The sequence below is a fragment of the Flavobacterium hiemivividum genome (genome assembly GCF_004349145.1).
In the GTDB taxonomy this organism is placed as follows: Bacteria; Bacteroidota; Bacteroidia; order Flavobacteriales; family Flavobacteriaceae; genus Flavobacterium; species Flavobacterium hiemivividum.
In genome coordinates, this window is record NZ_SMFO01000011.1 from 57,672 (window position 1) to 115,342 (window position 57,671).

General features: G+C 33.8%; 47 protein-coding genes and 3 tRNA genes (2 of these 50 cut by a window edge). 19 read left to right on the forward strand and 31 right to left on the reverse strand.

Annotated features, from left to right (window positions below):
- The 3 genes from rimO to E0F98_RS13130 all read right to left on the reverse strand — a co-directional run.
- Positions 1-880 carry the 5' portion of a 30S ribosomal protein S12 methylthiotransferase RimO gene (gene rimO, locus E0F98_RS13120; RefSeq protein ID WP_132112216.1) on the reverse strand. Its footprint begins 437 nt before the window's first position, so 880 of the gene's 1,317 nt are visible here — the first part of the coding sequence; its start codon is at positions 878-880; its stop codon lies beyond the left edge, outside the window.
- Positions 881-1,048: 168 nt separating this feature from the next.
- Positions 1,049-2,545: an OmpP1/FadL family transporter gene (locus E0F98_RS13125; RefSeq protein WP_132112218.1), complete on the reverse strand. Its 1,497-nt coding sequence runs from the start codon at positions 2,543-2,545 to the stop codon at positions 1,049-1,051.
- Between the two features lie 48 nt (positions 2,546-2,593).
- A complete protein-coding gene (locus tag E0F98_RS13130; protein ID WP_132112220.1) occupies positions 2,594-3,616 on the reverse strand; it encodes a hypothetical protein in 1,023 nt (340 codons plus the stop codon).
- Positions 3,617-3,717: 101 nt separating this feature from the next.
- On the opposite strand from E0F98_RS13130, the gene proS reads away from it, so the two are divergent.
- The 5 genes from proS to rpsT all read left to right on the forward strand — a co-directional run bounded on the left by proS (position 3,718) and on the right by rpsT (position 5,869).
- Positions 3,718-5,196, forward strand: coding sequence for a proline--tRNA ligase (gene proS / locus E0F98_RS13135; protein ID WP_132112222.1), 1,479 nt, complete (start codon positions 3,718-3,720; stop codon positions 5,194-5,196).
- 77 nt (positions 5,197-5,273) lie between these two features.
- A tRNA-Glu gene (locus tag E0F98_RS13140) sits at positions 5,274-5,345 on the forward strand.
- Between the two features lie 46 nt (positions 5,346-5,391).
- Positions 5,392-5,463: transfer RNA gene (locus E0F98_RS13145), tRNA-Glu, on the forward strand.
- 46 nt (positions 5,464-5,509) lie between these two features.
- Positions 5,510-5,581, forward strand: a tRNA-Glu gene (locus tag E0F98_RS13150).
- A gap of 36 nt (positions 5,582-5,617) precedes the next feature.
- Positions 5,618-5,869 (forward strand): 30S ribosomal protein S20, encoded by a 252-nt coding sequence (gene rpsT, locus E0F98_RS13155; protein ID WP_073207384.1) that lies wholly within the window; start codon positions 5,618-5,620, stop codon positions 5,867-5,869.
- 198 nt (positions 5,870-6,067) lie between these two features.
- On the opposite strand, the gene E0F98_RS13160 is transcribed toward rpsT, so the two are convergent.
- Both E0F98_RS13160 and E0F98_RS13165 read right to left on the reverse strand, forming a co-directional pair.
- Entirely contained in the window at positions 6,068-6,502 is a 435-nt protein-coding gene (locus E0F98_RS13160) for a response regulator (RefSeq protein ID WP_132112224.1), read from the reverse strand.
- A gap of 8 nt (positions 6,503-6,510) precedes the next feature.
- Positions 6,511-8,220 carry a PAS domain-containing protein gene (locus E0F98_RS13165; RefSeq protein ID WP_132112226.1) on the reverse strand — a complete coding sequence of 570 codons (1,710 nt, stop codon included), beginning with the start codon at positions 8,218-8,220 and terminating at the stop codon, positions 6,511-6,513.
- Positions 8,221-8,379: 159 nt separating this feature from the next.
- Here E0F98_RS13165 and typA point away from each other — a divergent pair, with 159 nt between their 5' ends.
- Entirely contained in the window at positions 8,380-10,176 is a 1,797-nt protein-coding gene (gene typA, locus E0F98_RS13170; protein ID WP_132112228.1) for a translational GTPase TypA, read from the forward strand.
- Between the two features lie 230 nt (positions 10,177-10,406).
- Here the strand turns inward: typA and E0F98_RS13175 are convergent, their stop codons facing one another.
- The 8 genes from E0F98_RS13175 to E0F98_RS13205 all read right to left on the reverse strand — a co-directional run bounded on the left by E0F98_RS13175 (position 10,407) and on the right by E0F98_RS13205 (position 24,133).
- Complete coding sequence (locus E0F98_RS13175; protein WP_132112230.1) at positions 10,407-13,232, reverse strand: T9SS type B sorting domain-containing protein; 2,826 nt, start codon at positions 13,230-13,232, stop codon at positions 10,407-10,409.
- A 77-nt stretch (positions 13,233-13,309) separates the two neighbouring features.
- A complete protein-coding gene (locus tag E0F98_RS13180) occupies positions 13,310-17,263 on the reverse strand; it encodes a T9SS type B sorting domain-containing protein (protein ID WP_243699244.1) in 3,954 nt (1,317 codons plus the stop codon).
- The gene (locus tag E0F98_RS16215; protein WP_243699245.1) at positions 17,257-17,682 is read right to left on the reverse strand and encodes a hypothetical protein; all 426 of its coding nucleotides are present in this window, start codon (positions 17,680-17,682) and stop codon (positions 17,257-17,259) included. The genes E0F98_RS13180 and E0F98_RS16215 overlap by 7 nt, the downstream gene beginning before the upstream one ends.
- 24 nt (positions 17,683-17,706) lie before the next feature.
- Complete coding sequence (locus E0F98_RS13185) at positions 17,707-20,046, reverse strand: T9SS type B sorting domain-containing protein (protein ID WP_132112232.1); 2,340 nt, start codon at positions 20,044-20,046, stop codon at positions 17,707-17,709.
- Between the two features lie 15 nt (positions 20,047-20,061).
- Positions 20,062-20,898 (reverse strand): ABC transporter permease, encoded by an 837-nt coding sequence (locus E0F98_RS13190; RefSeq protein WP_132112234.1) that lies wholly within the window; start codon positions 20,896-20,898, stop codon positions 20,062-20,064.
- Positions 20,899-20,951: 53 nt separating this feature from the next.
- The gene (locus tag E0F98_RS13195) at positions 20,952-21,848 is read right to left on the reverse strand and encodes an ABC transporter ATP-binding protein (RefSeq protein ID WP_132112236.1); all 897 of its coding nucleotides are present in this window, start codon (positions 21,846-21,848) and stop codon (positions 20,952-20,954) included.
- Between the two features lie 76 nt (positions 21,849-21,924).
- The gene (locus E0F98_RS13200) at positions 21,925-22,314 is read right to left on the reverse strand and encodes a response regulator (protein ID WP_132112238.1); all 390 of its coding nucleotides are present in this window, start codon (positions 22,312-22,314) and stop codon (positions 21,925-21,927) included.
- The gene (locus E0F98_RS13205; protein ID WP_132112240.1) at positions 22,304-24,133 is read right to left on the reverse strand and encodes a sensor histidine kinase; all 1,830 of its coding nucleotides are present in this window, start codon (positions 24,131-24,133) and stop codon (positions 22,304-22,306) included. Before E0F98_RS13205 ends, E0F98_RS13200 begins: the two co-directional genes overlap by 11 nt.
- A gap of 326 nt (positions 24,134-24,459) precedes the next feature.
- Between E0F98_RS13205 and E0F98_RS13210 the strand changes: the two genes are divergently transcribed.
- Together E0F98_RS13210 and E0F98_RS13215 are read left to right on the forward strand one after the other, a co-directional pair.
- On the forward strand, positions 24,460-25,524 hold the full coding sequence (locus E0F98_RS13210) for a hypothetical protein (protein WP_132112242.1): 1,065 nt from the start codon (positions 24,460-24,462) through the stop codon (positions 25,522-25,524).
- Positions 25,525-25,572: 48 nt separating this feature from the next.
- A complete protein-coding gene (locus tag E0F98_RS13215; protein WP_132112244.1) occupies positions 25,573-26,451 on the forward strand; it encodes an SdiA-regulated domain-containing protein in 879 nt (292 codons plus the stop codon).
- Here E0F98_RS13215 and E0F98_RS13220 read toward each other — a convergent pair.
- On the reverse strand, positions 26,434-30,168 hold the full coding sequence (locus tag E0F98_RS13220) for a metallophosphoesterase (RefSeq protein ID WP_132112246.1): 3,735 nt from the start codon (positions 30,166-30,168) through the stop codon (positions 26,434-26,436). The two genes, E0F98_RS13215 and E0F98_RS13220, sit on opposite strands and share 18 nt — an antisense overlap.
- A 24-nt stretch (positions 30,169-30,192) precedes the next feature.
- Between E0F98_RS13220 and E0F98_RS13225 the strand changes: the two genes are divergently transcribed.
- On the forward strand, positions 30,193-31,380 hold the full coding sequence (locus E0F98_RS13225; RefSeq protein WP_132112248.1) for a Pycsar system effector family protein: 1,188 nt from the start codon (positions 30,193-30,195) through the stop codon (positions 31,378-31,380).
- 9 nt (positions 31,381-31,389) lie between these two features.
- Here E0F98_RS13225 and E0F98_RS13230 read toward each other — a convergent pair whose 3' ends face one another.
- The 7 genes from E0F98_RS13230 to E0F98_RS13260 form a co-directional block, all read right to left on the reverse strand.
- Positions 31,390-33,741 (reverse strand): GAF domain-containing protein, encoded by a 2,352-nt coding sequence (locus tag E0F98_RS13230; RefSeq protein WP_132112250.1) that lies wholly within the window; start codon positions 33,739-33,741, stop codon positions 31,390-31,392.
- A 329-nt stretch (positions 33,742-34,070) separates the two neighbouring features.
- The gene (locus E0F98_RS13235) at positions 34,071-35,129 is read right to left on the reverse strand and encodes a nucleoid-associated protein (protein WP_132112252.1); all 1,059 of its coding nucleotides are present in this window, start codon (positions 35,127-35,129) and stop codon (positions 34,071-34,073) included.
- A gap of 91 nt (positions 35,130-35,220) precedes the next feature.
- A complete protein-coding gene (locus tag E0F98_RS13240) occupies positions 35,221-35,760 on the reverse strand; it encodes an IS1096 element passenger TnpR family protein (RefSeq protein ID WP_132112303.1) in 540 nt (179 codons plus the stop codon).
- 221 nt (positions 35,761-35,981) lie between these two features.
- On the reverse strand, positions 35,982-36,587 hold the full coding sequence (locus E0F98_RS13245) for an HPP family protein (protein ID WP_132112254.1): 606 nt from the start codon (positions 36,585-36,587) through the stop codon (positions 35,982-35,984).
- Between the two features lie 6 nt (positions 36,588-36,593).
- Positions 36,594-37,874 (reverse strand): chloride channel protein, encoded by a 1,281-nt coding sequence (locus E0F98_RS13250; RefSeq protein ID WP_132112256.1) that lies wholly within the window; start codon positions 37,872-37,874, stop codon positions 36,594-36,596.
- A gap of 171 nt (positions 37,875-38,045) precedes the next feature.
- Positions 38,046-38,435 carry an SMU1112c/YaeR family gloxylase I-like metalloprotein gene (gene gloA2, locus E0F98_RS13255; protein ID WP_132112258.1) on the reverse strand — a complete coding sequence of 130 codons (390 nt, stop codon included), beginning with the start codon at positions 38,433-38,435 and terminating at the stop codon, positions 38,046-38,048.
- A gap of 3 nt (positions 38,436-38,438) precedes the next feature.
- Positions 38,439-38,993 carry a sugar O-acetyltransferase gene (locus E0F98_RS13260; RefSeq protein ID WP_132112260.1) on the reverse strand — a complete coding sequence of 185 codons (555 nt, stop codon included), beginning with the start codon at positions 38,991-38,993 and terminating at the stop codon, positions 38,439-38,441.
- A gap of 203 nt (positions 38,994-39,196) precedes the next feature.
- Here E0F98_RS13260 and E0F98_RS13265 point away from each other — a divergent pair, with 203 nt between their 5' ends.
- The 6 genes from E0F98_RS13265 (at position 39,197) to E0F98_RS13290 (ending at position 45,105) form a co-directional block, all read left to right on the forward strand.
- On the forward strand, positions 39,197-41,356 hold the full coding sequence (locus E0F98_RS13265; RefSeq protein WP_132112262.1) for a TonB-dependent receptor: 2,160 nt from the start codon (positions 39,197-39,199) through the stop codon (positions 41,354-41,356).
- Positions 41,357-41,582: 226 nt separating this feature from the next.
- Positions 41,583-42,233, forward strand: a complete 651-nt coding sequence (locus tag E0F98_RS13270; RefSeq protein ID WP_132112264.1) for a hypothetical protein — start codon at positions 41,583-41,585, stop codon at positions 42,231-42,233.
- A 46-nt stretch (positions 42,234-42,279) separates the two neighbouring features.
- Complete coding sequence (locus E0F98_RS13275; RefSeq protein WP_165929325.1) at positions 42,280-43,617, forward strand: histidine kinase; 1,338 nt, start codon at positions 42,280-42,282, stop codon at positions 43,615-43,617.
- A gap of 2 nt (positions 43,618-43,619) precedes the next feature.
- Complete coding sequence (locus E0F98_RS13280; RefSeq protein WP_132112266.1) at positions 43,620-43,931, forward strand: 2TM domain-containing protein; 312 nt, start codon at positions 43,620-43,622, stop codon at positions 43,929-43,931.
- A 15-nt stretch (positions 43,932-43,946) separates the two neighbouring features.
- Positions 43,947-44,300, forward strand: coding sequence for a 2TM domain-containing protein (locus tag E0F98_RS13285; RefSeq protein WP_132112268.1), 354 nt, complete (start codon positions 43,947-43,949; stop codon positions 44,298-44,300).
- A gap of 49 nt (positions 44,301-44,349) precedes the next feature.
- A complete protein-coding gene (locus E0F98_RS13290) occupies positions 44,350-45,105 on the forward strand; it encodes a LytR/AlgR family response regulator transcription factor (RefSeq protein ID WP_132112270.1) in 756 nt (251 codons plus the stop codon).
- 107 nt (positions 45,106-45,212) lie between these two features.
- Here E0F98_RS13290 and E0F98_RS13295 read toward each other — a convergent pair whose 3' ends face one another.
- The 6 genes from E0F98_RS13295 to E0F98_RS13320 all read right to left on the reverse strand — a co-directional run bounded on the left by E0F98_RS13295 (position 45,213) and on the right by E0F98_RS13320 (position 50,016).
- On the reverse strand, positions 45,213-45,395 hold the full coding sequence (locus E0F98_RS13295) for a CsbD family protein (RefSeq protein ID WP_132112272.1): 183 nt from the start codon (positions 45,393-45,395) through the stop codon (positions 45,213-45,215).
- A 219-nt stretch (positions 45,396-45,614) separates the two neighbouring features.
- Positions 45,615-46,388: a CDP-alcohol phosphatidyltransferase family protein gene (locus E0F98_RS13300; RefSeq protein WP_132112274.1), complete on the reverse strand. Its 774-nt coding sequence runs from the start codon at positions 46,386-46,388 to the stop codon at positions 45,615-45,617.
- A gap of 61 nt (positions 46,389-46,449) precedes the next feature.
- Complete coding sequence (locus E0F98_RS13305) at positions 46,450-47,472, reverse strand: COX15/CtaA family protein (RefSeq protein WP_132112276.1); 1,023 nt, start codon at positions 47,470-47,472, stop codon at positions 46,450-46,452.
- A gap of 59 nt (positions 47,473-47,531) precedes the next feature.
- Positions 47,532-48,959, reverse strand: a complete 1,428-nt coding sequence (locus E0F98_RS13310; RefSeq protein WP_132112278.1) for a CCA tRNA nucleotidyltransferase — start codon at positions 48,957-48,959, stop codon at positions 47,532-47,534.
- Positions 48,960-48,974: 15 nt separating this feature from the next.
- Positions 48,975-49,355, reverse strand: a complete 381-nt coding sequence (locus tag E0F98_RS13315; protein ID WP_132112280.1) for a GxxExxY protein — start codon at positions 49,353-49,355, stop codon at positions 48,975-48,977.
- Positions 49,356-49,446: 91 nt separating this feature from the next.
- Positions 49,447-50,016: an L-threonylcarbamoyladenylate synthase gene (locus tag E0F98_RS13320; RefSeq protein ID WP_132112282.1), complete on the reverse strand. Its 570-nt coding sequence runs from the start codon at positions 50,014-50,016 to the stop codon at positions 49,447-49,449.
- Positions 50,017-50,074: 58 nt separating this feature from the next.
- On the opposite strand from E0F98_RS13320, the gene E0F98_RS13325 reads away from it, so the two are divergent.
- A complete protein-coding gene (locus tag E0F98_RS13325) occupies positions 50,075-51,181 on the forward strand; it encodes a glycosyltransferase family 4 protein (protein WP_132112284.1) in 1,107 nt (368 codons plus the stop codon).
- Positions 51,182-51,272: 91 nt separating this feature from the next.
- Positions 51,273-52,043: a lipopolysaccharide kinase InaA family protein gene (locus tag E0F98_RS13330; protein WP_243699246.1), complete on the forward strand. Its 771-nt coding sequence runs from the start codon at positions 51,273-51,275 to the stop codon at positions 52,041-52,043.
- On the opposite strand, the gene E0F98_RS13335 is transcribed toward E0F98_RS13330, so the two are convergent.
- The 3 genes from E0F98_RS13335 to E0F98_RS13345 all read right to left on the reverse strand — a co-directional run bounded on the left by E0F98_RS13335 (position 52,040) and on the right by E0F98_RS13345 (position 54,772).
- Positions 52,040-52,828 (reverse strand): glycosyltransferase family 2 protein, encoded by a 789-nt coding sequence (locus E0F98_RS13335; protein WP_132112286.1) that lies wholly within the window; start codon positions 52,826-52,828, stop codon positions 52,040-52,042. The genes E0F98_RS13330 and E0F98_RS13335 overlap by 4 nt on opposite strands.
- A gap of 1 nt (position 52,829) precedes the next feature.
- On the reverse strand, positions 52,830-53,891 hold the full coding sequence (locus E0F98_RS13340) for a glycosyltransferase family 9 protein (protein WP_132112288.1): 1,062 nt from the start codon (positions 53,889-53,891) through the stop codon (positions 52,830-52,832).
- A gap of 65 nt (positions 53,892-53,956) precedes the next feature.
- Positions 53,957-54,772 (reverse strand): 2,3,4,5-tetrahydropyridine-2,6-dicarboxylate N-succinyltransferase, encoded by an 816-nt coding sequence (locus E0F98_RS13345; RefSeq protein WP_132112290.1) that lies wholly within the window; start codon positions 54,770-54,772, stop codon positions 53,957-53,959.
- 229 nt (positions 54,773-55,001) lie between these two features.
- Here E0F98_RS13345 and ruvX point away from each other — a divergent pair, with 229 nt between their 5' ends.
- Both ruvX and E0F98_RS13355 read left to right on the forward strand, forming a co-directional pair.
- Complete coding sequence (ruvX, locus tag E0F98_RS13350; protein WP_132112292.1) at positions 55,002-55,418, forward strand: Holliday junction resolvase RuvX; 417 nt, start codon at positions 55,002-55,004, stop codon at positions 55,416-55,418.
- A 120-nt stretch (positions 55,419-55,538) separates the two neighbouring features.
- Positions 55,539-57,035 carry a malate:quinone oxidoreductase gene (locus tag E0F98_RS13355; protein WP_132112294.1) on the forward strand — a complete coding sequence of 499 codons (1,497 nt, stop codon included), beginning with the start codon at positions 55,539-55,541 and terminating at the stop codon, positions 57,033-57,035.
- Between the two features lie 26 nt (positions 57,036-57,061).
- Here E0F98_RS13355 and E0F98_RS13360 read toward each other — a convergent pair whose 3' ends face one another.
- Positions 57,062-57,671, reverse strand: partial view of an FUSC family protein gene (locus E0F98_RS13360; protein ID WP_132112296.1) — the end only. The gene runs 1,619 nt beyond the window's last position; the window shows 610 of its 2,229 coding nt (coding positions 1,620-2,229); the start codon falls outside the window, past its right edge; it ends in the stop codon at positions 57,062-57,064.

Sequence of the window (57,671 nt, forward strand, 5' to 3'; positions counted from 1 at the left end):
CCATTCCGGGAACTGCTGCACGAAATTCTTTTAATAATTTTGTAGTTTTTTCTTGAGTCGTTCCACGTCGCATAGATTTCAAGATAGAATCTGAAATGTGTTGTAACGGGATGTCGATGTAATTACAAATCTTAGGTTCACGTTTCATGATCTCCAAAACGTCCATTGGGAAACCAGTAGGGAAGGCATAGTGTAGTCGGATCCATTCGATTCCTTCTACTTTAACTAGTGCTTCTAATAATTCCGCAAGATTACGTTTCTTGTAGATATCAAGACCGTAATATGTCAAATCTTGAGCTATTAAGATCAATTCTTTTACTCCGTCTCTTGCTAATCCTTCTGCTTCTTTTACAAGTTTTTCAATAGTTTGAGAAACGTGTTTTCCTCGCATTAATGGAATAGCGCAAAAGCTACAAGGTCTATCGCAACCTTCTGCAATTTTTAGGTATGCGTAGTTTTTTGGAGTCGTAGTTAGTCTTTCTCCTAGTAATTCATGCTTGTAATCTGCTCCTAAAGCTTTTAATAATGCTGGTAATTCAGTAGTTCCAAAAAACTGATCTACATTAGGTATTTCTTTTTCTAAATCGGGTCTGTATCTTTCAGAAAGGCATCCAGTTACAAAAACTTTGTCAACCAGTCCTTTTTCTTTTTTGTCAGCATATTCTAATATCATGTTTACTGACTCTGCCTTAGCATTATCAATAAATCCGCAGGTATTGATAACAATAATGTTTCCTTCTGTTTCTGCTGGTGCTTCATGTTCCACATCTTTTCCGCTGGCACGCAGTTGGCCCATTAGGACTTCACTATCGTATATGTTTTTAGAACACCCAAGAGTGATCACATTGATTTTATTCTTTTTTAACGACTTGGTTCTCATATATTTGTAAATTGGAGTGCAAAATTACGCTTTTTTATTCAAACAGTACTTGTTTGCGTTTCATTTAGCAGTTTTTTATGGTGCTAACCCGCTGCCATCGGGGCTAAAAAAAAATCCGGTTCAAGATGTTGAGTCGGATTTTTCATTTTAGTTTTGTTGATTTTTGATCTATAGTTCGAACAGTAAAGTCAAAGAAACGTGGTTGTTAATGCTGTTTATTTTAGCGCCATCTGTTAGTCCTTGTGAGAAAAAACTATTTTGTGAGTCTCTTTCTGCATAAGCATAAGCTAAATCCACTTTAGTAGAGCCAAAGCTGTATCCTAAACCGGCTGAATAACCCGTTAAATCGCCTACTGTATTTTTGTTTTTGTATGGACTTTGCTCGAAACGGTATCCTGCTCTAAGGCTCAGTTTTTCAATTTTGTATTCTGTTCCTATTCTCAATTCTGCTGTGTTATCGAATGTGTTGCTCATAAAAGTATTTACACCAGTAAATTCATTTTCAGGTTTGAATTGAGTTTTGCTGTAATCTTTAATTGCGTAGTCAATGCTTATCAATCCCGTTCTTCCAAAAATATAAGCTAAACTACCTGTAATTTTGCTCGGAGTTTGTAATTTATATGGTGCGTAAACATTCGTAATTCTAGGATCTGCAACGTCATTGGTGTCTGCATCTCCATTTTTACTGCTCACAGCAACTAGGCTTTGAGTGAATTCGTCATTAAGGTGGTACCAAGTTGATGATTCGTAAGCTAATCCTAGGCGTAGCTCATTAGTAACTTTTGCAATAGCTCCTAACTGAAAAGAAAAACCAGTTCCATAAGTGTATAATTCATTGTCAAAACGCAATTTGGATACGGTATATTCATTTGTTAACGGAGCGTTATTGTCTTCATAAAAGCTAGTTGCTTGTCTGAAATCCGTAAAATGAGAATTCAAATTTAATCCGATGTATAGTCTATCATTATAAGATGTAGCTGCATTAAAGGATAGTTTTCCATTGTATCCTTGTGAAGTGATCGTGTTTTCCTGGTAGTAATTACCTCCAGCTGGAACATTTGAAGTGTATTGAGTATTGCCAGAAGTTTCGCTTACAGGATCAATAATGAAAGCATTGTATCCTAAATAAGCTTGTTGAGCTGCAAAATCAAGTCTGTTGTAGTTTGTGTTTTCGAAATCACCAAAAGGAATTCCGTTAGCGTAACTTAGGAAATAACGATCTACTGAATTGTTAGGATTTGTTCCCGCAGAAAAAATGGTGTTATTAAAGTTATTTGTGTTCTCGTAATTAATGGCTATTGAGAATTTTTTCCAATTACTGTTTTGATTATGATTTTTAAAAACAAATACACCACCCGCTTGGTTTAGATCAAAGGAGTTGTCTTTTTCGCTTGTAGTGGTGCCAAAATAATTAGAATTGTTCTTCGTGTTTAAGCTGCTTACAGTAAACGCCGCTTGGTTATTGGAGAAAACAGCAGATCCTGCAGGATTAATGTTTAAGGATGATAAATCCCCGCCAAGTGCGCCAAAAGCACCACTCATAGCTTGAAATCGACCGGTTCCGTTCAAATTGTTTTGCGCGTAGCGCAGAGCATCTGTGGATTCCTGTGACTGGGCTGCGTTAAAAGTGAAGCCTGTTAATAAAAGAAATAGATATTTTTTCATCTTTGGTTTGAATAAAGTTTGTGTTATTGTAAAAAGTATAAATAATGACTACATTCCGCCACCTCTTCTATTGCTTCCGCCTGATGATCTCCCGCTTCCGCTATTTGAAGAAGAGTTTGATCTCGTAGGAGAAGAGTAGTTTTCATTTCTAGAACTGTTACTGCTTGGAGTATATGTTCTTTCAGGAGCGGTGTATTCTCTTCTTGATTCGGTGCTGTTGCTTCTTGTTCGAGAAGTAGGTGTGTAGGAATTATTTTGTGTGTTGTTGTTTCTACTAAAAGTTGGACTTGTTCTGTTTTCGTTACTTCTGTTACTATTACGAAATGTGGGTGTTCTGTCAGTGCTAGAGTTATTGCTGTTTCTGTTAGTATTGACTCTGTTTGTAGAGTAGTCGCTATAAGTTCGGTTTGCATTTACAGAACCAGAGTAGGAAGATCCTCTCCTTCCGGAACTTTGAGAATAATTTCTGTTATTATAGTATTGTCCGTTATTATAGTAATTGTTTCCGTAGTATGATGAATTCCAGCCATAATAACTTGGGTAACCCCATCCATAATAGGGATAGTTCCATCCGAAGTTAGAATAGCCGTAGTAATAAGGAGAGTATCCCCAGTTGTAATTATTATAACCCCATCCATAGTTATTATATCCCCCCCATGCGTAATTGTTATATCCATACCCATAATACGGATAGCCTGAGCCAAAGCCGAATGATAGATTCCAGTTGTTTGGGTATATATTAATTTGAGCTTTAGAATGATTATCTCCCCAATCATTATAGTCGTAATTCCTTTCTTGACTGCTGTACGGACTGCTATCGTTGTAATTGTCTATATCGGTAAAATAATCGTCAGATTGGCTATCATTTTGCAAATTGCTAAAATAATCTTTGTAATAATTATTGTCTTGTGGCGCAGTTTCTATATTTCTAGCGTCAGTATTACCGTAAATACCGTCTGTGTCATAATAGGAGCTGTTTTGGTACGAGCCACAAGAAACCATTAAGATGGTGAAAAACACAATTAATGGGTATTGCAAAGTTTTTCTGGTGGAAAATATATTAGTTTTCATATCTATAGGTTTTTTTATTGTTGCACATTACAAAAATAGTTAGTTTTGTGGAACTATTTAGTAAAAAATAATAGCGCAAAATTTGTGCCAAACTATTCAATATGAGTAAGAACCTTACTACAAGATCAGAAGATTATTCAAAATGGTATAACGAGTTAGTTGTAAAAGCTGATTTAGCCGAGAATTCAGGAGTTAGAGGCTGTATGGTAATCAAACCTTATGGCTATGCCATTTGGGAAAAAATGCAGGCAGAGTTGGATCGAATGTTTAAAGAAACCGGTCATCAAAACGCCTATTTTCCTTTATTTGTTCCTAAAAGTATGTTTGAGGCAGAAGAGAAAAATGCAGAAGGATTTGCGAAGGAATGTGCGATTGTTACGCATTATAGATTAAAAAATGATCCTGACAAGCCAGGGAAATTAATGGTAGATCCTAATGCAAAGTTGGAGGAAGAGCTTATTGTGCGACCTACGAGCGAAGCAATTATTTGGTCTACATATAAAGGATGGGTTCAGTCTTACAGAGATTTACCATTGTTAATTAATCAGTGGGCTAATGTGGTTCGTTGGGAGATGAGAACGCGTTTGTTCTTGAGAACCGCTGAGTTTTTGTGGCAAGAAGGGCATACCGCACATGCTACTAGAAGTGAGGCTGTTGAAGAATCGGAAAAAATGATGAATGTATATGCTGAATTTGCCGAAAATTTTATGGCTATTCCAGTAATTAAAGGATTGAAAACAGAAACAGAGCGTTTTGCTGGTGCTGAGGAGACTTATTGTATCGAAGCCTTAATGCAAGATGGAAAAGCCTTGCAAGCGGGTACTTCACATTTCTTAGGTCAGAATTTCGCAAAAGCTTTCGATGTAAAATTTGCTAATGCCGAAGGAAAGCAAGAATATGTTTGGGGAACCTCATGGGGAGTTTCGACGCGTTTAATGGGGGCTTTAGTTATGACGCATTCAGATGATAAAGGATTGGTTTTGCCGCCTAATTTAGCGCCTATACAAGTTGTAATTGTGCCAATACATAAGACGGATGAACAATTGGCAGAAATTACTGCTGAGGTTAATGTATTAATTGCAGAATTGAAAAAACTCAATGTTTCGGTTAAGTATGATGACAGAACGACGCAGAAACCCGGTTTTAAATTTGCTGAATGGGAATTAAAAGGGGTGCCTGTTCGAATTGCGGTAGGTCCTAAAGATTTAGAAAACGGAACTTTTGAGGTGGCTCGAAGAGATACTTTGACAAAAGAAACAAAGGCGAAAGACGGAATTGCTACTTTTATTAGTGGTTTGCTAGAGCAAATTCAAGAAGACTTGTTTAATAAAGCTTTAAATTATAGAGATACTCATATTACTGAGGTAAATAGTTTTGAAGAATTTAAATCAGTTTTAAATGATAAAGGTGGTTTTGTATCAGCGCATTGGGACGGAACTGCAGCGACTGAAGAAAAAATCAAAGACCTTACAAAAGCTACCATTAGATGTATTCCTTTGGATGGTGTAGAAGAGGTGGGAAGCTGTGTTCTCACTGGGAATCCTTCTGTTAAAAGAGTTCTTTTTGCTAAGGCCTATTAATTTTTTTAATTTTTTTTAGGTCTGCTATTGTACTTCTCAAAAATAGTTGTATTTTTGCATCCGCATTAGAGAAGCAAGGCCCGTTCGTCTATCGGTTAGGACGCATGGTTTTCATCCATGTAAGAGCGGTTCGATTCCGCTACGGGCTACTACTTTTTTATTGCGTGTTAAATTTCTTCATTATAAATGAAAAATGGCCCGTTCGTCTATCGGTTAGGACGCATGGTTTTCATCCATGTAAGAGCGGTTCGATTCCGCTACGGGCTACAAATTTAATCTAGAATCTAGATTAATCACTAACTTAGGAGGATATGGTCCGTTCGTCTAGGGGTTAGGACGCCAAGATTTCGTCTTGGTAACAGGGGTTCGATTCCCTTACGGACTACAAAAAAAGAATAGTAAAAGAAAAAAAAATAATAAAATGGCAAATCATAAGTCAGCTCTAAAGAGAATTAGAAGTAACGAAAAGAGAAGAGTATTAAACAGATACCAACACAAAACTACGCGTAATGCAATCAAAGCATTAAGAATAGCGACTGATAAGGTAGATGCTACATCTAAACTGTCAAATGTGATTTCTATGATAGATAAATTAGCTAAAAAGAATATCATTCATGATAACAAGGCGTCTAATTTAAAATCTAAATTAACGAAACACGTAGCTAAATTGTAATTATTACATTTTATATATAACATAAAAAAAGCTCCTTTTTAAGGAGCTTTTTTTATGCTTATAATTCAAGGTTTTTTTCGGAAAAGTGTAAAACATAGCGACTAGCTAGTTGATTTTGAAATCAAATCAATTTTCTGGTTCTGCGTGCTTTTTAAAAGGAAAAAAGGGTTTGCTTCGTCGGATATTATTTAAAAATAATTACTGTTGTAGTAGTTTTTCTTGTGGCTCTTTATTGGATAAGTAATCTAACATAGAGATTGTTATGGGTTTGGCTAAGAAATCAATAACCATAGGATAATTTTTTGCTTTTTCTAAGTCTTCTGGGTCAATTGTTGACGAAAGGATAACGACTTTTGTGCTGGTATTAAAGTCAGAATAATCATCACTCATGAAACAATCCAAAAATTCCCAGCCGCCCATTACGGGCATGTTTAGGTCTAAAAAGATTAATTGAGGTTGTTTTTTAAGATTAGAACCGGTTTCATTTAGTTTTATTGATTCAAAGTACTGAAGCGCTTCTTCTCCGTTCTTGGCTGTAGCTATCTCGTTTGAAAAAGTAGTTTTACTAATCACTTTTTTGCATAACATTAGAGTTATTGGGTCGTCATCAACACATAATATTAGGTCTAGCATAGTGTTATTTAGTTTTTGAATGTTATGGTAAATGTAGTTCCTTTATTGACTTCGCTTTCGATATCAATAGTTCCTCCCATAGCTTCGACTTGTGATTTTACAAGGTAAAGTCCAAGTCCTTTGCTGTCTGGATAATTATGAAATCTTTGATAAAGTCCGAAAACTTTATCTCGATTTCTTTCTAAATCAATTCCGATTCCGTTATCCTTAAAGGTAATTGTAGTTTGATTTTCTTTTTCCTGAGTGGATATCGATATATGTAGTGTTTTGTTTTCCGATTTGTATTTTATGGAATTTGTTAAAAGGTTTAATAAGATGCTCTCAATGTAAGATTTATTAATTTCTAATGTTTGAGCATTATCAAAATCAAGTTGTATTATAGGTTGTGCTGTTTTGATTTGAAACGAAAGTTGGTTGAAGATGTTTTCAAAGACTTCTTTTAGTATTACTGTTTCTTTTTGGATAGAAGGACTGTCTTTTATATTCATAACCTTAGTAAGGTCGTTAATTGTGTCGTTTAGCAGTTGGGTTGATTTATTGAATCCTTGTAGGATTTCTTCTAGTTCAGGGTCGCTAACAGGGATGTCTTCGATTAGGTTTAAAAGTCCTGTTAGGTTAGACAAAGGTGCTCTAAGATTGTGTGAAGTGATGTATGAAAATTGTTTTAAATCCTTATTATTTTGAGTCAATTCTCGGATCAGTTGTTCTTTTTCTTTTTCCTGTTTCTTATCTTGGGTAACATCTCGTTGTATTGATACCCAGTGAGACAATTCGTTCTCGGCATTATAAATTGGAATCATAGAGAAACGAACCCAATATTCTTCTTGGTTTTTTTTATAACTAATCGTTTCGATGATGCATTCTTCCTTGTTTTTCAAGGCGGTAATTAATTTTTCGTATTCTTGTTTGTCAGAATTTGGTCCAATGAAGATATCTGGTGTTTTCCCTATTACATCATCAGCATGGTACCCTGACATGTTTGAGAAAGCTGGATTTACATAAACTATTTTTGGAATTCCAATGCTTTTCGAGTCTGCTTCGATAATGATTATTGAATCTTTGGTTTGTATAATTACGGTTTCTAAAAGCTTAAGTCGTAGTTCTTCTTCTTTTTGTTTTGTTACATCTTGAATGGCTCCAATCATTCTAATCGCTTTGCCACTTTCGTCTTTTAGAAGAAAACCTCTATCTAGAACATACTTATAGGAATTATCGGCGCATTTAAAACGGTATTCATCTTGCCAGTTATCTGTTTTTTGTTCGATAAAAGAATATAGTTTAATGGACATTTTTATACTATCCTCAGGATGTATGTTTTCAAACCACCATTTTGAACTGTCTCCTACTTGATCTTGATCGTAGCCAAAAACAGTTTTTATTCCTTTGTTCCAAAGAAGATTGTCTTCTTGTATTTTCCAGTCCCAAATGGTGTCACTAGTAGCTTTGGCAACAATATCGTATTTGTCATTAGATTCTTTAATTTCCTTGTTTGTTTTCTTTAGGTGTTCGAAAATTATTTTGTTTTTATTAAAGTTGTCAGATAGTATATATCTAAAAGTTATAGCGGTAAGAAAAACTAAAACAAGGTCTTTTGAGAAGTTGTAAAATGGGTAGTTGGTTAAATAATAGTATTTTATGGATAATTTGTAAAAAACAATAGCCATGAATACCGCTATAAGGATATAAATAATCGTTAACTGGTTGACTTTGCTTTTCATTACTCAAATGTAATTAATTATAATGAAATATAAAATACTTACATAAACTAATTATTTGGGTTGTTTTTAATAGTTAATACGTTAATAGTATGGAAACTATTACAGGAATAGTTGTTATATCAAAATAAAGTGTACCTTTGCACCCATTAAAAAACACAGATGGAATCTATAAGAAATATTGCAATTATTGCCCACGTCGATCACGGTAAAACAACTTTGGTTGATAAAATTATGTATCACTGTCAGTTATTTCGTGACAACGAAAACACAGGTGACTTAATCCTTGATAACAACGACTTAGAGCGTGAAAGAGGTATTACTATTACATCTAAGAATGTATCTGTTCAATACAAAGGAACAAAAATCAACATTATTGACACTCCTGGTCACGCCGATTTTGGTGGAGAGGTGGAGCGTGTATTGAATATGGCTGATGGTGTTTGTTTGTTAGTTGATGCCTTTGAAGGTCCAATGCCACAAACTCGTTTTGTATTACAAAAAGCTATCGATTTAGGATTGAAACCTTGCGTTGTTATAAACAAGGTAGATAAAGAAAACTGTACTCCTGAAGAAGTTCACGAAAAAGTTTTTGACTTAATGTTTGAATTAGGTGCTAAAGAATGGCAGTTGGATTTTCCAACAGTTTACGGTTCTGCAAAAAACAACTGGATGTCTGATCATTGGGAAAACGTAACGGATAATGTGGAAGCATTATTGGATATGGTTATCGAAAATGTACCAGCTCCTAAAGTTTCTGAAGGAACGCCACAAATGTTAATTACATCTTTAGATTTCTCTGCTTTTACAGGACGTATCGCCATTGGTCGTTTGGAAAGAGGTGTATTGAGAGAAGGTATGGCAATTTCATTAGTAAAAAGAGACGGTACTATATCTAAATCTCGTATTAAAGAACTACATACTTTTGAAGGTCTTGGTCGTAAAAAAGTAACAGAAGTAATTGCTGGAGATATTTGCGCAATCATTGGTGTTGAAGGTTTCGAAATTGGTGATACAATCGCTGATTCTGAAAATCCAGAAGGTTTAGCTTCAATCGCTATTGATGAGCCAACGATGAGTATGTTATTTACTATTAATGACTCTCCATTCTTTGGTAAAGAAGGTAAATTTGTAACTTCTCGTCATATTCGTGAAAGATTAACAAAAGAATTAGAGAAAAATTTGGCCATGAAAATGGGTGAAACTGATTCTGCTGATAAATTTATGGTTTTTGGTCGTGGTGTACTTCACTTGTCTGTTCTTATTGAAACAATGAGAAGAGAAGGATATGAGTTACAAATCGGTCAACCACAAGTTATCATCAAAGAAATTGATGGTAAAAAATGTGAGCCAATTGAGGAGCTAACAATCGATTTACCAGAAACACTTTCTGGAAGAGCGGTAGAGTTTGTTACTATGCGTAAAGGTGAAATGTTAAGCATGGAAACTAAAGGAGAACGTATGATTGTAAAATTCAACATTCCATCACGTGGAATTATTGGATTGCGTAATCAATTGCTTACAGCTACTGCTGGTGAGGCTATTATGGCGCACCGTTTTATTGGATATGAGCCTTACAAAGGAGAAATTGCTGGACGTAACAAAGGTTCATTAATTTCTATGGAAAAAGGAAAAGCAATTCCTTATTCTATCGATAAATTACAAGATCGTGGTAAGTTTTTTGTTGAACCAAATGCTGAAATCTACGAAGGTCAGGTAATTGGTGAAAACTCTCGTGCTGATGATATGTGTGTAAACGTAACTAAAGAGAAAAAACAATCTAACGTTCGTTCTTCTGGAAATGATGAAAAAGCGAGAATTATCCCGCCAATCATTTTCTCTCTTGAAGAAGCTTTAGAATACATTCAAAAAGATGAATATGTTGAGGTAACTCCAAAATCGATTCGTTTGAGAAAAATATATTTGACTGAAACTGATAGAAAAAGATTTAAAATCTAATTCATCGTTTATACTATATAGAAACCCATTCATTAATTTGAATGGGTTTCTTGTTTTTAGGATTAATGCTAGATTTTATTTTTAAAGATAGACTTGTGCTTTACGGTTGCGTGAGGGATAGAAACTGGCTACCGAAGTAGCGTGGATAGCCCGACAGCATAAATAAAAAGGCCTATTCACGATTATTGTGAGTTGGCCCTTTTATTTATGGTGGCACGCCCAAATGGTTTTTATCTTTTTAAGCTAAAATGGCCTTTTGCTTCTCTTCCATCTTCTAGAAACAACGTAAACCAATAATCATCGCTAGGTAAAGGTAATTTGTGATACATGCCGTCCCATCCTAAACCTAAAGGATTTAATTGTTTTATGAATTTTCCATATCGGTCATAAATATATAATCTCGTATTTTTATGGAGTGTGACGTCTATTCCTTTTAGATTCCAAGTATCATTGTAGCCGTCATTGTTTGGCGTAAAGAAACTTGGCGCTTCTAGAATTACAATACTCTTATTAACGCTGCCGCAACCATCTTTGTTTTCAACAATTAACTCATGTATTCCTCCAGGTACATATTCGAATAAATTCGAATCTTGAAAACCAGTAGTAGTACCGTTTTGATAGTTAATCATATACCTATAGTTGTTGGGGTTTTCTAGGTCAACTGTTACATTGTTATTAGTATTTAGATCTTTAATAATGATGTTATTTAATTTTGCTAAATAAGATTTAGTTACAATAAATGTCCTAGTTGTGCTGCAGCCGTTATTGTTAGTTATAGTTGCAGTATATTGCCCTTCTTTTGAAACTATAATTGAGGAAGTTTCTTCATTAGTAGACCATAGGTATTCGTAATTACTTTTCAACTCAGGGAATTGTATGTCTGAATCTAATTCAACGGAGGGATTTTCTCCTTCACAGAGTGTTATATTTTCTAATTGTGTCAGGTTTGGAATTGGATCAACGACTAACTCAAATTTACCTATTCCATAGCAGCCGTCATTATTTTCAGCCCTTATATATAATGTTGATGTATTTGATTCGTACATTGGTGTAACCTCATTAGTGCCATTAAAGGAGTCGTTTTGGGTAGCATAAAAATACAATCGCACATCTGACGGTAGATTGAATTCTAATGAAATATCGTTCTTTTTTCTATCTAGATTAAATATTGCTTTTCCAGCTTCTACTTCACATTCATGTAAGGGTTCTGGAAGTAGCGTATAATTTTTATTAGCGTGTAAAATTACTTCAGTAACGGTATAACAGGAGGAGCCTGGTTGCGTAACTTTTGCAAAAACGGTTTCGTCAAGAGTTGTGTTTCGATACAGATTATTTAATGAGTTTATATTCGAAATATCGTCATGTGCATCTTGTATATTCTTGTAATAGAAGATGTCATAGTCGTTGTTTCCCAGAGCAATTGGGTTGTCTGCCAGTTGTAAATTGAAAGTTGCAAAACCATCAGTGGAATTACTATCTTGAGCATCACATTGAGTTAATTTGTAAGGTGTCGCTATAATTTTGGGTATTTCATAAATTGTAATCGTTTTTTCTATAGGGTCCTTAATTTCGCCGTTAACTGTTTTTATCAATGTTACTTTATAATCGCCTATGGCTGCGTAGATATGATAAGCATCCTTATCGGTTGAGCTTGTTCCATCTCCAAAATCCCACACAACTGAATCAATTGCTTCTGCTGTATTGATGGAAAAATGGGTTGAATCTCCTAGGCAATTAAACTCATACTCAAATGTAAAAAGAAATAGTGAGGTAATAAAAGGAGGTAAGCCTAGTCTTGAAAGCCTTACTTTTAAATCTATTGCGTTTTGTCTATAGTTACTGCTTGTTCCGTCTAAATCTGGATTGTTTATCACCGATAATTTATTTGAACCTTCAGCGGGATGAAGATAACCAGCACGATATATTTTTTCATCAATAGCAAGCTGTAAAGCTCCTGCATTATAAGTTGAGTTATCAATTATGAGTTCAGAGGCAGGAATATTGGAGCTATTTAAATTGTATTGAAGTAATAAACTTCCATCTGGGGTAGTACCATCTGGCTTATATTTATTTGTAGTTACATATAATTTTTTAGTTTTTGAGGAAAATTCTACACCATAAGGATTTGCTTTAGTTAATAATGTTACTTCGTTACTAACCGTTCCATTTGCGGAATTAAAATCAAAGAGTACCACATTTCCTGTATTATAAACTGGTAGATTAGTTTTTGGATTTTTTTCATTTATCCTTCTTGAAGCAGTATTTGCTATTGCAATTTTTTTACCATTAGGGGACGCTTTTAGATAGCCAATTGCATTAGCCGTAGCTGTGACATAGCTGACAGTAGTAGGGTCTGGTTGATAGCCGCCAAGGGGAATATTAAGAGAGGTCGTTGTTTTTATAGGGGTTTTGTCTACTCCTCGGGGACTTATTTTAAAGGAATAAAAATTATTTATAAAGTGTGTAATTACCCAAAACGAAATACCATCTCCGTGCTGTACTGCAGTTACTTTCTCAGAGCATTGGTATTTAAGTTCTTCGCTATCATTAGGGTTATAGGTGATTAGGTGAATATTTTTTTCAGTATTAACAATGTCTCCAAGACCATTATTTAATCTCATATCTACTTGGGAATAATTTAAACCATGATTTGGAGGAGGGTCCAAGCTCGATTTAATACCACTAGGATATACTGGGAGCGGTTGATCGACTGTGAAAATGTAATAGATATATGGGTTTTTTGGTTTTGGAACGATTATCGCAGATTGTGTACTTGATTCGTTTCCCCATAACCCAATACCATTAGGCATAACTTGATGGGTTTTATCATATACTTTTGATCCATCAGTATAAAAAAGCAAATTTCCATTTTTATCAGAAATACTTGAGCAACCTTCCTCTGTTACTAATTGTCCGTTAGTTAAAGCGACAGGGGCTCCCGAGTTAAAGTCTAAACCGGCGCCGTCTCCGAAATACCATATAGCAGCTTCACGTTGAGCGTATAATGACGTAGATAAAACACTAATTAATATTCCACAAAATATTAATTTTTTCATAACTAAAATTTATTTAATAAAATTACAATATTATTTTAATAAATAAATTTTAAATACCTACTTATTAAGTAATTATCTTATCGTTTCAAGCTAAAATGGCCTTTTGCTTCTCTTCCATCTTCTAGCTTCACTGTGTACCAATAATCGTCTGATGGTAACGGAAGTCCATTAAAAGTACCGTCCCAACCTTCAGTTGTTGGGATTAATTGCTTCAGTAATTTTCCATAGCGATCGTAGATGTAAATTGTTGAATTTGTATTGAAATTTGCAGTTATTCCTTTTACATTCCAATAGTCGTTGTAACCGTCATTGTTAGGAGTAAAATACTTTGGAACACCAATCACTGATATGGTCTTAGTCACCGTTCCGCAACCATTTATATCATTTATATATACATCATGAATTCCGGCAGGAACATTATTAAAGAAATTGGAAGTTTGGAAAGGCCCCGAAGGTTCATCAATACTATATTCATATTGCCCTTGTCCGGTGACGTTTACTGTCACTGTATTTATAGTTGATAAATCTACAATATCAATATTTGAAATTTTTGCAACATCCGAAGCAGTAACTTTTATGTTTCTAGTTCTGCTACAACCTAAAAGGGTGCTTACTTTAACAGAATAATTACCCTCTACATTAACATCTAATGTTGGACCTGTTTCGCCTAAATCGATACCATCCTTTGACCAAACGTAAGTGAAATCGCTTGTAGGTGATCCATCATTGATTCCTGCATCGAGTGTTACAAAAAAAGTAGGAAGATTAGAACATACTAGATTATCTTGCGTATGGTCTTTGTTAATATCTATATTTGGTTTTGGATTAACGGTAAGAATTACATGTGGGCCCAATCCATAGCAGGCATTGTCTAATGTACTTTCAACTCGAACCCATATTGTCTGTTGGTTTTTGTAGCCACTATTTCTATAATTGGTTGTATTAGTTATTTCGTTTGATTCAGCTAATGCATCGTCTTCGTTTTTATAATATTTTATTGAATATAAAGAGCTTGAACTAAGATAGTTTGTTTTAATTTCATCGGTTACAGCGCTAAAATCAAATGTAGCAACTCCATCTTTGTCATCATTTATCGCATCTAAGAAATCATCACATTCAGAAAAGGAATGGCTGAAACTAGCAGGAATTCTGGTAGTTGACACAATTAAATCTAATTGAGCGACGCTAAAACAACCATTAGTGTTTTCTACTCTTGCCCAGACCGAACCATTTGCGCTTGTATAAGCCTTTGGAGTTGTTATTAATAAAGAAGAATCTGCTGAATCTGCTCCAGTTAAAGTTTTGTAAAAAGTAAAAGTTTCATTAACTGAAATAAAACTGTTTTTTTCTGTTAAATTAAAGTCTGAAACACCATCGGCATCATCGTCGCATTGAACGATAGTTGTCGGGGAAACAGTAGGTAAAGTATAAACGATTAATGAAGTTTCGGCAGATGTAAGACCACAGCTATTCCCAATTTTACTTAGTTGAACACGGTATTTGTATCCATTCATGGTATTAGAAATACTTGTAAGTAATAATGTATTTGTTGTAACTCCTGAGTAAGTTAAATCGTTTCTAAGGTCATTCCAGGTAGTTCCGTCAGTAGCTATCTGCCATAGATAGCTATTTCCACCATTATCAGTTACTGAAATTGCGGTATTTTGTAATTCGCAAGTTGGGAGCGCTTCTGGTTGAACAGTAATTTCTATTGGTGCAGCAATTATGTAATTGGGATTTGGAATAGTGTAAGGAGCTCCAATAACAAGGCCATTTGCATTTGCGGTAAATGGACAACTTCCAAATCTTCCATCACCATCTGGATCTAGGAATCCTGCTTCAATAACATCTAGGCACAAATCGCCATCGCTGTCTAAGTCACGGTAATTTTTAACACCATCTGAGTCTGTATCAGCAATCAAATAGTTAAGAATATTAGTGTCAAGCACGGTTTCTAAACTATCTGATAAACCATTGGTTCCAAATGAATTAGGTAAGCCGTCTATTCTTCCATCTAAATTAATATCTGCAGCATTTGAGCCAGATTCTACTAAGTCAAAAATTCCGTCATTATCACTGTCTAAATCTAAATAATCAGGAATGCCATCGTTATCAGTATCGATTGGGGTAAAACCAGGTTCGAAAGCATTGTCTAATCCGTTTTTGTTTGTATCACTATTAGACCAACTAACAGAATTATTGGGTTGACCTTCGATCGTGTCAGGAATACCATCATTGTCACTGTCTGTGTCTAAATCGTCTGTGATGCCGTCGCCGTCAGTGTCCTTTGTAATTCTTTCTTTGAGAAGAAAAGTAGCTTTGTTTATATTTGTATCAGAAAGATTAGTGTGTACAAGTTCTACTTTTGTAGCAAGATAGGATTCGATTTTAAAAGTGCCTGCTCCAGCTGCAAGGGGAGTAGTTGCTTTTAATCTAAATCGTATTTCAAAAGAAGAAAATTCTGTAACGCCGCTTTCAAAAACCCCATCATAATTAGTATCTACTTCAAGTTGCCCGTCCGGGTCCGTAAGTGTAAGTGTTTGTGATGGATCAACTCTTAAAATAAAATCACCTTCATTATTTAATAATTCACTTACGGGAGTTGTTTGTGTTGATGTATCAGCACTAATATATTCAAAACTTATTGATCTTGGCTCTATAAAAGTTATACTATATGTGTTTGTTTTTGTAATCCCCAATGGAACTTCAGACACAAAACCAAAATTTGTTTTTCCAGTTATTATTCCTTCACCAATTATTGTACCATTGAAATTAGTTCCTAAAAGTGTATTAGTTTGGTTTATGAAATTAGAAGTTGACTCTACGGTATTTAGTATTCCATCATTGTCTAGGTCTATATCAATGTTGTCGTTTACTCCATCTCCATCTGTATCGATAGGACAATCGCTAACTGGAATTCTATCGGACAATGTAGAACTACAATTTAAGATACTTCTTCTAACTTGATAGTAGCCAGCCTGAGTAGGGGGAAAACTGTCAGAGATGGCTCCAGGAATATCAGCACCATTAAAAATCCATTGAAAACTATAATCGATGTCGGGGCTAGTTTTTAATTTTATATTCGGAATACAATTGCCTGTTAAGGATAAATTATTTTCTGATAGAATCTCAGGTTTTAAGTCAAATCCAGAGTAGTAACCTCCGTATGTGGCATTAATATTCGTTCCTGAATATGAAACATAAACTTGCTTGCTCGATTTTATACTAATATTACCGAAGAGTGAATTTATGGAGTAAAACACAAAATTAGAATTTCCAGTAACAGCTGTGGGAGTGGATACAATTGGGCTATTATTTATCTCAAGAGTTGCACCAGTTTCAGTAACTATGTTTATTGTTCCAATATAACTTTTGCTTCCAATTTTGTCGATTTCTGGAATATTACCAACCACTTTTGGCGTTGAACAATTAAGTGGTGGAACAAAAAATAAATTTTGATTTGCATTCGAAGTTTCTCCTATACTCTGATAAGCAAATACCTTTTTTGATGTTTTTACATATAAACTTCCATTGCTAAAAGCACTTCCATCAAAAATATAGTTTTGCCCATTCTGGATAGTACCTATGAGAAGTCCATTTGCAAAAATTTCAGTGTCGTCCTCATCTGCAATTATTAAAACACGTTCCAGTTCATTATAACCATTTCCTTTTATAAAAATGTATTCGGTACCAATTTTATCTGCGCCAACAATTTGGTCAAAACCTAAATCTCTTCCAGCATTATTAGCATTTGTCGGGTCGTTAGTCCCTCCAAATGACCCGCTATTGACCACAACATTTTTATCGGACTCGATTAAAGCCCCTATTAAATTTTGCCCTGAACTTCCATCGATTGCTAAAATATAACTTTGATTTTTATTTAAATTTATGGTTTGAAGCCCATTAAATATTGTCCCATTTGCTAATAATGTTCCAGCAAAAATGTTTGAAATGGTTACTGTTGTGTTATTTTCAGTAGCTAGAATAGTAAAGAAATTTAGTAGGGTAGTTATGTTCGATGTGTTTAACATCGCACCAGCTCTAAAGCACTATTCCCCTTAGCTACCAATCCTCCAGCTTGATTTCCGTTTCCTGAATTTGTTCTTACACTAACATAAATTAAGCCTTCAGCTTCAATAATGTAACCTTTATTTGAAACTAATCCTGTTGCTATACTTGAAACAAACAACTGTGTATTAATACCATTACCTATGTCATGTCTATACCGTATGTTATTGTTTACGGTTCCTTCTATTATATTTCCCCCAATTTCAATAATTTTAAATTTTACAGTACTTGTGCTTGGTGAAGAGATATAAATGTAATGATCTTGTGGTGTTACACCCGTTGCACTACTTGAAGTTAAGGGCGGGATGTAATGTCTTTTACTTAACTGCGCAAAGCTGCTTATGGATAAAAAAATAAAAAAAAGAAGTAATGCATTTTTCATTTGCTAAAAATATGAAAATTATTCCTATCTTTTTAACGAAAAATGTGCTTTAATGCTTTTAGAATTTGCAAAATTTATGTGAAACCAATAATCATCGGCCGGTAGGTTGTATCCATTAAAACTCCCATTCCATCCTTGGCTGGTGGAGTTAAGCATTTTTAGTAATTTTCCATAACGATTAAATATACTAATTGTCGCTTTTGGAAATAGATCCAGATTTTTAATCATCCATAAATCATTTATACCATCGTCGTTTGGAGTAAAAAAACGAGGATAATCCAATACATAAAACGTAAAGTAATCTGAGATTCCACAACCATTTTTATCCCGAGCGTAAGCATAATAAGTTCCGGCAGTAATTCCATCGAATTGAGGACTACCTTGAAAATAAGTACCGTCAATCGAAAATTCATAATTTCCCGTTCCACTATACTCTATTAAAGCTGAATTTTTATTTCCATCAAAATCATTTATTATAATCTCTGTTATTGTTGCTATTTCGGAAGTGATGATGTTGAATTTTTTTGTGGCTTCGCAGCCGTTTGCATCGGTTACTTTTACAGAATAGTTACCGGGATCGCTTACGTTTATCTGATTTGTAGTTTCTCCAGTACTCCATAGATAACTCAGAAAACCTGTATTAACGGAGAGATTAAGATTACTGTTAGTACAAAATGCTATGGTTTCATCCTGAAAATTTGGAGGGTAAAATGAATTTATAACTAAATTAATCGGAATAATTCCAAAACAGTTAGAACCGTTAAGAACTCGGGCATATAGGGTTTGTTGGTATGGGATTGTGTTTTTAAAAAGCGTTGGCAATGCGTTTTTTTCTAGATAGGCATCATTTGCGTTTAGATAAAAATAAACAATAATATTGTTTCCTAAGCCTGTAAAATGAGGTGAAGTTGCGATAGTCATCAAATCAAATTGATAGATTCCATCATTAATGCCGTCATCATCGCAAACAATTTCTGCTGGATAGGGGGCAATTGTTTGATTCGAAATTTGGAGAGTTACTTGGGCGAAATTTACACAAGTATAGCTATTTGTTGTTTTTGCATAAATAACTTGATTGACTGATGTATTGCTATAGTTTTTCGTGTTTACAATGGCTTTGATTCCTGCTTGGGCGTCTGATAATGTTTCGAAATAGAGGATTTCGCTCAAACCAGAATTATTGTTTTTTATGATGATATCTGCTTTAGTCAAATCAAAAATCGCAATTCCATCATTATTATCATCACATTGTATTAGTGCGGTGTCACTCAAGGGCGTTTCCGGTGTGAATTCGACTTTTATTACACCAGAAGCAATACAAGTTGTGCTTCCTATTTCTACTTCCACTCGATAAGTTCCTGTTTCTGTAGCTGAGAAAGAGGGACTAGTTTCGCCAGGAATCGGAGTTGTAGCTCCGTCTTTGTACCATCTATACGTATTGGTAGAAGGTAATTTAGTATCAATAATAAAGCTTTCGCCAAAACAGATTCCGTTATTTGCTGTCAATAAACGATCTGCGCCTAAATCAATTTTAGAGGTAAAACTGCCTGCTTGGAGAAATACAGCAGAATCGTAATAGACAAACTCATCATCAGCTATGACTAATTTAATGTGATAGGAATTCCCGGCAATGACGTTAGTTTGTGCAGTCAATGCTTTGGTTTGACCACTATAATTGATAGGGCTTGTATTCGTTGATGCTGTATTTAATTGACCAAAATATTGGTCGTTTAGTGGTGCACATGTGGTGGTACTTCCAGATGTATTTGTAAAACTGGTAAATGGGCGTACGTTTTGTGACGAAACTGCTGTAGTCGTGTTTGGTATTACGGCCAAGTTTCTATAAGTTCCAGAACCACCGTTTTCCTTAATCAAAAATGCAAAACCATCAGAATAACGGCAAGGAAAATCATCTTGGTATTCATTGGAAGCAAAAATGTAATTAAAGCTGATGAAATTTGTAAGAGGAACAAAATCGAATTCTAAAACGGTTGAATTAACGGATCTGATTCCTAATGCCTGATTAAGATCGGCATCACCTGCCCACTCATTATTTCCGCCGCCGTTGTTTCTTCGAAATGGACCTCTGGAATTATCACTACTCCATGTGCTTAATAAAACACCTTCCGAAAAAGGAAAACTGCTTGTTCCAGCGCTGAAATAAGCATAGCTATTTTTAGGTCCAGAAAACGTATCACCAGTTACGCTAGCTGAAGATGTAGTTGCACAATTACTATTATTGGTCAATAAATTTACTAGGTTTTGCGCCGTATAGGTATCATTTACTGTAATAGATTGAGCAGTTCCGCGTAGTGAAGTGAAACAAAGGAAGATGTAAAATAAAATTGATTTCGTCAAATTCATAGTATCGTAAAGATACTATAAATCTCTACTTTTTAGCAGGTTATAGGATGAAAACATGAAAATAGAAGTCCAGATTAAGACAATGAGTATCGACGAAAAATGAACATCATAATCCTTTAAACTTTCTACGCCAATTTGTTCGCCTAAGTTTTTAACTACTGATAATCGAGTGAAAGGTTCCACAATAAGATTTGACATCGATTCCAGAGGTAAAAACTGAGTAATATAATCAGCTGTTTTGCTGTCTGGAAAGATTTTAAAGTTCAAAATTCCTTTTACAATTCCTTCGATAATATTCCATACTAATAAAAATCCGAGCGCAAAAGCAGAACGTTTTACTAATATACCTAAGAATAAACAGAAGGAAAAAAAGCCTACTAATTTCACAAAGAAAGCAAGAAGATATTCTAATTGAGAGAAAACTATGCTAAATTCTGTATAAGAAGAAAAACTAAAACCCAAAATAAGTGTCATTATAAAAACAAAAACAGTGGAGCAAAAAGCAAATAATACAACAGTAACAAACTTAGAAAGGATGAATTCCTGCTTGCTCATTCCATCGATTAGATTTTGTTTTAAAGTGCCGTAACTGTACTCATTAGCCATCATAGAAACGATGACTATGGCTAAGAATAGTTTTAAAATGGAGGCAATATAGGTGTTAAAATGCCAAATAAATGGAAAATTAAATATACCCATTTCAGCAAGGTGGAATTTAAAAGCACCAAGTTCAAATTTTATAGATGCAAACAACGCTATAAAGGATAGTAAAATAAAGTAGGCCAAAGTCAAAACCCGACTTGCTTTATTCATCCAGATTTTTTGTAATTCTATAGAGAGTAATCGTTTCATTTTTTAGGATTTAGGAATTGTAATTTTAGATTTAGGAATTGAAATTGCTGTTTTTATTTTTTCGAGGTCAATTCTAAAAATTGTTCTTCCAAACTGTTTTTTCTTTTCAGTAGATGACTTAGAACAATCTTGTTTTCAAATAGAAATTGATTCAAATCAGCGGCTTCTAATTCGCTTTTTAAATACACGAGCACTTTTCCTTCTTCCTGTTTAACATGTTCAACTGCAGGATGTGTTTTTACAATTGCTATTAAATTTTGAGTGTCTTCAGCCTGTAATTCATACAATCCTTCGTTGACCGATATACCGTCCACTGAACCTGTATATAAAATGTTACCTTTCCTTAAAACTACGACATGGGTACACACTTTTTCTACTTCATCCAGTAAATGGGAAGCTAGAAGAATTGTTGTTCCTTGGGCGGCGATATGTTTGATAATATCCCTGATTTGATGTATCCCTTGCGGATCTAACCCATTAGTAGGTTCGTCCAGAATTAATATTTCAGGGTCATTCAATAGGGCAGAGGCAATCGCTAAACGCTGTTTCATTCCTAAAGAAAAACTACTGAACTTACTGTCTTTTCTTTCGGTTAGGCCAACCAATTCCAGTTTTTCAAGAACTTTGTTATAATTGATATTCTTGATCTTGCAAACTAATCTCAGGTTTTCCTGCGCCGTCATGTAGGGGTAAAAATTGGGTCTTTCGATAATAGCGCCCACTTTTTTCAAAGCATCATGTGTTTTCATTTTTCCGTCAAACCAGCTGTAATCGCCCGAAGTTGCATTTACCACATTTAAAACAATGCCGAGCGTTGTCGATTTTCCGCTGCCGTTTGGTCCTAAAATTCCATAAACGTGGCCTTTTTTTATTTCGAAAGAAATATCGTTTAAGGCTTGCAGGCTTCCGTAGCGCTTGCTGAGGTTTTTAATAGAAAGAATGGTTTCCAATAGATTTGCTTTTTTAGTTTTTTATAGGACGAACAAAACAGCAAATTGTTACTCTTAAATTCTAATTCGTTTATTCTTAAATAATTTCTGACATGGCTTTTAGCTTTTCGGCAGTAATAGGTTTCATAATATAATCTTTGAGGAAGTGATGTTTTTTTGCCATTTGAATATCAGCGGGGTCTATCGAGGAGGTTACGATGAAAATGGAGATCTCTTTTTTTATTGCTAAAAGCACAAATTCATCCAGGAACTGCCATCCATCCATAACTGGCATATTTAAATCGAGTAAGATGCCATCAGGCATTTTATCGTTATCATCGCTGTTTTTCTTTAATTCTTCTAATGCAGATTGTGCATTAAAGAAAGAGTGAATTTCATCACAAAATTGATTTTTATGAAGCAGCATGCTCATTAATTTCACTGTTAATTTATCATCATCTATAATATAGATCCTTTTAGTTTTCATTTAAATATATTTTAAAAGTAGAGCCAACGCCTACTTCGCTTTCTACTTCAATTTTGCCTTTCATGGCTTCGATTTGGTTTTTTGTAATAAATAATCCAATACCTCTAGCGTCACTATTTCCATGAAATGTTTTGAACATACCAAATATTTTATGGCCGTTTTTTTCTAAATCTATCCCCAAACCATTATCTTTAAAATTTATGATCGTATGCTGATCAGTGACCTCATAGTTTATCTCTATAGTAGTTGCTCTATCTGGAGATTTGTATCTTATAGCATTCGTAAATAGATTCAGTAATATGCTTTCTATGTATTCTGGAACTACAAAGACTGTTAAGTCATCAGGTATAGTATCTAAGATTGTTATTTGGTTTTTTTTAATGATAAAGTTTAAGCTGTCTTTTGTTTTTTCGATCTCATCTTTTAGGCAAATTTTTGTTTTCTCAATGTCCATACTTCTCTGGACTGTGATAATTTCGTTTAAATACTCAATGGTTTCAGAGAGTCTGTCTGTTGCTTCTTTGAACAGATCAATATAAGACAATTTTTCTTCTACGTCATCGGTATCCTTCATTACTTCTAATACCATCGCTAAATTGCTGGTGTGCGAACGAATATTATGCGAAATAATATGGGCGAAATTTAATAGTTTGTTATTCTGATCAGTTGTTACCTCTAGTAATTTATTTAGTTCTAATTCTTTTCTTTGTCGAATGCTAACATCTCTACCTACTCCTATGAAGTAAAGTATATTATTTTGGTTGTCAAAAACAGGAGTTATATTTAAATCGTACCAATATTTTTCTTTGTTTTTTTTATAATTTAAGATGGTAACTTTTATGGGTTTTTTAGCTCTAATTTCTTTACTCAGTAGTTCGGTTGTGTTTTGGTTAGTATCAGGCCCTTTTGATAAATAACCAGGAGTGAAACCTATTATTTCATTTAGACTAAATCCCGTAAGCTCTAGGTAGGCTTTATTTGCCCAAACCGCCTTTCCCATTGGGTCTGCAATAATAATAGTTTCGGTGGTTTCAGATATGGCAAGTGAAATCATATTGATGTAGGTTTCTACACTTTTTCGTTTAGAAATATCTTTTAAAATAAATGCTAAATAGGTTTTACCGCTCATTTTAAATTTGTCCCCAAAAGCTATTTCTACTGCTACAGATTCTCCTGATTTAGTTTTTAGATAAGTATCTTTTACAATATGGTCCCTCTTTGATAGATGGCATTGAAGAAAAAGGGCTGCTTCTTCTTTAGACTCATCAGCGAATAGCTCAGAAATAGGTGAGCCTATTAATTCGGATTCATTATAGCCAGATACTTCAACTGCTTTTGGATTATATTGGGTAATCAAATTATCTAAAGCGTCAATTATAAATATGGCGTCGTTGCCACTCGAAAAAATTGAAGAAAATTTATCAATATTTAGTTGAAGCTCATTCAAAAGACTCTGCTTTTCGGTTATGTCCTGAAAGGTCCCCAATAATCGTCGTGGCTTTCCTTTCTTAAAAATTACTTGACAAATACATTCAACATATTTAATGTTATTTTTAGCGGTCGTAATTTGAAATTTACCATGAAATGGAATGCCCTCATTGATAGCCAAATCGACTAAGTACTCCAGTCGATCTCTATTCTCCCCTGCAGTATAGAATTTATTGCTACTTCCCTTAACGGGAATAAAATCATCTGGAACTTCAAGAATGTTTTTTGTAACTATATCCCAATATGCGGTGTGTTTTTTTAGATTCAGCTTCCATATTCCAATCTTTGCCGACTGAGCAGCGTTGAGATATAGATTCAGCTTTTTTGACATTTTTGTAGTTTTAGTAAATGATTTATTATTGAAGGGAGCAAATTTAGTTATTAAAAAACTATAGTTGCTTTGTTATGTTAAGGAAAATTTGTTCAAAGAATAGTACTTTTTATAATATGATTTACAGTGTCTGTTTTTAGTCAAAATTTAGTTTACTGTATATTTTAGTTTGTTTTTTTATATTGTTTAGGGCTATGTGGCTGCAGTTGCTAATTTCGAAATTAAGTTCCAAGACGCTGCCTAATTAGCTTATGAAAAAACAAGTAGTTTGTGTTTTATTATCATTTGCCTATAAATTGATGTAAATTTGTGGTAAACATACCCTAATGAGCGATTCTGAAGTACTTTTTAAAAAACCATCCTATCCCATAAATAAATTACTGTCTGATTATTTAGGTCGTTTTGACCGTATTTCAAAAGTTCCGATTGTTTATGATGATTTGTTGCGTTTTTCTGGTTTTATCAATGTCTATGATAAGCAGGAAGAAGATACCTTGTGGATTAGAGTGTATTATAATGAATTTGAAAGAATCGAAATTGATCTTACCTTAAAAAAAATCTATTCGCTTTTACATTCAGATGGAAATCTAGACATTATTAAGTTTTTGAATGTCGATTCAATCGATTACTGCACTTTCGGAAATTCGAAGCCTTTTCGAATAAAAATTCGAAACATTTTAAATGATAATTACACTCATTTTTATGTTAAAAAAGCAGATGCTTCGCGTGTTTACGGTCTAGAATTAGAGCATATTCTTTCTCCGGATAAAATCAATTTCTTAGTGTATGGAGATACATTAGTGGAAGAACATATCATGGGAATTCCGGGAGATGTTTTTATAAAATCGCTTTTGAAGGATTGTAGTGAAACCGAAAAATCACAGATAGCAAAAGAGTTTGTTAAGTTTAACGAGCGTTGTATGATTCGCCTTTTAGGAGATATGAGGTCGTATAATTATGTAATTGTCCCTATTCACGATTTTGATCAGGTTGTTTATAGAATACGCCCCATTGATTTTGATCAACAATGTTATGAGGGGAATTTCAAGATTTATAGACCACAATTTTTTAAAGAGAATTATCCAATGGTGAAATTAGTCAAAGATAGACTTCAGGATAGTTCCATAGAACAATATAAAAATGAGGAACGAGCCGTATTAGCTAAAAGAATCCTTTCGGCAGAAACACGTATTAAACGATTATTGAAGATTATGGGAAATGATCTCATAGCTCCTGATGAGCATGTGCAACGATTAAAAAGTGAACTCTATGTGTATACCAATGATTTAAATTTTAAAAATGCCAAAAGAATGGGGAATGTTTTAACTGCAGCCTTTAGATTTGTAACCCGAAACTATAAAAACGCCAATTTGTTTAAAGGAGGATTTTAAGTTCTATTTAAGTTTTTGTTTATTCGTTATCAGATAATTGTTCAAAATATGAGAAATCAAGTATTCATTATATCGTCATTACTATTGTTATTGTCTTGCCAGCAGGACTCGAATACAATGTCATCGCTTTATGAATTGCCAAAGAAATTAAAAGAAGTTTCGGGCATTACATATTCACCAGAGGCTAAATTGCTTTGGGTTATTCAAGATAGAGGAAATGCTAATGCAATATATGGCTTAAACGAATCTGGGAAAATAGAAAGCAACATCACGATCCAGAACGCTACAAATATCGATTGGGAAGATATCACAAAAGATAGTAATGGGGATTTGTATATTGGTGATTTTGGCAATAATGAAAACGCAAGAAAGGATTTGTGTATTTATAAGGTGTCAAAAGATTCTTTGCAAAAGAGTGCGATAAATGCTTCTTATAAAATTTCGTTTGAGTATCCTGAACAAATGAATTTTCCACCAAAAAGTAAAGATCTTCTCTATGATGTGGAAGCTTTTTTCGAATATAAAAATAATTTCTACCTCTTCACAAAAAATAGAAGTTCTGGTTTTGATGGGACTACATTCCTATATAAAGTCCCAAACAATGCCGGTTTTCATCAGGCGAAATTACTTGGGGAATTCAAGACTGGAGGCAGCTATAAAAACAATGCAATAACGAGCGCAACAATAAGCCCAGATGGTTCTAAAGTGGTGCTATTATGTCACGGGAAAGTATGGCTTTTTCAAGATTTCAGTGGCGATAATTTCTTGTCAGGAAAAGCAAGCGAACTTCAACTGAATCATTTTTCGCAAAAAGAAGCCATTTGTTTCAAAGACAATTCAACGCTTTTAATAGCGGATGAAAAGGATAAAAAAACAGGCGGCTTCGTTTATGAAACAACTTTAGAAAGACTAAAAACCCAGCCCTAAACCGAAAGTGATACGTCCTTGATCATCGGCACTTTTAAAATAAGTCAGCCTAGCCGTGAGGACGTTAAGACCATTAAGCCAGATTCCGCCTCCAACGGATTGATGCCATTTATTTGAGGTTTCTCCGTCTAGCCAAACTCGACCGTAATCAAAACCACCAAAGACTCCATAGGACATTGGAATAATACTATTCTTAATTTTGCCTATTGAGTAGCGAAGGTCACTACTTTGAAAAAAGGATTGGTTTCCTAGGAAACGCTCGTTTCTAAACCCTCTTAAATCGTAGTCACCACCTAGAGTAGCGCCTTGGTAAAACTCATAATTATTGTTCAAGATTGCCTTTCCTTTTAGCAAAGTTGCCAAAACTAATTTTCCATTAGCGTCAATTTTATGGTTAAAATTAAGTTTAGATTCTATAGCAGGGAAATTCTGTTTAAAATTGCTGAGGCTTGTTTTCCAACTTCCACTTATTGAAAAGCCCATTCCCATCGTTGGTAATGATGCATTGTCATAGTTTTCATAGCTGTACTTTATACTCGCTCCAGCATACTGTTGATTATCGAAAACAGCAGGATTTACCATGTTATCAAGAGCTATAAAGCGATTATTGGTGCGCTCTACATCAAAGTTTTCAAAAGAAGTTTGGAAAAGAATTGTGCTTCCGTGGATGCCCACTTTTTTAAGTTGAGGTGCTACTTTGAGTATTCTTATTCGAACTCGATTAAAATCCATTCCGTTTAGCTCATCATTATTAATACGGTTATTTCCATAACCAAAATAGTTAATAGCAAAATTAGGACTGGTAACTTGGGATTCTAAATTAAAATCCCAATCGCCTACTATCTTAGGTGCATGAAGATCGTATAATAATTCAAAACCGCCTGTAGCAAAATAATAATTTGCTTTAAGAGTATGTTTTCGAGTGTATGGATTTTGTTTAAAATAATTGATAGTATAATTTGCAATAATACCAACTTTTATACCATCATCAGGATTAAAGCCAAGATTAGGCATGCCTGAAAAGGCATTGTATTTTGGTTTTTTATAATCATAAAGGTTTGTTTCATAATCATCAGTCCAGAATTTTTTAGTTTTTGAGTCGATATTATAGGTGTTCTCTTTAGATTTAAAATCAATGATTTTAGTGTTATGACCATTTGCAATAGTATAGATATCATGGTTTTGCCCGCCAATTAGTAGGGTGTTTATTCTTGATCTTCGGGTGCCCGTAACTTCAAATTGATCATCATCGTCTAATCCATAAAACCAGAGATTCTTTGTTCTTGAACCGTTGAATAATTTAGTATACAGTAATTCATCGCCCTCTTTTTTCATTCGATAAACACTAACTTCAATTTTGTTTTTTGCAACATGATTGATGATAAATTTATCTTTTTTATTGGTCCCTACAATCACAACAGTTTTTTGTAATACGCGATTGTACTCTGTCGCATATTTTACTAATTGTGCTCTTCTTAATTTTAATTTTTGTTTTATTTGAGTAATAGTTTCGTCCTGAACTTCTGTTGGTAAGTTGTCAAATGCTTGGTCAATAGCATCGTCAGAGAGATGATCTTGAATGTATTTTGCCTGCTTAATCCAGTCTTTTTCGGTGGCTTTTTTTAGAAAAGCAAGATCTAAAGGATAAGGCTCTCTATTGAGCCATTTTACATTTTTTATATCCTTTTTAAAAGTTTGCATGTGACGAAGTGCGGGAATATTCATTAGGATAGAAAGTAAAGTTCCATCATATATCGTGAAAGCTTGATCTCTATCTCGAGGAATCGGTTTGTAAATAACTTGGTCTTTTTTGTTATATTCAGCCCAACGCCATTGGTCGTAATGTCTGTCCCAATCGCCAATAAGCATATCAAATAAACGCGCTTTTATATATTCGCTTTCATCAACAGCATACTTTTCATCTTTTTGTAAGTTATCCAATAAATCTTCGGTACTTATGATATTATCAGGTTTGCCAAAGGATATTAAGTCTTTTTGACTTTCAGAAGGCCGTTCTTCCACTAAATACAACTCGTCGCCAAAATCAGCATTGAACTCGCCCAATGCTTTTTGTTTTGGAACATAAAACAAAGAGGGATTCGTGTGAAAAACACCAATATGCTCGGCTAAATTACCCACACTCAAAGGGGCATAAGGATGTGCAGTAGTATAAAAATCATATATAAAATCTTCAGCATAGGTATTTTTAAAGTCATTTTCTACATATTGATCTTTGAAGGCAACACTTTGCAAAAAACGTCCAACACGTTTCTTAACGCCACGCATCACATATTCTTTTCCATTTGGATCAAGTAGTCGCAATGAAATTGATTGATGACCACCACCGGCTCTATTTGGTGATAAACCGCCATAAAGCGTGCCTAAGTTTGCAGTTTTAGATTCGATTAAGGTGCCGTAGTATTTTCGATAATGGGTTCCAAAAAGGAAATTATGAAAACTACTTTTATTGATCATCTCAGGAGTGTAAACGGAGCTTGTTTTTGTTAATGGGAATTGGTCTGGATAATCCACTTTTATTTTTTCCTTTGGTGAAAGGAGCGTCTTCTTAAAAAGAATTTGGCTATGATTGTTGACTATGCCGTAAAATGAAACTGATGTTTTTCCGTTTTCAAGGATGTCTAATGTAGCATAACCCTTTTTTCCATAGGAGAAATCAGTTGGATTTATTGCTCTAGCTGCCTGAGATTTAGATCCTGCTCCACTTATGATCTGTTTGATGCCTTGGCTTTCAGTATATTGTAAATTATGGTCGTGACCGCTAACGACCACCACATTATCTTGACCTTGCAAAAGGGTTTTAATGCGTTTTACAAAAGCAGTATATTGTTTATTTTGAATGTCTTGCGGACTAATTCCAGAGGTTCTTCTCAGTAAGTTGATCAGCGAGCCTATAACAGGTAAAGGGATTTTTTGTTCTAAAGGGAAAATTTGCTTTTCTAAAGAAAATTGTCCGCCATGACTTCCATTACTCATCAAGGGATGATGGATGGCCAATATGATTCGTTTGTCTTTGTTTTTATTTAAGATACTTTCTAGTTCTTCAAAAAAGGCCTCTCTAGTTTTGATAGTACAATTATCATTAATTGTGGGATTTTTATCCCAATCTTCAAGAAACCATTGACTATCAACTGTAATAAGATGTACCTGTTCATTAATTTTAACATCTTCAATCGCACATCCGTTGCGGGGTAAAAATGATTTTTTATCTCCAATATACTCAGAAACATATTTTTCTTGTCGCTCTAATCCTTCGATACCACTATACCAATCGTGGTTTCCGGGAATAAAAATCGTTTTTCCTTTAAATTCTTTCGAAAGTTGTAATTGATTTATTAATGAATTTTCTGCTAATTGATACTCTTTTTTGTTTTCTTTGCCAGGCATTCCTTTTGGATAAATATTGTCGCCTAGAAATAGAAGCGTAGCATTTTTATCTGATTTTTTTAATTTGTCGTTAAGAGATTTGAGGCTGTTTTTAGAATCACCTTCGGTAACGTAACCGGCATCACCAATTAAATAGAACGTATGGGCTATTTTTGAAGTGTCGATGTCGTTTACGGGAATGGGATTTGTTATATCACTGCCGTATTGAGCATGATAAGTAGCGCAACTTTGTAACAGCAAAACCGTAAGAGTAATGATACAATATTTAAATGTATTTTTTTCGATAAAACCAAAAACCAAAAATAATTTCATAAATTAGGGGATAATTTTTTTAATATGAATCTAACTGAACAGGCCGAACAATTTATTTACAATTTATTCAAAGATAATCTTTCTGAGTCATTTACTTATCATAATTTTAGCCACACCTTAGATGTTGTAAATGCAGTGAAAGAGCTTGCTGATCACGAAAAAGTAAATCAGCAAGAAAGCAGTATTTTACAAATTGCCGCCTGGTTTCATGATTCAGGATACATTCATGGATACAAGGATCACGAAAATGCCGGAACCCTTATTGCTTCTAATTTTTTGAAAGAACACAATATATCAGATGATTATATTCAAAAAGTTTCTGCACTTATCAATGCAACCCAATATGATTATTCGCCTCAAAATATTCTGGAGGAAATTATAAGAGATGCTGATTATTTTCATTTTTCAAGAGAAAATTACCTAATAAGATGTGAATTATTGAGGAATGAATGGGAGAAAACTTTAGATAAAAAATTCACAGATTTTGAATGGGCTAAAGTCAATCTTGAGAAATTATCTGAAAATCATGTTTATTATACTGATTATGCGAAAGCGAATTGGCAAATTCCAAAGGAAAATAATATCGCATTAATCAAAATTATGATTCAAACACTAGGAGCCAACGGAGAAGATGGTGAGGAGGCTTTAAACAAAAAGAAGAAAAAAAAATCGGAAAAATCAGATCGTGGAATAGATACTCTTTTTCGAATCACACTTGGCAATCACACGCGACTAAGTGGAATTGCTGATAGTAAAGCCAATATTTTGCTTTCAGTCAACGCCATCATTATTTCAATAGCCTTGTCCTCATTGATCCCTAAATTAGATAGTGCGCGAAACGCTCATTTAATTTACCCAACTTTTATAATGTTGATGTTTAGTGTGGTATCCATTATTTTCGCCATATTATCTACTCGCCCTAAAATTACCAGCGGCACTTTTACCAGACAAGATATTGAAGATAAAAAAGTGAATTTATTATTCTTTGGTAATTTTTATAAAATGCCATTAGAAGAATACGAATGGGCCGTAAATGAAATGATGAAAGACAGAGAATACTTGTATAACTCCTTAATTAAAGATCTTTATTTTCTAGGTTTAGTATTAGAGAAAAAATATAAATTATTGCGAATTACCTATAATATTTTTATGGTTGGTTTAATTATATCAGTTTTATCGTTTGTAATAGCGTTTAACTGGTCAGTAATCTAATTTTTACAACTATTCAAGTTGAAATGGTTGGTCGTCTGGATTTTCTGATATCGTATTAAGCACCTTAATACGAATGGCCTTTAATCCAGAAACTCCTTGTAGTTCCTCAACATCAAACTGTTCGATTGTAGGTTCAAGAATATTTTTGAACTGTAAAAATTTTATATATTTTAAATATTCCTTTTCTTCATTTCTTTGCGAATAGACAATAGTTATTTTTTCCTGATCTGTTATTCGTTCATTAGTTCCTTTGATATGCGCTTTGTCGATTCGTTTTTTAACGACTTCATATCTTGCATTATAAGTTCCATCAACGTCAAATCGCTTTTCGTCCATTCTAAATCGAATAGAAATTGGAGAGCTGAAAACTAATATTAAGGAAGTAACTTCCAGTTCATAAGGTAAAATAGACTTGCATCTATGGTGTTCTAACTCCATTTCACATAGTGTTTGTAACTGCCACAGTCTTAAATTACTCAAATAAATTTTATCAAATGGTTCTTGCGGAGATATGGAAGCACCAATGTATAAATTGTGTTCTACGCCGTCAGATTTGAATCTTTCGAAATAATGCGGGAATATTTTTTGAGCTTCTACTTGCGATTTATCTAAAATAGAAGCCATTTTTTTATTGATAATCGCCATCGCATCATCAAACTTTTTTCGAGATTTATAATAGGAACCCGTTTTTGGGTCTATATCTGCGAAATATTTCTTGATTGTTTTCTCTGTAGCTTCATCGACTTTAGATTTAACAATAATAGGATGTATTTCGTTTTGAATATAATTTTGAATTTGCTGTTCCGTATCTGTTTTTAATTCTAAATCTAAATCTTCAAAATAGGAATGCATTTCAAATTTCCGCTGCTCTAAAATAGAGAGATTGGTGTTTTCTTTTAATTTATCAAAAATTTTCAATAACGTTTTCAGTTGACTTTTTAAATCATCTTTAACCGTTTGATTTCTATGTAAGGAAGAGCTTTTTACATCAATTTGACCGTATAAAGGATAGACGTCTTTAAATACAATTTCTTTGAAGATGTAATCTTTATTAGGGTTATAAGTGTGATAGAATTTCTGAGCCTCTTTCTTAAATTTCCAAAATACGCTGGAATGAATTGCCGTATATTCTCTTTGAATTACCGCTTCAATTTGATTTTGTAAATCGTTGTAATAATTGTCCAAAGTATCAACTACATATGGCAATAGCAAGTCAAGATTGATCGCATTGATACTGTTTAGACTTCGCGGATTTGACGAGACTAATTCTAGGATTCCTAATAGTTTATCATTTTTAATGACAGGTGCAAGGATGCAACTTTTTATGTTTTGCTTCAATAAATGTTTTGCAAATTTTTCATTCTTAGCTGTTTTTGCAAATTTTTCTACATTCGAAATAGCATATGTTTTGTTAGTTTTTAAGATAGTATTTATTTCACAATCTAAGAAAGCATTTTCACAGGGCAGCTCTTTTTTCTCATAGAGAATAAAGCTGTTTGTCCCAGTGGTAGCATGAGGAGGATTGATAAACATATTTTCCTCCTCGTTGTAAAAAGTAAGCCCTACTCTTAAATCAGGGACTTTAAAAATGGATCTGAAAATGGATTCAAATTTTCTGTCTTTTTCATTATGCTCGCTATTTGCTCTTAAAAGATTAGTTTTCAATTCAGATATTGCACTTTCAATTGTTGCGTCGAATAACGTAACTATCCCGAAACCTTTCATTTCCCAACTCTCGAGTGGGAATTTTTCCTTCCATACGTTTACATCATCATAATTATCCATTAATAAATCAATATCCTCAGGACTTAATTCTATAGCTTTTTCGGTGGGTGAGATTTTTATAAAATCGGCATTGTATAGAATTCTATAATGTTTTGTGATTCCGTTTTTATCTGGAATATCATAAAATAGAGGTTTGCTTATTATAAAATCCTTTTTGTAGTAGGCGTTCAATACTAATATACAAGACATGACAAAGAATTGATCTTTATCGAAATCTCTAATGGTCAGATCAAAAGTACCACCAGCGTCATCTAGTATTCGCTGGAATCTATTAGTAAAATTAAAAATGATATTGTGAAAAGGTATTGTTACTGCTTTGATTTCATTATCAGAAAGGGCATTAGGAAACAGGTTTGATAATAAATTCGATAATAAATTTTCATTTTTTGTAATTAGATTTAAATCTTCGATACCCGTTTTTAACTCAGGTATTTTATTAATATCCTGAAGTAATGCCTTTGCTTGCACTGATAGGTAAGCATTATCTGATACGGCTGTCTTTTCTAATGATTCAATAAGTTGGTCAAAAGAAATTACATTTTTTAGCGGACTTTCCTCAAATAAATTATAATTCATTAAATGAAATGTTTAGAATGTAAAAATACGAATAAACTCATGTGATTTAGGGAAAATAAAGGTTTTTATAGAAATATAATCTCAATTTCGACAAAATAGTAATGGAGCTTTTCAGCTAACTTTTGGAGGGTAATTTAATGTTCAGAAACAGTTAGTTTTACTTTGTATACAAACGACAGCTAATGTAGTTGGAGAAATATTTATTTCGAATAAGTTACATTTCTCTTGACTTTGCCTTTTATAAAAATACCCGCAAAAAGCGAGATACTTTCTGGGGGTATTTTATATTGTAACTAGATTACTTTGAAAAGTAAAAGAAGGTAATATCCTTATGATTTTTCTTCTTTATTGAAGTAAACTAAATAGTAGTACATCTGTTTTTCTTCGTCCCAACCTTTTTCAACATATTTTTCAGCACTTTCAGGATTGATAAAATCCATTTTTATTTGAATGTGTGTATCTAGGTTGATTACATTTTTTATGGATTTACGAGCATCTGAAACGGCTGCATTAGCAATAGGGAAAGAAGTAATATCTTCGATACTGTATTTTTCTCCTTTATCTACTTTGTAATTCTTAAATTCTGGAATTAAGTCTGGATTGTCTAAAACTTCATTCAAGAATTCAGTCTCTTCAAATTCGTCATTTTTAGCAAAGTAATTCACAGAACGGTTCATGAACATCACTTCTTCTTTCTTATCTTCGGCAGGAAAAACTACGTCTTTAGCAAAGCCTTGACAGAATTTTAGGTATTTTTTAGTGATGAAATTTTCGTCTTCAAACGCATCCACAGAAAGGAAATGTTCTAACCAATATCTTGCATCATAGCGGTTGCTATCCACAGTTAGAATCTTATATCCTTCTTCTTTTTTATGATTAAAAATGATACAACCTTTGTCTAGTTTACTTAAGTTTATACCTTGTTGCAAGATCATTTCAAGATGCGTTCCTTTTTCTTCAAATTGTAAAAAATCAGCTTGTAGCTCACTTTTAAAAATCCCAATCGCATCAACAACGTTATTATCGATATTTACATTTGTTAAATAAGTAACATAAACCTCTCCGTTTTTGATATGTGGATGATTGGATTGCTCAAATAAATGTCGTGTGATATTCTTTGAATTTTCGTGTAAACTTGCTGGATTTTCAAAAATTTCAGAAGCAAATTTATACATATCATTGTAGTCTAAATCGACTTCATGCGCAAACTGGAAATAGTTTTCTTCTTTTTCTCTAAAAGGTTTTAAGAAAAACTCCTTTATAAGTGGCACAATTTCATCTTGAAGACTAAACGGCTGCTCAGATAGAAAAATAGCTTCATTACGACTTTTGTTCCCTACACGATGGATAGAAAGCGTCTCAATATGCGTGTTGAATAAATTGATCATTTTTTATTTTATTTTTTTAGATGAAAGAGCCAAGATTATAGACTCTAGAGAAGTCTTTAATCTTGGCTCTTGATTCTTATTTTCTACTATGTTAGTTCCAGTTTTCTTCAAAACCGAAATCTTCAAAACTGTCGTCTCCTTCAAACATGTCTAAATCATCTTCGTCTAATCCGTCTTCATAATCATTTGCATAATCATCGGCATTATCAGCTTCAAAGTTTTTTTCCATTGCTTCGTCAGGCATTTCACCATGAGAAAATAGCGTTTCAGGATATAAATTTCCAGCAACTTGTTCTTCAACAGCAGCTAGTTCAACTAAGAATGTCCACATATTAATGAAGTCATATACATAGATGATTTTTGTGTTTTCGGCATCTAATAAGTCCGATAATTGGTAGGAACTCATCGTTTTTTGCTCTCCAAGAACATCACCACTATCAAAAAGTGAAATTTCATCTTCTTGATTCCAGGTTTCATCACAAGTATAGAATGAAGCCACTTCCATGCCGTCAAAACCAAAGGAATTGAAAATAGCGTTGTGTAAATCCTCTAAAGTGTCCTCTGCAAGAATTGCAATGTCTCTAAATATATCTTCTTCTGCATCTAGAATTACTCTGAATTTGTAAACCATCATCTTTGTTTTTATTGAATGGTCAAAGGTAAAATATAATTTTATATTTCATCCCGAACTTTCGAAACAGATTCTAGATTTGTTGATAAAATTTTTGCTTATGTATTTACGACGAGCAAAATAAATTGTGTAGAAGTCTGTTCTTTTATTCGAAAAATAAAATGGATTGTTTAATTTTTATTTTTCGAATAAAAGGAAAGTACTCACATTTAGTAGTACCTCTATTTTAATGTTTTTCCAAAGGTTTTATGGACTCTCTTTCTGAATTTGTGGTATTTTTTATGATTTGGATAATATCTTTTTGAAGTCAGGTTATTAAAAAGTAAGGCTACGATCAAAAGAATTAGAACACCACTTAATACAGGGGAAATTACATACCAATAGCCCAGATTTTTTATTTCTGCTGATCCTGTTACCGCTATTAAAGCGGTCGCACCTCCCGGAGGATGCAATGTTTTTGTTAATTGCATAACCACAATTGATATGGAAACGGAAAGTGATGCTGTTAGCCACATGATGTCAGGAGCAAACTTAGCTACCGTAACCCCTACTATTGCAGATAAAACATGGCCGCCAACTAAATTGCGGGGCTGTGCTAATGGGCTCTGAATAACTCCGTATACCAATACCGCCGACGCACCAAAGGAACCGATGAGATATACAACATCAGAATGTGGAAGTGTTTGTGACTGCATAAATGCAATGATACCAATTCCGATAAAAGAACCTAAAAAAGCCCAAAAGTGCTCTTGAGAATCAACTAGGGTTTCTTTGTACAGAACGTATTTAGTTTTGCGATAACCTCTTTTTATTTTTTGAATTGTCATAGATATTTACTTCGCTAGAGTAGGTGAAAAAGTATAAACGGTATAAGGATAAATCATTTTGGCAGTATATTTTGAAATTAGACACACTACTAAAATAGGAACAAATAAAGTATAATTATTGATTAAGCCACAAACCAGAAAAATCGCAGTAAAAGGAGCATGAATGCTGGCGCTCAAAACGGCGGCCATACCGATGATTACAAAGTTTATCGGAATTACATTAGCGTTAAAATAAGTATTTAACGTTAACGAAAGTAAAAATCCTAGAAAAGCACCGATAAAAAGACTTGGAGCAAAAACGCCGCCGTCACCGCCAGAAGCTAGCGTTGCTGAAGTAACAATGGGTTTTAAAAGTAAAATTCCTATATAGCTTAGCGCAAGTGTAAAAGTTAATACGATTTCATTTGGACGAATAAAAATTTCTTTGATTGCATGGTAACCTTCTCCATAAAGTTGCGGAAATATAAGTAAGGAAATCCCTAAAATTAATGAGCCTAAAATGATTTTAAAGTGGGGCGTTTTTATCTTAGAAAATTGAGACTTAAAAAGTAACACACTTCGCGTTAGATAAACTGAATTTAAACCAGCCAAAATCCCTAAAAGAATAAAATAAGGAATGGCTTGTAAATGCCAGGTGGTAATTAACACATTAAATATTGGTTTTTCATCGAGAATAACGATGAGCCCAAAAGCAATTGACACGGCAATTAGATTTGTTAGTAGGAATGCTCGAGATACTTTTTTAGAAATAACTTCCAAGGCAAAAAGGATTCCGGCAATAGGACTACTGAAAAGCGCTGTGATTCCTGCTGCTATTCCTGCACAAATTAGTTCGGTTTTATACTGTCTGAAAACATTTTGTTTTCGCTGGGCAACGGCACCAATAGTAGCAGATGCGACTACAGTCGAAACTTCAATTCCGGTCGAACCTCCAAAAATAACAGTAAGCAATCCATTGATGAAATGGGATGGTATTTTATAACTAGGTAGGTTCTTAGATTTAGAATTTGTACTCTCGAATATTTCTTTGATTCCTTTGTTTTCTTTTTTCTTAAATAGATATTCACGTAGAAAATAGATTACCGACAAACTAAAAACTGGAAAAATAATATAGAATATCGGGTTTGTATTGGCTTGATGAAAAAATATTTCCTCATAATATTCGGTTATTGTTTTTAAAACAACGCCCAAGAAGGCAGCAAGAAAACCAATTAGAATAGAAACAATTATTAATTTTTGGAATTTAATTAATTTGTAGTTTTTTTTAATCTGAGCTGTTTTGTTCATTGCAATAGGTAAAAAGAGCTTTTTTTAAGGAGCAGTGAGACTGCTAAAAGAAGCTTTTATATGATTGATGCAAAATTAAACAAAGTTAGAATGACTTGAATCATAAAATAGTTGTGAATTTTTATTTTTATGATTTCATTGTGAATTGCTCTTCAGAATTTAGAAAAAGATTTATTTCTCGTAAAATTCTATCGGTAAATCATCAGGATCAGCAATAAAGAAAAATTGTTTCGCTGTGTACTTGTCTTTTCGTATTATTTCTGCTGCGATATTACTTTGTAGTAAAAATGCTCGTGTTTGTTCTATATCGCTCACCTCAAAAGCCAAGTGACGCAAACCGCTAGATTCAGGGCGAGAAGGCCTTTTGGGCGGATTAGGAAAGGAAAATAGTTCTATAATATAAGTTCCGTTTAGAGCCAGGTCTAGTTTGTACGACTGTCTTTCTTCACGGTAAACCTCCTGAATAATGGTGAGCCCTAAAATTTGAGTGTAAAAGTTTTTCGACTTTACATAATCAGAACAAATTATGGCAATGTGGTGCACTTTGTTTAAGGATAACATATACTATTGATTTAATTTTCGAATTACTTTTGCGGGATTTCCCACTGCCAATGAATTCTCAGGGATGTCTTTTGTAACAACAGATCCCGCACCGATTACAGATCCTTTGCCAATGGTGATTCCGGGACAAATAACGCTGTTTCCACCAATCCAGCAATCGTCGCCAATTGTTATTGGCAAGGCATTTTCCAATGTTTTTCTTAATTCGGCATCGAGTGGGTGAGTAGCAGTGTACAATTGAACTCCCGGTGCAAAAAACACATTGGAACCAATAGTAACTTTGGCACAATCTAAAACCACACAGTTTACATTGAAATAAACATCGTCGCCACAATGAATGTTGTAACCGTAATCACAGTGAAATGGCGGTTCTATGTAGAGATTTGCGCCCGCATTCGGGATGAGTTCTTTAATTATTTCCCGTGCTTTTTTTGTGATTCTGTATTCCGTTATATTCAATCTATGGAGCAGGTTTTTAGATTTTCGTCTGTCTTTTACTAAAACAGAATCTCCAGCCAAATAATATTCTCCAGCAATCATTTTTTCTTTTTCGGTCATTTTATTCGATTCTACAAAAGTTGTTTTGTTGTTTTTTGGGTATGCACTTCATAAAGCGGCTTAGTACATTGTTACGATTGGATGTAAATATAACTGAAAATTAAAAATGACTACAACTCATCCATGAAATTTGACAGTTCAGTTAACTTAAATTTAATAATACTTTGAATCAAAATACATTTGGTTTATCAAAATCAAACCAAATGAAAACTATTTTTACATGTATTATATTGTTTTTTACCGCTAACTCATTTGCCCAAACGACCATTTCAGGTAGAACCGTCGATCAAAAAGGGAAACCAATTGCAGGCGTGAATATCTACATCGAAGGTAGCTATGATGGTGCTACAACAAATGAAAATGGCGAGTTTTTGTTTGTAACGACTTTGACAGGAGATCAAGTTTTAGTGGCCAGTTTTCTCATCTATGAAACAACCAAAACGCCTATTTATGTGGCTGATTTTGAGGCTAAAATAATTATTTTAAAAGAGAATATAAATACACTTGACGCGGTTGTAATTTCGGCGGGTACTATGGAGAGTGGAGATAAAGCACGAGTTTCGGTTTTAAAACCGTTAGATATTGTCACGACAGCAGGTTCGGCAGGGAATATAATTGCCGCTTTACAAACGTTGCCAGGTACGCAAACTGTAGGCGAGGATGGAAGGCTCTTTGTGCGTGGCGGCGAGGCTAATGAAACTCAAACTTATGTTGACGGCCTTCGTGTCGCGCAACCGTATGGCGCTAGCACAAATAATTTACCTACAAGAGGGCGGTTTTCTCCTTTTTTGTTTAGTGGAATCGCTTTTTCAACAGGAGGATATTCAGCCGAATATGGCGAAGCACTGTCCAGTGTTTTACTTTTAAATACAGAAGACGAACCGGATCAAAATAAAGCAGATGTTTCGTTAATGACTGTTGGTCTCGGCCTTGGTAACACACAAAAATGGGATAAAAGTTCATTGAGCGTTAATGCTTCTTACATTAACTTAGCTCCGTATCAGGCGCTAATCCCGCAAAATGTGGAGTGGAACAGTCCGTTTCAATCTTTGTCAGGAGAAACGGTCTATCGTTATAAATTTAGTACTGGACTTCTGAAGTTGTACGCTGCGTTCGATTCTTCAAAATTTGATATTAGTCAAGAAAATATAAACGCTGTAGCAAAAACTAGAGTAGATTTAAACAATAATAATTTCTATTTCAATACCTCTTATAAAGGTAATTTTGGTAATGATTGGCAAATTGTAACTGGAATGAGTTATGGATTTAGTAAAAATAGAATCACATTAGATTTAGATAATGTGAATAATGAGGAAAATGCGGCTCATTTGAAATTAAAATTAAAGAAAAACTTTTCGAACCTATTTAAATTGTCTTTTGGAGCAGATTATTTTACAACTCAATTTAATGAAAGCTTTACAGCTAATTTAGGAACAACAAATACTAATGGCTATAATTCTAGTATTGCTTCGGCTTATACAGAAGCTGATGTTTTTTTATCCAAAAAATTTGCGGCAAAAATAGGTTTTAGAGCATCTCATAGCGACTTGCTTGAGGAGTTCAGTATTTCGCCCAGGATTTCAATGGGATATAAAGTATCAAAAAATAGTCAGTTTTCTTTAGCTTATGGCGATTTTACGCAAAGTCCAAATGCAGCTTATATAAAGTATTCTAAATACCATGAGTTTGAAAGTGAGAAAGCGTCCCATTATATTTTGAATTATCAGTACAGCGTAGACGGGAAAACATTTAGAGCAGAGGCATATTACAAAGACTATAGCAATTTAGTGAAGTATGATAGCGCTACAGCGGAGTATAATTCAATTTACAATAATAATGGTTCGGCTTACGCCAAAGGTTTGGATCTATTTTGGCGTGATGGTAAAACCATTAAAAACTTGGAATACTGGATTTCCTATTCCTATATTGATACAAAAAGAGATTACAAGAACTATCCAACGCCTGTGACGCCAAGCTTTGTTTCTGATCACAGCTTGTCTGTCGTTACTAAATATTTCATAACAGACTGGCGGTCTCAAGTGGGTTTTACAAATTCCTTTAGTACTGGGCGTCCTTATAATAATCCCAATGAAACTCAATTCATGAATGGAAAAACAAAGGCGTACAATAACTTAAGTTTTAACTGGGCGTATTTAATTAGCCAGCAAAAAATTCTGTATTTCTCGGTTTCGAATGTGTTAGGGACTCAAAATGTTTACGGTTATGACTACGCAAATACGGCTGATTCAAACGGCGTTTATAAAAGAAAGGAAATTACACCGACAGCTGACCGTTTTTTCTTTGTCGGATTCTTTTGGACGATTAGTAAAGATAAGAAAGACAATCAGCTGAAGAATTTGTAAAAAGTCGTAAAGTAAAGAAGCTTCAAAGTATCAAAGAGTATCCTCAAACAATGCTGACTTTCGACCTTTGACTTTCAAACCTTTGACTAATTCCTCGATTCATCCTTAAAAATCAACAGTTCAGTAATTATAATTTTTAAAGGGATAAAATCCACGATACTTTTGAAGTATAAATTATTAGAGTTTCAATCATCAATTAAATCACTAACCTAAAAAACTAGAAATCATGACTAAATTAATCACCGCATTTGCATTATTTGTTATTACTTTATTATCGGCTCAAGGCCAAGAAGCAACTCCTCAAAAAACAGGAAATCAATACGAACAAGGAATGGGAAAAGCATTCGGACTTTGGAAAGAAGGAAAAAACACGGAGGCTTCTGATTTATTCGAAAGAATTGCCGCGGTCGAAACGACGACGTGGTTGCCTAATTATTATGTGGCATTGGTCAATACGACTTCAGCTTTTGGAACCAAAGACAAGGAGAAAATAAATGTACTACTTTTAAAAGCACAAAATGCACTAGATACTGAAATGGCAAAAGATCAAAATAATGCGGAGCTTTATGTAATGCAAGCCATGATTAATACGGCTTGGATCGTTTATGACCCGATGACAAACGGACAAAAGTTATCTGGACCAACCATGGAACTATATGCAAAAGCCGAAGCTATTGCTCCTAATAATCCCAGAGTAATCTTCTCGAAAGCTGAATTTGAAATAGGGAGCGCTGCCTTTTGGGGTAAAGATATTAAGCCAATGTGCACTCAAATTGATAAAGCCATTACACTTTTTAGTACTTTTAAACCGGAGAGTCCTTTTTCTCCAAGTTGGGGATTAGACAGAGCGCTAGAAGCTCAAAAAAATTGTAAATAAGAACAATTCTAATATTGAAATTTTCAATGTTTAATAAAATACTTAGATGAATACATTTTTAAGAGAATTTCCAAGGGCTTTATTTATTTCGATACTGATATTTATTGTTTTAACAATAATTCCTGTTCTAAACGGCGGTGTTATAACTTTTGATAATCATTTAAAGATTAATTTTTTATACACCATACTTTATGGGATGGTATTGTATTACGCGAATGCATTTCTTTATATTTATTTAGATTCGTTTTTTGCAAGCCAGAAGTATAGTTTGAAAAGAGTGATTACAGGGTTTTCAAGTTCGTTTGCGCTTACTTTATTTGTAATATTCTTATTGAGAATTTTTGAAGATGTAGTAGTTGAGAATAATACATTAAGTGCGTTTTTTAAAGATGAGAAGCCTTCAAACTATATTGTGCCCTCAATAGTGTCATTTGTTGTGTTGTTGGGAATTCATTCATTGTATTTCTATAAAGCTTACAATGAAAACAGAGTAAAAGAGCAAAAAATAATTGCCGGAACGGCTTCGGCAAAGTTTGAGAGTTTAAAAAATCAGATTGATCCCCATTTTTTATTTAATAGTTTGAATGTTTTGAGCTCTTTGATCGAAGAAAATCCAGATAATGCACAACGTTTTACTACTTCATTATCTAAGGTTTATCGGTATGTTTTAGAACAAAAAGATAAAGAATTGGTTCCGGTCGAGGAAGAGTTGGCTTTCGCCAAAACTTATATGAACTTACTGAAAATGCGCTTTGAGGATAGCCTTGATTATGAGTTAACCACAACTAATATTAATCCAGAAGCTAAGGTTGTTCCGCTTTCGTTACAGCTGTTATTAGAAAATGCGGTAAAGCACAATGTAGTTAGCGCTCAGAAGCCGTTGTGCATTCGGATTTACGTTGACAACGGATATTTAGTGGTTCAAAATGATTATCAAAAGAAGGAGGTTTTGCAAGATCGTCGCGGAGTGGGATTACAAAATATCATCAGCCGTTATGCAATTATAACCAACCGAAAAGTAACGATAGCGCAAGACGAGAAGACTTTTACAGTCAAAATACCTATTTTAACGAAACAAATATCAGTTATGGAAGCAGCTACAAAATATAACGAAAACAACGCTTATTACCGAGCAAAAAAGCGAGTACAGGAGCTAAAATCATTTTATGGCAATTTGATATCGTATTGCATCGTAATTCCGATTTTGATTTTTATTAATCTACGATATTCTCCACATTTTCAATGGTTTTGGTTTTCTGCCGCTGGATGGGGATTTGGATTGACGATGCATGCCTTGAAAGTATTTGGATACAGTTCAGATTGGGAAGAGCGAAAAATAAAAGAGATTTTGAGAAAAGAAGATAATAAGCAAACCTGGAAATAATCATGGAAGATAAATATCAAAACGAGGAACGCTACTTTAAAGCTAAAAAGAGAGTAGAGGAAATCAAAGGGTTTTACGGGAATTTAATTGCATATATTATAGTAAATATTGGGCTTCTAGCACTTAATTTAGTGACATCGCCTAATCATTTATGGTTTTATTGGCCCATGTTGGGTTGGGGAATTGGTGTGATAATTCACGGAATGAAAGTCTTTAATTACATGCCTTTTCTTAGAAAAGATTGGGAGGAGCAAAAGATTAAAGAGTTTATGGAAAAAGAAAAGGAGAATCAAAGAAAAGATAATTGGATATAATTAAATCTAAACAAGATGGGACGATTTAGAAAAAGAATGGACGATAGTTATCAACCTGAGGATAACAGTTCTGATGAGCGATATAACTTAGCATACAAAAGGGTAAAGAGAATTAAAGGATTCTATATTCATGCGTTGGTTTATGTACTAGTAAATGCCTTTATATTGCTTTCCATTTCTAATAGTAGCAGGGTTGGGGATGCAGTTTTTTGGGAATGGCAAACCTGGAATACGGTATTCTTTTGGGGAATTGGATTAGTTGCGCATGGGTTGTCTGTTTTTGGAAAAAATATTTTTTTCGGGACCAACTGGGAAGAAAAGAAAATTCAGCAATTCATGGATAAAGACAAGGAGAATAAATGGGAGTAATTATTTAAAAAAACCAGTGAACAATTTTCAAACCGCTAATTATTTTGTATTGAAAACAATCATAATTGAAGACGAAAAACCAGCCGCAAGGTTATTGCAAAGAAAGCTCGAAAAACTAAAAATCGAAGTAGGAGTGATGCTTCATTCTGTCGAAGAAGCTGTCGCCTGGTTTTCGAATAATGAACATCCAGATTTGATTTTTTTAGACATACAATTGTCGGATGGATTGTCGTTTGAAATTTTCGAAAAAGTAGAAATTAAGAGCGCTGTAATCTTCACAACGGCCTATGATGAATTTGCTTTGCGAGCGTTCAAATTGAATAGTGTGGACTATCTTTTAAAACCAATCGATGAAGATGATTTAGAACTGGCGATTTCTAAATTTAAAGAGCGACTTCCAAAAAATGAAAAGTTACAATTAGATTTTGAACAGATAAAAAAAATGCTAAGTAATCCTTTTGACAAAGAATACAAAAAAAGGTTCACAGTAAAAATTGGGCAACATTTAAAAGTAATTTCGTTAGATGAAATCGAATGTTTTTTTAGTGAAAATAAGGGAACTTATATTCATACTTTCGACAATAGAAATTATCTTATCGAATCAACTTTAGAATTTCTAGAACAAGAATTAGACCCGAAATATTTTTATAGAATCAGCCGGAAATTTATAATTCCTATTCAAGCAATTAAAGAAATTGTGATTTACAGCAACTCTCGATTGAAAGTTATTTTACCTACATATTGCGATGATGAGGTTGTGGTAAGTAGAGAAAAAGTAGCTGATTTTAAAGTTTGGATTGGGTAGTAGAACAGCATAAAAAAAAACTGTTTTAAAAATGCTAGATTCTATTTTGGTCGAATAAAATAGAACGCTTTTTTTAAAACAGTTTTCTGGGAATTTTAAACTTAAAATTAGTCAAATAACGATTTAATTTCTTTTTTAGTTTTTCCTAATTTTTGTTGTAGTTTTCCCCACATTTCATCTTCTTTTCCTTCCTCGAATAACAAGTCATCATCGGTAAGGTCGGCAAATTTTTGTTTCAATTTCCCTTTCATTTCATTCCAGTTTCCTTTAATTTCTTCTGAATTTGGCATAATAATATAGTTTAAGAGTTAATAAATTTACTATTACAAAGGTGAGGATAAAGAAGGCGTAAACTGTTATGGAATTCGTGGAAATAGTTGTATAATTGCTTGAATAAATGGGAATTAGCAAAAGAGATTATTTATTAAAACAAATCAGTAAGTAAATCAATGTAAATTACTGGTTAATAGATTATTGTAATGTAAGATAGTTTTTGTCTATAGTGGGTTTTAAGCCTTAAAAAATGATTTTCTTATCCCGATTAAAACAAATATAAGAAAAGAATATCCAATAAAAAAAGGAGCGATATAGTCGATATAACCCAAGGCTAACATCAGTGAAATTAGTAGTAATTGAAAGCCTAATCCATATAAGGAAACGAAAGTCATAAACCAGTTAGGGAAGGTTTTTACTTTATAGGCGTCGCTGTCTAAGACGTGAATGATTTTGTCAAAACCACCGTAAACGATAGTGTAAATTTTAAACAAAATATCGACTGATTTTTGACTCTCACCTGCTAATGCAACGGGTGATTTGTCTTCGAAAATCTTGCTCGTTTTATCTCCGCCAACCGATTTGTTTCTCAAAATAACATAGTAATAATTGTATAGAGTACCCTGTAATTGAATGCAAAAAAACGCTGTTAAAGTGAGAATAAAAGAGTTCTTAGATACATAGCAAATAGCTCCTAAAAAAAGGAAGTTTAAAATGATGTCAAAGACGCTGTCTAGGTATCTTCCGGTATATGAAGGCGTGTTTTTTATTCGCGCGAGCTCACCATCGGCGGCGTCGATACCTGATTTTAAAATGATGAAAAAGCCTGCTAAATAATAGTGGTTTTCTAAAATGCAGTAAATCGCAATTAGTCCAGAAACCCCAAAAAGTAAGGTGACATGTATGGGCGTAAATCGCGTGTTTTTTAACTGATTTGCGAGCATTTTTCCAAAAGGTCTTCCGTAATCTGATAGATCAAAGAAGCTATCTTGCGCAGCAAGTTTAGACATTTTTTATAGGAACAAAAAGAAATGTGACAATATAGTCAAAGGTAAATATAGTAATAAGTTGTTATTTAGACAATCGATGTAAAGTATAGGTCATTGCCGATAAAAGGAAAAAAGCATTGATTTGATGAATCAATCCTAGCCATAATGGTACACCATATACTAAGGTGAAAACCCCTAAGGCAAACTGTAAAAAAACAAGAATTACAATTAGGTTTATTCCGATGGACTGTCCACGATCTAAAATGAATTTTCTACTTTTAAAATAGAGATAAACCATAAAACCAACTACAACATAAGCCAAGGTACGGTGGATAAATTGCACGCCACTTTTCCCTTCAGTAAAGCTTAATAAAAGGTTTCTTTGTTCCAGAAAAACGCTGTCATGCATGAATTGACCATCACTCATAAGTGGCCAATGATTGTGTATTAATCCTGCATTTAAACCGGCAACAAATCCTCCATATATAATTTGGATTAATAAAAACACCAACGAATATCTCGCAATTGATGTTAAAGGTTGCAGGCTGTTTTTTCGATTAGGATACATCAAATCTAAGGCTACCCAAAAAGTATAGGCAAAGGTTATAAAGGCAAAAGTGAGGTGTAATGCCAGTCTAAAGTGACTCACATCTGGATCGTCAACCAATCCACTTTTTACCATAAACCAACCAAGAAATCCTTGAAAGGCACCCATTCCTAAAAGAACTATGCATTTGTTTATGGTTTCTCTAGAGAGTTTCTTTTTAATTAAGAAATAAACGAACGGAATTATAAAAACTAAGCCGATGATGCGACCTATAAAGCGGTGAAACCATTCCCAGAAGTAGATAAATTTATAATCTGAAAGTTGAAAATCATTATGAATATTGATTTTTTGATATTCAGGGAATTTTTTATACTGATCAAAAGCTGCTTGCCATTTCTCTTCTGTTAATGGCGGAAATGTATCTGTTACTAAATGCCAGTCGGTCATTGACAAACCAGAGTTGGTTAATCGTGTAATTCCTCCTACAGTAACCATTATAAACAATAATACGCAACCGGATAATAGCCAAATTATAACAGATCTATTCTCTTTTTTCATTTTGAAACTAATTTTGGTAAAGATATTTTATGTAATCGCAATTCTTAACTCAACAATTGTTAAACTTTTATGAGCCCTATTTTCTGAGCTCTTTTCATCATAAAGCCATAAGCCGCATCATAATCATTAGGAATTTCTCCTTCTAAAATTGCTTCTTTAATTGCCTCTTTTAGCATTCCTATTTCTTTTGAAGGTTTCAGGTCGAATATGGACATAATCTCTTCTCCAGTTATTGGTGGTTGAAATTGTCGAACGTGATCGCGCTCTTCTACTTCCACAATTTTCTTTCGGACAATTTCAAAATTGCTGTGGTATTTCTTGAACTTATTTGGGTTTTTGGTGGTAATATCTGCTTCGCACAATGTCATTAGGTTCTCGACGTCATCTCCGGCATCAAAAACCAAGCGACGTACTGCTGAATCAGTTACTGTATCTTGAGATAAGACAATAGGACGGGAGCTCATCATTACCATTTTCTGAACAAATTTCATTTTTTGGTTCAACGGCATATGCAGACGTTCAAAAATTTTCTTGACCATTTTTCCGCCAAGGAATTCATGTCCGTGAAAAGTCCAACCTTGTTTTTTGTTGAAACGTTTTGTTGGTGCTTTTCCGATATCGTGCAATAAAGCAGCCCAACGCAACCATACATCATCCGTGTTTGGACATATATTGTCTACGACTTCTAATGTGTGATAAAAGTTGTTCTTATGAGTCTGTCCTTCTATTTCTTCTACTTGATTTAAAGCGGTTAATTCAGGTAATAGAATATCTAAAAGTCCTGTTTTGTACAGCAGTAAAAAACCAATTGAAGGTTTGTCGGTAGATAGTATTTTGTTTAATTCATCTACAATACGCTCTCCGGATATGATTTTGATTCGCTCAGCGTTCTTAGTAATTGATTTAAAAGATTTTTCTTCGATTTCAAAATCCAATTGATTAGCAAACCGGATAGCTCTCAACATTCGCAAAGGATCATCAGAATAGGTAATGTCAGGATCAAGCGGGGTTTTTAGAATTTTATTTTCTAAATCGTTTATTCCTCCAAAAGGGTCTAACAACGCTCCAAAATTAGCTGCATTCAAAGATAATGCCAGTGAATTAATTGTGAAATCGCGACGGTTTTGATCGTCTTCAAGCGTTCCGTTTTCTACTACGGGATTCCGACTCTCAAAATGATAGGATTCTTTTCTTGCGCCAACAAACTCAACGTCCGTGTCTTCAAAACGCAGCATCGCAGTGCCGTAGGTTTTGAAAACCTGCACTTTTGGTTTTGCTGGAAGTAATTTTGAAACTTTTAAAGCCAGTTCAATTCCGCTGCCAACGGCAACAATATCAATGTCTTTTTTGAAATCTCTTTGTAAAATCAAATCGCGCACAAACCCGCCAATGACATAACTATCTACGTTAAGTTCTTGGGAAGCTTGAGAAATGACCTCGAAGATTTTATTATTTAATTCTGATTTGTATTGTGTATTATTAGCCACAGATTCACTGATTTTTTATTTTGTTCTTATAATTCGTTTATGCTCCACTGAAGTTTTATTGAAGTTTGCTAATATTGCTAATTTATTATCAGAAACTTTTAAGTAGTTTAAGCATTGAGAAATATGACTGTCGTGAAATGATTCACTTGATTTCACTTCCAGAATAATTTTATCAAAAACGATAAAATCTGCGTAAAATTTATGTTTTAGTAATGTGTTTTTAAAGTTTACTGAATATTCTTTCTCTCGTTCAAAAGAAATGCCTAGATTTTCAAATTCAAATTCAATTGCATCTTTATATACTATTTCTGAGAAACCTTTTCCTAATTGTTTATGAACTTCAAATAGGACGTCTATAATTTTATAGCTTTCTTCTTCATATAAATATTCATTCATAGGTTCTCTTTTTCAATATATTAAAGATTTTACTATTAATTTTATTTAAAATCCGTGAATCTGCGTCTATTTTTTATAACGTAATTATTCTCTATTTGCGTATTACTTTAACTTGACTGTCGTTCGTTAGTTTTATAATTGCAGACGGTTTTCCTCCAATTTTATCGCGCTGCAAATTTACAACATAGTCCACACCTTTTATAATCTCGGGACTAATTTCTTTAAAACTTTTTGGAGTGAGTTGCCCTGAAATGTTAGCCGAGGTAGAAACCAATGGTTTTTTCATTTTTTCCATTAATTTGAAACAGAATGGCTCTTTTACAATTCTAATTCCTAAGGTTTTATCTTGAGCGATTAAATTTGGCGCCACGTTTCTTGGATTATCGAGAATAATGGTGGTCGGATTTTCAGATAAATCCATGATTTGCCATGCCACTTCAGGAATTTCCTTAAAGACATTGTACATCATTCGTTCACCATTCATCAAAACGATCATGCTCTGGGTTTCTACTCTTTTTTTGAGTTTGAAGATTTTAGCAACCGCTTCTGGGTTTGTGGCGTCACACCCAATTCCCCATACGGTATCAGTAGGATAGAGAATGATACCGCCATCCTTGATTATTTCGTATGCTTTATGTACTTCTTCGTTAAGATTTTCCATCTTTTATAATTAAAATAAGAGTGACAAGTTTATATTTGCAAAGAAACGAATAATTATTATGAAAATTTTACATATTTCTGGTGCCAAAGGTTGGGGAGGAAATGAGCAACAAATGATTTACTGTATTCCTGAACTTGAGAAACTAGGTTGTGAAAATGTTGTTTTTGGAGTAAGAAATTCAGTATTAGAAAAGGAATGTTTGTTAAAAAATATCACTTTTATTCCTACTAAGGGTAGTAAATTAAAAAATTATAAAAACTTCAGCTATTTACAATCCATCGTAAATGAATTTAACCCCAATATTATACATCTACATACTAGTAATTCCTTGACTTTTTATGTTTTATCAGATTTATGGTATAATTTTAAAATAAAATGTGTTTTTTCTAAGAAGGCAATGAGTGCTAGCAGTAGTTTTTTAAGCAAGTATAAATATAATTATTCTGGAATAAATTCGATTTTATGTGTTTCCAAAACGGTAAAAGATAATTTTAGTAATGTGCTTTCAAAACGAAATAAACAAAAGGCTGTTGTTATTCATGATTGTGTTTCAATGGGTATTTTAAATGTTAAATCGGAAGTAAATTTAAGAGAGCGGTATTCAATAGCGACAGATAAGAAGCTTATTGGGAATATTGCTAATCATACAGATGCAAAAGATTTAATTACATTTATTGACGTAGTTGATTATTTGGTAAATTCCTTGAATAAGAAAGATGTCGTTTTTTTTCAAATAGGAGAATTTACTAAGTTAACTGCTAAGTTTGAGAGTATAGTTAAGGAGAGAAAACTCGAAGATTATATTATTTTCACAGCTAAGATTGTAAATGCTTTTAGTTTGAACTCTCAATTTGATGTATTTTTAATGACGTCACAAAGAGAAGGAGGCCCAACTTCAGTATTGGAAGCGATGTTAATAGGAGTTCCAGTTGTTTCCACATATGTAGGGGTTGTTCCAGATGTGATTGAAAATGGAGTTAATGGATATTCTTCAAAAGTTAAAGATTTTAGTGACCTTGCAACTAAAATCAAAATGCTTTTGGAGAGTGAAAATTTAGAAAAAGAATTTGTTACAAGAAGTAGAGATATCATCCAAAAAAGATTTACAGCATCTATTATAGCAGAAGAAACAGTAAGACATTACGAAAAACTATTTTCTGTTTAAATGTTGTTTCGTTGCGTTTCTAATTTAAGTACTGTTGTGAGATAAAGTGAATATAGACAAGAATTAATATAATTTCGTTAATAATATAGTAATGACAATAAAACTAATGTTTTCTAAGACGGTTCAAAACTCTAAAGAAATCCTTCGCTTTATTAAAGAATTCAATTCTGATTTAGGAACTGTTTTTGGAAATGGAGATAGAAACGTAATTAAATTGTTTGACTTAAATGGGCAAACAGTAAATATTAAATCCTTCAAGATTCCGAATATCGTTAATAAAATCGCTTATAAGTATTTCAGGAAATCTAAAGCCAAACGTTCTTTTGAATATGCAACTCTTTTATTGGAAAGAGGGATAGGAACTCCGCAACCACTGGCGTATTTTGAAAACTTCAACAACTTAGGATTGCGTGAAAGTTATTATGTTAGCGAACATTTAGATGCTAATCTTACTTTTAGAGAATTAGTAGAAATTCCAGATTATCCAGATAATGAGGACATTTTAAGACATTTTACGAAGTTTACTTTCGATTTACACGAAAAAGGAATTGAGTTTTTAGATCATTCTCCAGGAAATACATTAATTAAGAAAGAGCAAAATGACAGCTATAGTTTTTATCTAGTGGATTTAAACCGCATGAATTTTCATGAAACTATGGATTTTGACATGAGAATGAAAAACTTTAGTAGGCTTACGCCAAAGAAAGAAATGATTGCTATAATGAGCAATGAGTATGCTAAATATTATGCAGAAAGTGAAAGTGTAGTATTTGAAAAAATGTGGCAGTTTACCATTCAGTTTCAAGACGAATTTGCGAGAAAGCGCAGGCTGAAAGAGAAATTAAAATTTTGGAAATCCTAGTTTTTTATTCGAATAGCTTTTATTTCCTGAAAACGAATATAAACACTATAGGCATTCAAGTAGCAAATAATAATTCCATTTCGACCATCTAGGATTCCCATTCTGATTATGTATTGGTAGAAGAATTGATATAGCGGTCTTAAATAAAAATGATATAAAGTAGGTTTTGTTCCTTTGTTTAACTCTTCAATCGCTTTTAATTTGCCGTAAACATTCATCTTTTGTCGGTACTCGTAGTAATTTCGATAGGAATAATGAATGAGTTTATGTTTTAGTTCTCCAGTTTTTCCTGGAACAGTTAATTTTTCATGAACAATCTTGTTTAAGTCATACTGAGCATTCTCTTTCTTGAAAAGCCTTATTATTTTATCTGTTTGCCATCCGCTAAAACGCAACTTACTATTTTTGAACATAAAAGTTCGGTAGCAATAATAGGCTGGTAAAGCTTCTTTGTTATGAATGGTTGTAATAATTTCCTCTTTTAGTTCGGGTGTTAGTCTTTCATCGGCATCTAGAAATAGAATCCAAGGATGCGTAGCTAAACCTATTGCAAAATTTCTTTGGGCAGGATAACTTTCAAATCTGTTTTTTACAACTGTAACATTCTTGTTAGCTGCCGCAATTGCTACAGTTTTATCTGTACTGAATGAATCGACGACAATTATCTCATCGGCAAAATCCAAGGCGTTTAAAACATTTTTTATATTGTGCTCTTCATTATGAGTGATGATTAGTGCACTCAAAAATATTTTATTAGGGGGCATTCCTTCACTGTTAATTGTCATTTTATAGATTCTTTAATAGGAAAGACTTTAGTTTATCTTTAAATAAGTTGGGCTCAAATTCTTTATATAAGGCAGGTGTATGCTGTTTAAGTTCCTTTTCAGTTTTTTGAGCTAATAATTCTGGTTTGTAATCATTTAAATGTACAGACATGTGCTGAATTCCATCTTCTAATGTAGCCCAGATTTTCTTTTCAATCCAAGGGGAAAAGATAATGAAAGAAGGTTTTCCTAATGCTTTAGCCATGTTAATTGCGCCACCATCATTCCCTACAATTATATCACATTGATTCAAAACACCAATGAAGGCTCTCAAATCACTGCCTAACAAATCAAAGTATATTTTTTCTTGTGTCGATGATTTACAACTGTTAAAAACAGTTTTCGCATCGTTAATTTGCTTTGGAAAATAATTGAAAAGAATATTGACATCATGATTGTCTGCAATTGCATCAACAATATGAGTCATGTAGCTTAAAGGATAGGTCTTTAGATTCTCACTACCCAACAGGCTAATCATTACTGTCTTGCGATCTTTTTTAAGTGCGTGTTTTTGAAAAAGAGTGAGAGTGTGCTGGTTTTCTTCGGGCGTAACAAATAATTTTGGTAACGGATCAATCTTTACAGATAAATGAAGTGGTTCTAGAAGTGATAATCTTCGTTCGATCGCTAATCCTAAATTAGTTTTAGGGAATTCCTCAAAGGGAACATTATCAGTGTATAAAAAAGTACGTCCTTTCTTTTTGTATGATATTTTTCTTTTAGCTCCGCTCAATAATACGATTAACCAACTTTCCAGTTTTGAATAGGCATCAATCAACAAATCATATTTATTGGCTCTGATTTCAAGAGCTAATTTTAGAAGTTCTTTTTTGCTTTTTCGATGCTTTTCTTCAAAGCGAATAATCGTATCAATATTTGGATTTCCTTCTAAAACAGCTGTTGTAGATTCGTACACCAAATAGTCAATTTGAGCATTAGGGTAGGCGAGTCTAAGGCTGTTGCAGATAATACTGCTTACCAATACGTCCCCGATCATTTTTTGCTGTATAACTAGTATTTTCATAAGATAAAAAAACCTCCCTTTTTGAGGGAGGAATATACAATATAATATTTTATAACAAAATAAATTTAAACCGCTACATCATATTCGCGTAAAGCGTTATTCAATGATGTTTTTAGATCAGTTGAAGCTTTTCGTTTACCAATGATTAATGCACAAGGAACTTGAAATTCACCTGCAGCGAATTTTTTAGTATAACTACCTGGAATTACTACTGAACGAGCAGGAACATATCCTTTCATTTCTACCGGTTCGTCACCAGTTACATCAATGATTTTTGTAGAGGCAGTCAAACATACGTTGGCGCCAAGAACAGCTTCTTTCCCAACATGCACCCCTTCAACTACGATGCAACGAGAACCTATAAAGGCACCGTCTTCAATAATTACCGGAGCAGCTTGCAAAGGCTCAAGAACACCTCCAATACCAACACCACCACTTAAGTGTACGTTTTTGCCTATTTGAGCGCAACTTCCTACTGTTGCCCAGGTGTCTACCATAGTTCCTTCGTCGACATATGCACCAATATTTACATAACTTGGCATCATGATTACACCGCTAGAAATATAAGCGCCATAACGCGCAGATGCTCCTGGAACAACACGAACTCCTTTGGCAGCGTAGTCTTTTTTCAACTCCATTTTATCATGGTATTCAAAAATTCCTGCTTCCCATGTTTCCATTTTTTGAATAGGAAAGTACATAACAACTGCTTTCTTAACCCATTCATTTACTTGCCATGCATCTCCTTTTGGTTCCGCAACTCGCAGTTTACCTGAATCTAATAATTCTATAACCTCTCTAATGGCTTTAGTCGTCGTTTCTTCTTGTAACAAAGCTCTGTTTTCCCAAGCTTGTTCTATAATAGTTTGTAATGGATTCATGTGTGATAATTTTTACGCAAATATAAGTTTTAAATGCAATAACAAAAAGTTATATTGTTTTGAAAATGTTACAGATTTAACTGATTCTGTTGGATGTATTTTATTTAATTTATCGTAAAGAAACTATTGGTAACTTAATTTTAGTGTAAATATTGTTATGAAATTTAATTTTCCAAAGCTGCTAAGAATAGGGAAATTAAAATGGTTATCTTTGCAAAAAAACAAATAAATGCCTCGAATTCTCTCTATTGATTACGGACAAAAGCGCACTGGTATTGCGGTGACAGATGAAATGCAAATCATTGCATCTGGACTAACAACCATTCCAAGTGCGATCGCCATTGCGTTTTTAAAGGATTATTTCTCTAAGGAGAAAGTCGAGGCTGTGCTTATTGGTGAACCCAAACAAATGAATGGGCAACCTTCAGAAAGCGCTTCTATAATTAAGGGTTTTGTTACCCATTTCACCAATCATTTTCCAGATATGAAAGTGATTCGGGTGGATGAACGTTTTACTTCAAAAATGGCTTTTCAATCCATGATCGATAGCGGCTTGAGCAAAAAACAGCGGCAGAATAAAGCGTTAATTGATGAGATTTCGGCTACAATTATGTTGCAAGATTATTTGAACCGAAAAATATTTTAGTGGTCAACTTCAACGGAGTAGATAAGACTAAAACGTTTTCGCAATTTCTCAGGTTTCTCTAATAATTTATGGTTTTTTTTGCAATTATAAAAAGTACCTTTGCACTTTAAAATTTATGCTATGCCTGATACAACAATTCGTTCAAATACTGAAGTAGTACTTATTGGTGCTGGAATTATGAGTGCAACTCTTGGATTAATTCTGAAAGAACTTCAACCAGATATAAAAATTGAAATTTTCGAAAGGTTAGATAAAGCAGCTGCCGAAAGTTCTGACGCATGGAATAATGCAGGGACTGGACATTCTGCTTTTTGTGAGCTCAATTATACACCCGAAAAAAAGGATGGAAGTATTGATCCAAAGAAAGCAATCAGTATTGCTGAATCATTTGAAGTATCACGCCAGTTTTGGGCATATTTAGTAGAGCAAAAAAAGATTTTTTCTCCCGAAAATTTTATAAAAAGTGTGCCGCACTTAAGTTTTGTTTGGGGCGATAAAAACGTAGAATACTTAAAGAAAAGATTTGAAGCCTTACAAAAAAATCAACTTTTTAAGGAAATGGTCTTTAGTACTGATTTTTCTCAATTGAAAGAATGGATGCCATTAGTGATGGAAGGTAGAGATTCATCAGAGAAAGTGGCCGCAACCTCAATGGCTTTGGGTACCGACGTTAATTTTGGGGAACTTACACGCAGTATATTTAATTATTTAGATGGACTTGAAGGTGTTACAATGCACTTCAATCACGAGGTTCAAAAATTAAAACAAAGAGAGGATAAAACTTGGAGAATAAAAATTACTGATTTGGCTACAGGCCAAAAAAGGAAATCCTACACTAAGTTTGTATTTATAGGCGCTGGCGGTGGATCATTACCGTTATTAGAAAAAGCAGATGTTCCCGAAGGAAAAGGTTTTGGCGGTTTTCCTGTTAGTGGTCAATGGCTAAAATGTATAAATCCTGAAGTTATTGCAAAGCACCAAGCAAAAGTATATGGTAAAGCTAGTGTGGGAGCACCACCTATGTCGGTTCCACATGTCGATTCACGAATGATTAATGGCGAGAAACAGCTGCTGTTTGGACCGTTTGCCGGTTTTTCAACTCGCTTTTTAAAGAATGGATCTTATTCAGATTTACCTTTATCTATACAAAGAGACAATATCTTACCAATGATTTCGGCAGGAATTAAAAACATACCCCTTACTAAATATTTGATACAGCAAGTGCGTCAATCCCCAGAAGATAGAATAGAAGCGCTACGAGAATATGTACCAACTGCAGTTGCTGAGGATTGGGTGATCGAAAGAGCTGGTCAACGCGTTCAGGTCATTAAGAAAGACGAAAAAGAAGGGGGAATACTTGAATTTGGTACTGAGGTAATCACTACCGCTGATGGATCGTTATCTGTTTTACTTGGGGCTTCGCCTGGAGCATCTACTGCAGTTTCTATTATGATAGACTTAGTGGGAAGATGTTTTAAAGAAGAATTAGCTTCAACAAATTGGCAAGAAAAATTAAAAATAATGATCCCATCTTATGGTCAATCCTTAAACGATAATCCGGTCTTATCTAACGAAATAAGAAAAAATACTGCAGCAGTTTTAAAACTGAATAACTAAAATTATAAAAAATGAACTTCGATACTTTATTGAAGTTCATTTTCTGTTTTAATCAAGCTCCGAGTAGTCTTAACGATATTCTCGGATAGATTTGTCAACCATATTAGCTGTTCGATTACCAGTTGTGCTTCCTGCATCTTTAATTGAAAAGCATCTTCATCATTATCATTTTCTTCTTTTAATTCTTTAGTACGAATTTTATTTAATTCAATAAAGCGTTTGCTTAAATCGTCCTTAACCGTATCTAATTTTGGAGTTAATTTTTCTTCTTTTAAAAGCGTTATGGCATCTTCTAGATTTTCAATTACTTTATCCACTACCACATTAAAAGCTTCAGAAGCCGCAGTTGTTTTATGCGATTGAATGTAGGTGCCCAGAGAAGCTGCAGACGATAACAGAGAATGATTCAGGACCGTGAGGTCATAGACTTTCGTTAATTTAGTTTGCTTCGACTTGGGTTCTTGAAGCATTCTTTGGAACGAAGCCATTAGATTACCTACTTCGATAAAAGCATGTTTTCGCGCCAAGCGGTAGGGAGTAGAAACCTCGCCTTTTGTGTTGTAAAATAGAGAAATTTGTTTCAAGTAATTTTTATTTGCTTCAATCGAGTTTTCTAAGTAGACTGGTATTTTTACA

Bases quoted from the DNA above. Each gene is read 5' to 3' on its own strand.
- E0F98_RS13125 (WP_132112218.1), bottom strand. From the start codon at position 2,545: ATGAAAAAATATCTATTTCTTTTATTAACAGGCTTCACTTTTAACGCA.
- E0F98_RS13130 (WP_132112220.1), bottom strand. From the start codon at position 3,616: ATGAAAACTAATATATTTTCCACCAGAAAAACTTTGCAATACCCATTA.
- proS (WP_132112222.1), top strand. From the start codon at position 3,718: ATGAGTAAGAACCTTACTACAAGATCAGAAGATTATTCAAAATGGTAT.
- rpsT (WP_073207384.1), top strand. From the start codon at position 5,618: ATGGCAAATCATAAGTCAGCTCTAAAGAGAATTAGAAGTAACGAAAAG.
- E0F98_RS13160 (WP_132112224.1), bottom strand. From the start codon at position 6,502: ATGCTAGACCTAATATTATGTGTTGATGACGACCCAATAACTCTAATG.
- E0F98_RS13165 (WP_132112226.1), bottom strand. From the start codon at position 8,220: ATGAAAAGCAAAGTCAACCAGTTAACGATTATTTATATCCTTATAGCG.
- typA (WP_132112228.1), top strand. From the start codon at position 8,380: ATGGAATCTATAAGAAATATTGCAATTATTGCCCACGTCGATCACGGT.
- E0F98_RS13175 (WP_132112230.1), bottom strand. From the start codon at position 13,232: ATGAAAAAATTAATATTTTGTGGAATATTAATTAGTGTTTTATCTACG.
- E0F98_RS13180 (WP_243699244.1), bottom strand. From the start codon at position 17,263: ATGTTAAACACATCGAACATAACTACCCTACTAAATTTCTTTACTATT.
- E0F98_RS16215 (WP_243699245.1), bottom strand. From the start codon at position 17,682: ATGAAAAATGCATTACTTCTTTTTTTTATTTTTTTATCCATAAGCAGC.
- E0F98_RS13185 (WP_132112232.1), bottom strand. From the start codon at position 20,046: ATGAATTTGACGAAATCAATTTTATTTTACATCTTCCTTTGTTTCACT.
- E0F98_RS13190 (WP_132112234.1), bottom strand. From the start codon at position 20,898: ATGAAACGATTACTCTCTATAGAATTACAAAAAATCTGGATGAATAAA.
- E0F98_RS13200 (WP_132112238.1), bottom strand. From the start codon at position 22,314: ATGAAAACTAAAAGGATCTATATTATAGATGATGATAAATTAACAGTG.
- E0F98_RS13205 (WP_132112240.1), bottom strand. From the start codon at position 24,133: ATGTCAAAAAAGCTGAATCTATATCTCAACGCTGCTCAGTCGGCAAAG.
- E0F98_RS13210 (WP_132112242.1), top strand. From the start codon at position 24,460: ATGAGCGATTCTGAAGTACTTTTTAAAAAACCATCCTATCCCATAAAT.
- E0F98_RS13215 (WP_132112244.1), top strand. From the start codon at position 25,573: ATGAGAAATCAAGTATTCATTATATCGTCATTACTATTGTTATTGTCT.
- E0F98_RS13220 (WP_132112246.1), bottom strand. From the start codon at position 30,168: ATGAAATTATTTTTGGTTTTTGGTTTTATCGAAAAAAATACATTTAAA.
- E0F98_RS13225 (WP_132112248.1), top strand. From the start codon at position 30,193: ATGAATCTAACTGAACAGGCCGAACAATTTATTTACAATTTATTCAAA.
- E0F98_RS13230 (WP_132112250.1), bottom strand. From the start codon at position 33,741: ATGAATTATAATTTATTTGAGGAAAGTCCGCTAAAAAATGTAATTTCT.
- E0F98_RS13235 (WP_132112252.1), bottom strand. From the start codon at position 35,129: ATGATCAATTTATTCAACACGCATATTGAGACGCTTTCTATCCATCGT.
- E0F98_RS13240 (WP_132112303.1), bottom strand. From the start codon at position 35,760: ATGGTTTACAAATTCAGAGTAATTCTAGATGCAGAAGAAGATATATTT.
- E0F98_RS13245 (WP_132112254.1), bottom strand. From the start codon at position 36,587: ATGACAATTCAAAAAATAAAAAGAGGTTATCGCAAAACTAAATACGTT.
- E0F98_RS13250 (WP_132112256.1), bottom strand. From the start codon at position 37,874: ATGAACAAAACAGCTCAGATTAAAAAAAACTACAAATTAATTAAATTC.
- gloA2 (WP_132112258.1), bottom strand. From the start codon at position 38,435: ATGTTATCCTTAAACAAAGTGCACCACATTGCCATAATTTGTTCTGAT.
- E0F98_RS13260 (WP_132112260.1), bottom strand. From the start codon at position 38,993: ATGACCGAAAAAGAAAAAATGATTGCTGGAGAATATTATTTGGCTGGA.
- E0F98_RS13265 (WP_132112262.1), top strand. From the start codon at position 39,197: ATGAAAACTATTTTTACATGTATTATATTGTTTTTTACCGCTAACTCA.
- E0F98_RS13270 (WP_132112264.1), top strand. From the start codon at position 41,583: ATGACTAAATTAATCACCGCATTTGCATTATTTGTTATTACTTTATTA.
- E0F98_RS13275 (WP_165929325.1), top strand. From the start codon at position 42,280: ATGAATACATTTTTAAGAGAATTTCCAAGGGCTTTATTTATTTCGATA.
- E0F98_RS13280 (WP_132112266.1), top strand. From the start codon at position 43,620: ATGGAAGATAAATATCAAAACGAGGAACGCTACTTTAAAGCTAAAAAG.
- E0F98_RS13285 (WP_132112268.1), top strand. From the start codon at position 43,947: ATGGGACGATTTAGAAAAAGAATGGACGATAGTTATCAACCTGAGGAT.
- E0F98_RS13295 (WP_132112272.1), bottom strand. From the start codon at position 45,395: ATGCCAAATTCAGAAGAAATTAAAGGAAACTGGAATGAAATGAAAGGG.
- E0F98_RS13300 (WP_132112274.1), bottom strand. From the start codon at position 46,388: ATGTCTAAACTTGCTGCGCAAGATAGCTTCTTTGATCTATCAGATTAC.
- E0F98_RS13305 (WP_132112276.1), bottom strand. From the start codon at position 47,472: ATGAAAAAAGAGAATAGATCTGTTATAATTTGGCTATTATCCGGTTGC.
- E0F98_RS13315 (WP_132112280.1), bottom strand. From the start codon at position 49,355: ATGAATGAATATTTATATGAAGAAGAAAGCTATAAAATTATAGACGTC.
- E0F98_RS13320 (WP_132112282.1), bottom strand. From the start codon at position 50,016: ATGGAAAATCTTAACGAAGAAGTACATAAAGCATACGAAATAATCAAG.
- E0F98_RS13325 (WP_132112284.1), top strand. From the start codon at position 50,075: ATGAAAATTTTACATATTTCTGGTGCCAAAGGTTGGGGAGGAAATGAG.
- E0F98_RS13330 (WP_243699246.1), top strand. From the start codon at position 51,273: ATGACAATAAAACTAATGTTTTCTAAGACGGTTCAAAACTCTAAAGAA.
- E0F98_RS13335 (WP_132112286.1), bottom strand. From the start codon at position 52,828: ATGACAATTAACAGTGAAGGAATGCCCCCTAATAAAATATTTTTGAGT.
- E0F98_RS13340 (WP_132112288.1), bottom strand. From the start codon at position 53,891: ATGAAAATACTAGTTATACAGCAAAAAATGATCGGGGACGTATTGGTA.
- E0F98_RS13345 (WP_132112290.1), bottom strand. From the start codon at position 54,772: ATGAATCCATTACAAACTATTATAGAACAAGCTTGGGAAAACAGAGCT.
- ruvX (WP_132112292.1), top strand. From the start codon at position 55,002: ATGCCTCGAATTCTCTCTATTGATTACGGACAAAAGCGCACTGGTATT.
- E0F98_RS13355 (WP_132112294.1), top strand. From the start codon at position 55,539: ATGCCTGATACAACAATTCGTTCAAATACTGAAGTAGTACTTATTGGT.